This is a genomic window from Pseudoduganella sp. OTU4001, assembly GCF_038440195.1.
Lineage (GTDB): Bacteria > Pseudomonadota > Gammaproteobacteria > Burkholderiales > Burkholderiaceae_D > Rugamonas.
In genome coordinates this window covers 55,988-105,046 of record NZ_JASATG010000018.1, presented here as the reverse complement: position 1 = coordinate 105,046, position 49,059 = coordinate 55,988, and the positions used below count along the sequence as shown (strand labels likewise).

The following is a 49,059-nucleotide window of genomic DNA, read 5'->3' as shown; positions in this document are numbered from 1 at the left end:
CCCCCCTGGCCCCCCCCCCCCCGGGGCGGGGGGCCGGGGGACAGGCCGCGCAGGATGGCGACCAGGGGCAATTCAAACTGGTTTGGATTCATGTGGGCTTTCAATCGAAAAAACGCGCCAGTGCGGCGCAGTAAACGCGGTCCGGGTCGAGCCCGTCCAGCTGCAGGCCGAACTGCGCTGCGGCGGTGGCATACAGCTGCTGCAGGGCCGGCGAAGCGATGGAGATGATGGTGTCCGACGCATCCTGCGCCGCCACGAATTCGGTGCCGATCAGCAGGCCGCTCAGGAAGGAACGCGCATCCGCCGCCGGCATGGCGCCCGCCACCACGCGCGCGCGCACGCGGAACAGGGCGTTGCTGAGCGGGGCGCGCCGGCGTGCCGCTTGCATGCCTTCTGCGAAGGCGGCCTCGCTTTCGGGCCCGCCCATCAGCGGCGCCAGCGTGCCGTGGGCGCCCAGCGTGGCATACAGCTCGCCGGTCATGAAGGTGCGGATCTGCTGGATCACGCCATCGCGCAACAGCACCCATTTGCTATGGGTGCCTGGCAGTACGACCCAGCCATCGGCGTGGCCGAGCGCCAGCGCACCAAGCAGCTGCGTCTCTTCGCCGCGCATCACGTCGATATCTTCGCCGCGCTGGCAGTAGCCGGGCACAATGAAACGGTCGGGCGCCACGCGCAGCAGGTGCTGCGGCAATTTGCGCAGCGGCACGGAGGCGTCGAGATATGGGACCTCGTGCCAGCCTTGCGCACTGCCCACCATGCCGGAGGCGATTACCGGCGTATCTGAGGGCAGCCCCATGGCCGCCAGCAGGTCCTCGATGGACTGGGCGAAATGGGGACGCACGGCCAACATGCCCTGGTCGTCCGAGTGGCGCAGCGTGCAGGCGCCGTTCGCGTCGATTAAATAGGCCCGGCGGTTACTGGTGCCCCAGTCGATGCCGAGAATTTGCTTGGGAGTGTAGGCGGAGGTATTCATGGGAACATGCTACGCCAGCGCCCAGGGCCCCGCTATGGGAGTTTTTGCGAATCGCTATCAGTTTTTGGCATAGCGGGCCAGCTCCCGCAGCGTGTCCAGCATCGATTCGGCGCCGGGCGAGAGCTTGTGGTTGCGGCGCGTGATGAAGCCGTAGACGTCCATCCGCAGGTGCAGGTCGATCGGCAGCACGGCCAGCAGGCCGCTGTCCAGGAAAGGCTGCACCAGCTTGATGGCCATCGGCGCCACCATGTCGCTGCCCATCAGCAGCTGGGTGACGACCGGCAGCGCCATGGTGGAGATGGTTTCCGCCGGCTGCTCAAGCGCTTGCGACATGAACAGGGCGACCAGCCGTTCGCGCACCACGCTGCCCTCCGGCGGCAGGATCCAGGTCTGGCGCGCCAGTTCGGCCAGCGTGATCTCGCCGCGCGCGAGCAGGGGGTGGCCATTGCGCACCACCAGGCAGTGCGGTTCGTCGGTGATCGGTTCGAAATTGAGTTCGGCAGCGATCGATGCATCGGTCACGCGCCCGATCACGATATCCAGGTCGCCCGCGCGCAAGCGCTCCAGCAACTGGCGGCTGCTGTCGACATCGATCGATACGTGCAGCTGCGCATGGCGTTCCTTGAGCAGGGTGACGGCGGGCGGCACCAGGGTAGCTGCCGGCGTCAGGATAGCGCCGATCGCCACCCGGCCGCGCAGGCCGGACTGCAGTTCAACCACTTCCTGGTGGGCGGCATCCATTTCGGCCAGTGCGGCGCCGGCGCGGCGGATCAGGGTCTGGCCATAGGAGGTTGGCACCACGCCGCGCGGCAGGCGCTCGAACAGGGTGACGCCGAGCGCATGTTCCAGTTCGCCCAGCAGCTTGGAGGCGGCGGGCTGCGTCAGGTTGGCCGCCTGGGCGGCATGCATGATCGAGCCATGGCGGCCCAATTCCACCAGCAGCACCAGGTGCTTGGTCTTCAGGTAGGAGCGTACGAAGCGTTGTGAGCGTGGGTCGGACATCTGCGTTCTGACGGCGAGGACTTGCCCATCATAGTTGAGCAGTACCCGTCCGTCAAACGCCATGCAGTCCCCTCGCTTACCACTCGGCGATGCTGCCGTCCGCGTGGCGCCAGACCGGGTTGCGCCAGTCCGGCGCATTGCGGCTTGCTTCGATCACGCGCTCCTCGTCGACCTCCACGCCCAGGCCCGGCTTGGGCAGCGGCTGGATATAGCCGTCGGTGAGCTTGAAGTCTTCCTTGTTCTTCACGTAATCCAGCACCTCGCCGCCCTGGTTGTAGTGGATGCCCATGCTTTGCTCCTGCAGCACGGCATTGTGCGAAACGAAGTCCACCTGCAGGCAGGAGGCCAGCGCCACCGGGCCAAGCGGGCAGTGCGGGGCCAGGGCGATGTCGTAGGCTTCCGCCATGGCGGCGATCTTCACGCATTCGGTGATGCCGCCGGCATGCGACAGGTCCGGCTGCACGATGGACAGGCCGCCTTCCTGGAACACGCGCTTGAACTCGAAGCGCGAGTACATGCGCTCGCCCGCCGCCAGCGGGATCGAGGTGTGGTCGGCCAGCGCGCGGTAGTACTCGTATTGCTCGGCCAGTACCGGCTCCTCCACGAACAGCGGGCGATGCGGCTCCAGCTCGCGCAGCAGGACCTTGGCCATCGGCGCGGCCACGCGGCCGTGGAAGTCCAGGCCGAACTCAATGCTGTCGCCGAAGGCGCTGCGGATTTCGGCGACGCGCTGCACCGCCTCATCCACCTTGCGGGAACTGTCGATGATGCCCAGTTCTTCGGTGCCGTTCATCTTGAAGGTGTCGAAGCCGGCTTCGCGCAGGCGGCGGATGCCTTCGATCACGTCGGCCGGGCGGTCGCCGCCTACCCAGCTGTAGGTCTTCATCTTGTCGCGCACCAGGCCGCCCAGCAGCTGGTACACCGGCTGGCCCAGCACCTTGCCCTTGATGTCCCACAGGGCCTGGTCGATGCCGGCGATCGCGCTCATCAGGATGGCGCCGCCGCGATAGAAGCCGGCGCGGTACATCATCTGCCACAGGTCGTTGATGCGGGCCGGGTCCTGGCCCACCAGGTATTGCGAGTATTCGTGCACCGCTGCTTCGACGGTGCGCGCCTTGCCTTCGATGACAGGTTCGCCCCAGCCGACAACGCCTTCGTCGGTCTCGATTTTCAGGAGCATCCAGCGTGGCGGGATGCGGTAGGTGGTGAGTTTTGTGATCTTCATGCTGCCAGTGTAGCGGGGCGCCTGGCGCGCCAAGCATGAATAATCGCTTGCAAGCTATATCAAAGCGATATGCCGGCATGCAGTTCCCCCCGCGCGCCGCTAGAATGGGAAACATAAGGACAGGAGGAGATATGCAGTTACTGGTAGATGGGCGTAATACGCTGGGCGAATGCGTGCTGTGGTGCGAACGTACCGGGCGCGTGCTGTGGACCGATATCCAGCGCTCGGCGCTGTATGCCCATACTCCGGCCAGCGGGGAGACCCACAGCTGGCCCATGCCGGAGCGCCTGTGCTGCTTTGCGCTGACCGATGATGACCAGCGCTTGCTGGTCGGCCTGGCATCCGGCCTGGCGTTCTTCGATTTCGCCAGCGGCGAGCTGACCCGCATTTGCGAGGTCGAGGCCGACCAGCCGGGCACCCGCCTGAACGACGGCCGCTGCGACCGGCAGGGCCGCTTTGTGTTCGGCATGTTCAATGAGGCGAGCAATCCGAAAGCTCCCATCGGCGGCTTCTATCGTTTGAATGCCGACCTGACGCTGGAGCGCCTGCCGCTGCCGCCGGCGGCCATCGCCAACAGTATTTGCTTCAGCCCCGATGGCGGCACCATGTATTTCACCGATTCGCAGGATGGTGCGATCCGCTGCTGCGATTACGATCCATTGACCGGCGCGCAGGGCGAGCCACGCGTGTTCGTCGCCGCCGATGTGGTGCCGGGCGAGCCGGACGGCGCTGCCATCGACGCGCAGGGATGCCTGTGGAGTGCGCGCTGGGGCGCCAGCCAGGTGGTGCGCTTCACGCCGGATGGCAAGGTTGACCGCGCCGTGCCGCTGGCCGCGCCGCAACCGAGCTGCGTGGCGTTCGGCGGGGCGCAGCTGGATACGCTGTACGCCACCACCGCGCGCAAGGACATGGACGACACGCAGCTGGCAGCCGCACCGCACTCGGGCGGTTTGTTCCAGCAGCCGCTGGACGTGCAGGGCTTGCCGGAGTCGCGCTTCCGCGCGGCCACGCTGAAGATTGGCCTGGTTGGCCTGGGCAAGATCGCGGTCGACCAGCACATCCCGGCCATCCGCAACAATCCCCGGCTAGAGCTGGTGGCTGGCTGCTCGCCGCGCAGTGAAGTGGAAGGGCTGGACGTCTACCGCAGCCTGGACGAAATGCTGCAGGCGCATCCAGAGATCGAGGCCGTAGCCATCTGCACGCCGCCGCAGGTGCGGCAAGCCATTGCGGAAGCGGCCATCGCCGCCGGCCGCCACGTCTTCCTCGAAAAGCCGCCTGCCGCCACGCTGGGCGAAGGCGAAGCGCTGCAGGCGCTGGCCGAGGCGCGCGGCGTGACAGTGCTGGCCGGCTGGCACTCGCGCTTCGCACCGGGCGTTGAACCGGCGCGGGCATGGATGGCGTCGCGCAGCATCGAATCGATCCGCATCGAATGGCGCGAGAATGTGCGCCAGTGGCATCCCGGCCAGCGCTGGATTTTCGAACCGGGCGGCATGGGCGTGTTCGATCCAGGCATCAACGCGCTGTCGATCGTGACCCGCTTGCTGGGCGGCGGTGTGGTGGTGCAGGGCGCCGAACTGCGTGTGCCCTCCAACTGCAACGAACCAATCCAGGCCGACCTGCGCATGAAAGGCGGGCACGGCACGCCGATCGAGGCGCATTTCGACTTCCTGCAGGAAGGCGTGCAGACCTGGAGCATCTATGTTGCAGCCGCCGGTGGAGAAACGCTGGCGCTGCACATGGGCGGCAAGGTGATGGAGGTGAATGGCAAAGTCGTGCTGGACGAGCCGGAGCGCGAATATCCGCGCATGTACGAGCACTTCGCCCGCCTGATCGCCGCGCACCGGTCGGACCTCGACATGTCCCCCTTGCGCGCAGTCGCCGACGCCCGCCTGGTCGGCAAACACGTCTCCGTCGAGCCGTTCGTGGAGTAATCAGTAGAGGCCGCCAATGCGGCCCAAAATACCCAGGATCGCGGTGAAGCCGGTTAGCATGATGCCGAGGAGCCAGCGAAAATTGATACTCATCTCCTTGCGTATCTCCGCGAACTGGCGCTCAGCCCAAGCATGCTCGTCTGAAAATCTGCGATCCATCGTATGGCGCAGGTCTTCGGTGATCCGAGAGTTCTTTTCGACTAAAACCTTTAGTGTGTCCACCTCTTGCTCCACCTTTACAAGACGAATTTCGGTATCCATAGGGCCTCCGCAGCAAAGTTCTTTCTACTTTGCCGCGACTGGCGCGTGTGGATATTGAGGTAGGACAGGGGAGGCGGGGAAAAGTTCCCGGAAGGTGCTGTTGGTCCCCCCGACTGGAATCGAACCAGTATCCCACGCTTAGGAGGCATGTGCACTATCCATTGTGCTACGGGGAGGACGCAAAGCGAGCGCAATTATAGCTGACGGGCTGGCAACAGGTAAAATGCGCCTTTTCCCGTCAAGATCCACAACCCCATGGCTGTCATTTCCTTAACTTCTGCACAACTCGCCTTCGGTCACCACGCCCTGCTGGACCACGCTGAATTTTCCCTGGAGACCGGGGAGCGTGTCGGCCTGATTGGCCGCAACGGCACCGGCAAGTCGTCCCTGCTGAAAATCATCGCCGGCATGCAGAAGCTGGATGACGGCCTGCTGGTCATGCAGCAGGGCCTGAAAATCGTCTACGTCGAGCAGGAGCCGCAATTCGAGGCCGGCCAGACCGTGCACGATGCGGTGGCCTCCGGTCTGGGCGAGCTGCCCTTGCTGCTGAAGGAATACGACGAACTGACCGGCCAGTTCGGCCAGGGCAACGACGATGCGCTGATGGAGCGCATGCACGATATCCAGCTCAAGCTGGACGCGGGCGATGCCTGGAACCTGAAAAACAAGGTGGAAACCGTGCTGGGCCGCTTGAACCTGGATGGCTCGGTACTGGTCGAAACCCTGTCCGGCGGCACCAAGAAGCGTGCAGCGCTGGCGCGCGCCCTGGTGGGCGCACCCGATGTGCTGCTGCTGGACGAGCCGACCAACCACCTGGACTTCAATTCCATCAAATGGCTGGAAGCGCTGCTGCGTGATTTCAAGGGCAGCATCCTGTTCATTACCCACGACCGTTCCTTCCTGGATAACGTGGCGACCCGCATCATCGAACTGGATCGCGGCAACCTGATGTCCTATCCCGGCAACTTCACCACCTACCAGGTGCGCAAGGCGGAACAACTGGCGATCGAGGAAATCGAAAACGCCAAGTTCGACAAGGTACTGGCGGCGGAAGAAGTGTGGATCCGCAAGGGCGTGCAAGCGCGCCGTACCCGCGACGAGGGCCGCGTGCGCCGCCTGGAACGCCTGCGTGAGCAGCGCGCAGCGCGCCGCGAGCAGCAAGGCCAGGTGCGGCTCGAAGTCGGTACCGGCGAACGTTCGGGCAAGATCGTGGCGGAGCTCGAGAATGTCAACAAGGCCTACGGCGCCAAAGTCATCGTCAAGGACTTCAGCTCGATCATCCTGCGCGGCGACAAGATCGGCCTGATCGGCGCCAACGGCGCCGGCAAGACCACGCTGCTGAAACTGATCCTGGGTGAAGAGCAGCCCGATAGCGGCACCATCAAGCAGGGCACCAAGCTGCAAGTGGCGTACTTCGACCAGATGCGTGCGCAGCTGAACGACAACGCCACCCTGGCCGACACCATTGCACCGGGTAGCGACTGGGTCGAAATCAATGGCCAGCGCAAGCATGTGATGAGCTACCTGGGCGACTTCCTGTTCGAACCGCAGCGTGCGCGTTCGCTGGTGAGCTCGCTGTCCGGTGGCGAACGCAACCGCCTGCTGCTGGCGCGCCTGTTCGCCAAGCCAGCCAACGTGCTGGTGCTGGACGAACCGACCAACGACCTGGACATCGATACGCTCGAGTTGCTGGAAGAGCTGCTGGAAGACTATGCAGGCACCGTCTTCCTCGTCAGCCACGACCGCATGTTCCTGGACAATGTGGTGACCCAGGTGGTGGTGGCCGAAGGGCAGGGCCAGTGGAAGGAATACGTGGGCGGCTACAGCGACTGGGAGCGCGTGCGGGACGCCGCGCCGGCGGTCGCGGCTGCTGCCGCCAAGAAGGCCGACGTCAAAGCTGCTGCCCCAGCGCCGGCCGCCGCTGCCGCGCCAGCCAAGCAGAAAAAGCTGAGCTACAAGGAGCAGCGCGAACTGGAAGAGTTGCCGCAGCTGATCGCCAAGCTGGAAGACGAGCAGACCGCGCTGAACCTGACGCTGTCCGATCCTGACTTCTACAAGAAGACTCCGGCCGAAGCCAAGCGCCTGAACGATCGCGTGGCGCAGATTGAAGAGGAATTGCTGGCCGCGCTGGAGCGCTGGGAAGCAATTGAATCGCGAAACTCTTGACGTAGAGTCAACAATTTGAGACTTTACCGCTCTGACGCATTCTGGCGGAGGATGAGCGGTATGGTTTTCAAAAAAGTGGTGGCCGGTGCGGCCATGTGGACGCTGGCGTCTGCGGCCCTGGCGGCATTCGATGTCAATCAATTGCAGCTGCGCTGGGAGCTGGTGCGCAATGAGGCGCAGCCCCAGGGCCGCGACCGTTCGCTGGCGCGGCTGACCCTGGTCAATCGCGGCCAGGAACAACTGCCGGCGGCTGGCTGGGCGCTGTATTTCACCAGCATGGAAGTGCCGCAGGCAGCGCCGCTGGCCAATGGCCTGGTGCTGGAACAGGCCAGTGCCCACCTGTACCGTCTGCGTCCGGCGGCGTCCTTTGCGGGACTGGCGCCAGGCGCCAGTGTGGCTGCCGACTACCATTACACCGTCGCGCTGAACAAGCTGGGCCTCGCGCCCGGCAGTCCGTATATGGTGCTGGACGGCGAGCCCTCTGCCGGCAAGGCGCTTGCCGACTACCGGCCATCCTGGACTGCCACCGCTGCCGCCAGTCCGCAGACCAGCGCCGAATCGCTGTTCTCGCGCAATGCCGCGACCATCGACCTCGCGCCAGACCAGCTGTCGCCAGTCTTTCCCACCCCGCAGCATCTGACCCGCAGCGCGGGCGTGCTGCGCATGGCTGCCATGCCGGATATCGCCGCCGCGCCGGGGCTGAAGCGCGAAGCCGGGCAGGCGCGCGCACTGCTGGCGCCCTACCTGGGTGCGCCGGATCGCCGCCAGCGCCTGACCCTCGCCATCGGCAAGGTGGCGGGCATGGCATCACCGGAAGCGTATTCCCTGGTGGTCGATCCGAAACGCGGCATCGCGCTGACCGGCAACTCGGCCGCGGGCGTCTACCGCGGCCTGCAATCCTTGCGCGACTTGCTGCCCGCTGTGCCGGCGGCCGGGCGCACGCTGGAGCTGCCCGCCCTGCGCATTGTTGACGCGCCGCGCTTTGCCTATCGCGGCGTCATGCTCGACGTGGCGCGCAATTTCCAGTCGAAGGAAAACGTGAAGCGCCTGCTGGACCTGATGGCGCGCTATAAGCTCAACAAGTTCCACTTCCATCTCACCGATGACGAAGGCTGGCGCCTGGACATTGCCGGCCTGCCCGAGCTGACCGGTTACGGCGCGCGGCGCGGCCATACGCTCACCATGGCCGAGCATTTGCCGCCGGTGTACGGTTCCGGCCCCGCGCTGGACGACCCGTACGGCAGCGGCTTCTACAGCCGCGCCGACTATATTGAGATCCTGCGTTACGCGCAGGCGCGCCACATCGAGGTGATCCCCGAGATTGAAATGCCGGGCCATGCGCGCGCCGCCGTGTACGCGATGGAGCAGCGCTTCCGCCGCCTGTCGGGCAGTGACCCGGCGGCTGCGGCCCGCTACCGCTTGCGCGATCCGGGCGACCAGTCGCAGTACTTCTCGGCGCAGAGTTTCAGCGATAACGTGATGGACCCCGGCCTCGCCTCCACCTACGCATTCGTCGGACACGTGGTGCGCGAGGTGGCGGCAATGCACCGCGAAGCCGGCGCGCCGCTGGCAACCCTGCACGTGGGCGGCGACGAATTGCCTGCCGGCGCCTGGGAGAAGTCGCCCGCCAGCATCGCCATGATGCGCGCGCTCGGCGTGAATTCGACTGGCGCCTTGTGGGACCACTTCTACCAGCGCGTCGCCGGCATGCTGCGCCAGCAAGGGCTGCGCGTGGCGGGATGGGAGGAGCTGGGCGCGCATTCCGTCCTGCAAGACGGCAAGCGCCGCCAGGTTCCCAATCCGGCATTCAGCCGCAGCGGCTTCCAGGTCTACGCCTGGAACAATGTCGGCGACGCGGCGGACCTGGCCTATCGCCTGGCCAATGCCGGCTACCAGACCGTGCTGGCGCCGGCCACCACGCTGTACTTCGATATGGCCTACAACGCCGATGCCGATGAACCGGGCATGACCTGGGCAGCCATGCCGGAGCTGGAGCAAGTGTTTGATTTCAATCCGCTTGCCGCGCCGGCCGGCGGCGAACGCCTGAGCCAGGCGGGGCGCCAGCGTATCCTGGGCCTGGAGGGCGTGCTGTTTACTGAATTGGTGCGCGGGACCAGGCGCCTCGATTACATGCTGGTACCGCGCATGCTGGCGCTGGCCGAACGCGCCTGGGCGGCGGAACCGGCCTGGGTAAACGAGCGCGAAGCAGCGTGGGCGGTGGAGCTGCGCAAGGCGGGCTGGTCGCACTTTGCCAACCAGCTCGGCAAGCGCGTACTGCCGCGCCTGGATGCGGAAGGCCTGGCGGTCGACTATCGTATCGCACCGCCCGGCCTGCGCGTCGAGCAGGGACGGGTCATCGCCAACCACCAGCTGCCCGGCTTTGCCTTGCATTACACCACCGACGGCAGCGCACCGCACGCAGGCAGTGCGCGCGTCAACGGTCCGATCTCCGCGCGCGGCACGGTGCGTGTCGCGGCAGTGGCGGCGAACGGCCGGGCAGGGGCGTCGTCGCAAGTTGTATTACCTTGAATAAGGCTTGATGTAACTCAATCCATTCCTTGCTCTTTCTCACTTTCGTGCGCTTGCGCACGATTGCCCGCTGTAATATCTGGCAACCTTAATGACGAGGCACTTTCTTGCCTCGTCATAACAAACAAGGAGCCAGACTGTGACGAACCAGCAGCCACCAGCCCTTACGCTGCCTGTAGGCAGCAACGCTGCCGCCTTGCCGCGTGTCTTGCCTTTCGCCACGTTTATCGCCTTTATCATCGTGGCCGATGTGGCCCAGCGGCTGGGCGCGCATCCGCAGCTGCTGCGCTGGTTATATCCCATCAAGATACTTCTGGTTGCGGCAATGCTGTTCGCCTGGCGCAAGCACTACGAGGAATTGCGCGCCATGCCCGCGCGCCGCGACCTGCTCCTGGCGGCCGGCGTTGGCGCCGCGGTATTTGCGCTGTGGATCGTGCTGGACGCGGAATGGATGCAGGCTGGCACGCCGACCGGCTTTGATGCCGTCGGCCAGGATGCCCGCATCGATTGGCTCCTGGTGCTGGTGCGTGCCGCCGGGGCGGCATTGCTGGTGCCGCCGATGGAAGAACTGTTCTGGCGCTCCTTCCTGCTGCGCTGGCTGCACGAACGCGATTTCCTGTCGCTGCGCCCAGCCCGTGCCGGCTGGCGCGCGGCAACTGTTTCTGTTGTTCTGTTCGGTGTCGAACATAACCTGTGGCTGGCCGGCATCGTCGCCGGCATCGCCTACACCTTGCTGTACATGCGCAGCGAAACGCTGTGGACTCCCATTCTGGGGCATGCGGTGACCAATGGCCTGCTGGCCGCATGGGTCATTGCAACGGGTAGCTGGACCTATTGGTGAAAATAAAAATGCGTAAACTGCCAACTCCGCTGGCGCTGGCTGCCGCCCTGGCTTGCTGTCCTGCCCAGGCCGACATCAGCGATACCATCAAGCCCTTCATCACGGTGGGCTCGACTTACGACAACAACCTGCTGCGCCTGCCGGATAACACTCCGCCCGGCGTGCAGCGCTCCGACCGCGCCACGCAGGCGCAGGCCGGCTTCCTGCTGGAGCGCCCGATCGGGCGGCAAAGGCTGACGGGCCACGCCAAGCTGTCGCGCGTGACTTTCGACCACTATAGCCAGCTCGATTACAACGGCAAGGACTTTAGCCTGGACTGGGCCTGGGTGCTGGGCAACCAGTTCGACGGCAATATCGGCGGCAGCTACCAGCAGGTCCTGACGCCTTTCAATGATTATCACGTCGAGCAGCGCAACCTGCGTACCCAGCGCCATATGTATGCCAACGGCGGCTGGCGCATCCATCCCAGCTGGCGCGTGCGCGCCGGCTTCCAGCGTGACCGCTTCGACTACGAGCTGGGCGTGCAGGCCCTGAACAACCGCAAGGAAGACCTCAGCGAAGCCGGCATCGACTACCTGGCCGCCAGCGGCAGCCGGGTCGGCCTGGTGGCACGCAAGATCAAGGGCAGCTTCCTGAACCCGCTGCGTATCGGTACCACCTTCCTCGACCAGAACTACGACCAGGACGAGCTGAAAGCCAATATCAACTGGCTGTACAGCGACATCACCCAGCTGCAAGTGCTGGCGGGCTATGCGCGCCGCAAGCACGCCACCTTCACCGAGCGCGATACCAGCGGCTTGAATGGCCGCGTCACGCTGAAGTGGAACCCGCGCGTCAAACTGCGCTTCAAGGCCGATGCCTGGCGTGAATTCGCAGCGGTGGAAAGCGTGGTGGTCAACCAGAGCATCAACAAGGGCGCCAGCCTGAACGCCAGCTGGGATATCTCGGCCAAGCTGCAGGCCAATGCCGGCGTGCGCCGCGAGAAGCGCAATTTCGAAAAGATGCCCTATGTCACCTTCGACGGCGACCACAACGACACGGTGCGCAGCACCAATGTCGGCCTGGTCTACCAGCCCACGCGCAAGGTCCAGCTCAGCGCCACCGCCTTCAAGGACCGCCGCACCGGCACCCCGCTGATCGGTACCGGCAACTACCGCGCCAAGGGCGTGTCACTGATGGCGACGGTGCAATTCTGAAATGAGGAGCAACGATGACGGTAAACGATATTCCCCTGGTCTCCTTCTTCCAGCGTGTGCTCGATCCGCTGATCATCATGGGGACGCTGTACGCCACGTCGATGGTGTACGGGGAGCCGTTTACCGGCTATTCGCTGGTGCTGATGGTGCTGGCCTTCTTCATTTCCTCCGCCGTCTATGAGCACGTCGACCCTTACCGCACCTGGCGCAGCGGCCGCATCGGGGCCTATGCGCGCGATATCTTCATGGGCTGGATCGTCACCGCCCTGATCCTGGTCTTCCTCGGCACGGTCAGCGGCCTGGCCTACCACTATGACGAAACGGTGGTGCTGAGCTGGTTCCTGGCCACGCCGTTCGCCTTGCTCACCAGCCACATTGCCGCGCGCCATGTCGGCACCGACCCCGCCAAGGAAAGCGAAGTGCGCTCCATCGTGATCGTGGGCGCCAACGAGGTCGGCACCAAATTCGCACGCACGGTGGAACGCATGCCCAACCTGTTCCTCAGCGTGCGCGGCTTCTTCGATGACCGCACGGCCGAGCGCCGCAAGCCGGACCTCGACCATCCGGTGCTGGGCGACATGGGCTCCGTCGCCGGCTTCGTGCGCGACCACCACATCAAGATGATCTTCATCAGCCAGCCGATCTCGGCCCAGCCGCGCATCCGCAAGCTGCTCGATGAACTGCAGGACACCACGGCCTCGGTCTATTTCCTGCCCGATATTTACGTCTTCGACCTGATGCAGGCGCGCTTTGACAGCGTGGGCGGCATGCCGGTGGTGGCGATTACCGAAACACCGTTTGTCGGCTTCGACGGCATCGTCAAGCGCGCCAGCGATGTGATCCTGGGCAGCGCCATCCTGCTGATGATGGCGCCGGTCATGCTGGCGATTGCGCTGGCTGTGATGATCAGCTCGCCGGGCCCGGTGATCTTCCGCCAGCGCCGCTATGGCCTGTATGGCGAGGAAATCATCGTCTACAAATTCCGCTCCATGCGCGTGACCGAGGATGGCCCGGAGGTGCGCCAGGCCACGGCGCGCGATCCGCGCATCACGCGCATCGGCGCTTTCCTGCGCCGCACCTCGCTGGATGAACTGCCCCAGTTCATCAACGTGCTGCAAGGAACGATGAGCATTGTCGGACCGCGGCCGCACGCCGTGGCCCACAACGAACAATACCGGAAGCTGATCAAAGGCTATATGTTGCGCCACAAAGTCAAGCCGGGCATTACCGGCTGGGCCCAGGTCAACGGCCTGCGCGGTGAAACGGAAACCCTGGAAAAGATGGAGGCGCGTATCCGCTACGACTTGGACTACCTGCGCCACTGGTCCTTGTGGCTGGACCTGTGGATTATCTTGCGCACGGTAAAGGTCGTGCTGAACCGGCAAAACGCGTATTGAGTCAATCGTGCGCGCCAGCCGCCCTATTAGAATGAGTTGCAACAGTCGAGGGAGGATATCTTGAAGAACATCAACCCGAAGCGGGCTTGTGCAGGACTGCTGGTCGTGTTGGTTTCTGCCTGCGGCAACAAGGCGGAAGTCAAACCAGGCCAGGCATTAGCCAGCGTCAACGGTGAAGAAATCACCGTGCTGCAATTGAACGATGAATTGTCGCGAGCCAATTCATCAGCCACACAGCAAGAGGCGGTCCGCAAGCAAGTGCTGGAGTCGCTGATTGACCGCCAGCTCCTGATCGCCGAAGCGGCCAAGGAGAAGGTGGACCGCGACCCGCGCGTGGTGCAAGCGATGGAAAGGTCGCGCGCACTGATCCTGGCGCAAGCCTATATGCAAAAACGCATCGGCACGCCGGCCAAGCCGACGACTGAAGAGGTCGAGGCTTACTTCAGCCAGAACCCGCAATTCTTCTCACAGCGCAAGCATTTCGAGATGCGCGAAATTATCCTGCCGACCCGTGACGTGACGGATGAACTGAAAGCCGTGATGGACAAGACCCGTTCGCTGGACGAGGTCGCCGCCTGGCTCGATGCGCACAAGGTCCGGTACCAGCGGGCGCAATTGAACCGCAGCGGCTCGGAGCTGCCGCCGGAACTGTCGGCCAAGCTGATGGCCCTGTCCAAAGGCCAGCTGTTCATCGTGCGCGAAGGCGAGCGCAGCATGCTGGTGACCATCGCCGACATCCGTCCTGCGCCGGTGGAGCTGGACGCGGCGCGGCCGCAGATCGAGCAATTCCTGATGGCGAAGAAGGGTAAGGAGGCGGCGGAGCAGGAGGTCAAGCGCCTGCGCGCCAGCGCCAAGATTGCCTATATGAACCAGCCGGCGCCGGTGGCGGCCGCCGGCGCTCCGGCCCCCGGCACCGAACGCGGCGTCGCCGGCCTGAAATAACTCACGATGCGAGGAGCGATCATGAAACGAGTACTGATGTGGATGATGGGCCTGATGCTGGCATTGGGTGCGGGCGCCAGCCAGGCGGCGGATATCACGCTGGGGCCGGGCGATGTGATCAAGGCTTCCGTGTTCGGCAATCCGGACATGGGGATCGAAACCCGGGTCAGCGAATCGGGCAAGATCACTTTCCCTTTGCTGGGCGAGGTGAAGGTCAGCGGCCTGACGGTGCAGCAGGCGGAAAAGCTGGTCGGCGAACAACTGGTGAAGAAGGGCTACCTTAAAACAGCCCAGGTCAACATCATCATTTCGCAAATCCAGAGCGCCCAGGTGTCGGTGCTGGGCATGGTCAACCGGCCCGGGCGCTATCCGCTGGACGGCGGCAAGCGCGGCGTGATGGACATGCTGGCCCAGGCCGGCGGCTTCAACGCCGAAGGCGGCGACACGGTCAGCGTGGTGCGTACGCGCGACGGCAAGACCACCAAGACCGTGATCGACGTGGTCGACATGGTGCGCATGGGCGCGCTCGACAAGGAAATCGAGCTGGCGCCGAACGACGTGATCTATGCCGAGCGCTCGCCGCGCTTCTACATCTACGGCGAAGTGCAGCGCCCGGGCTCGTTCCGGCTGGAGCGCGCCATGACGGTCAGCCAGGCGCTGGCCGTGGGCGGCGGCCTGACGCCGCGCGGCACCGAACGCGGCATCAAGATCAAGCGCCGCAACGGCGATGGGCAATACCATGTGGTCGCCGCCAAGAACGATGAGCTGGTGCAGGTCGACGACGTCATCCTCATCAAAGAGAGCTGGTTCTAAGGAGGCCTTATGAATTTCGCCCAGTTTCTCCTGATCCTTCAGGCGCGCAAGAAGCTCGTGCTGCTGACTTTGCTGGTCACGGTCGCCGCCACGCTCGTCGTCAGCCTGCTGCTGCCCAAGACCTATGAGGCCAGCAGCTCACTGGTGATGAATTACAAGGGTGTCGATCCGCTGACCGGCATGGCCTTGCCGGGCCAGCTGATGCCCGGCTATATGGCGACCCAGATCGACATCATCAGCAGCAAGAACGTGGCGCTGCGTGTGGTGGACCAGCTGAAACTGGCTGACAGCCCGGCCGTGATGGCACAGTTCAACGAGTCGACCGGCGGCAAGGGTTCGGTGCGCGACTGGCTGGCCGAGCTGCTGCAGAAAAAGCTCGATATCGTGCCGGCGCGCGAAAGCTCGGTGCTGAACGTGACCTTCAAGGCGTCCGACCCGCAGTTCGCGGCGGCGGTGGCGAATGCCTTCGCCGAGGAATACCAGAAGATCAACGTCCAGCTCAAGGTCGAGCCGATGAAGAAGGCCACCAGCTACTTCAACGCCCAGCTCAAGCTGTTGCGCGACAACCTGGAAGTGGCCCAGTCCAAGCTCTCCAAGTACCAGCAGGAGCACGGCATCGTCAGCGTGGACAACCGGCTCGACGTGGAATCGATGCGCCTGAACGACCTGTCGGCCCAGCTGGTGCAGGCCCAGGCGCAGTCGATGGAAGCCAATTCGCGCCAGTCGGTGGCGCGCGGCATGGGCGGCGCCTCGCCCGACGTGACGGCCAGCCCGGTGGTGCAGAACTTGCGCATCAACCTGGCGCAGCAGGAATCCAAGCTGGCCGAGCTGGGGCAGCGCCTGGGCCGCAACCATCCGCTGTACCAGAGCGCCTCGGCCGAGGTGGCGCGCCTGCGGGCCGGCCTGAACGAGCAGGCCGCGCTGGTCACGTCTTCGGTCAGCAATAACGCCAGCGTGTTCGCCCAGCGCGAAGCGGCGCTGCGCAGCGCCCTGGCCGAGCAGAAGGCCAAGGTGCTGCAGCTGAACCGCCAGCGCGACGAGATGAATGTGCTGAACAAGGACATGGAGAGCGCCCAGCGCGCCTTCGACCAGGCCGCGCAGCGCGTCTCGCAGACCCGCATCGAGGGCGGCAGCGACCAGTCCGACGTGTCGGTGCTGAATCCCGCCGTGCCGCCGATCGAACCGTCCGGCCCGCGCGTGGTGCTGAACACCGTGCTGTCGCTGCTGCTGGGCAGCATGCTGGGCATCGGCATCGCCATGCTGGCGGAGATGTTCGACCGCCGCGTGCGTTCGGCCGCCGACCTGGCCGACGTGGCGCAGATCCCGGTGCTGGCCACGATTGACTGGAACCCACCGCGGCCGCGCCGATTCGGCCTGCCGCGCCTGCAGGCGCCGCGACAGCTGCGCCTGGGCTGAAGCTGAAAATGGAGAAGCCCATGAACAGTCCATTGCATTTCAATCCCGCCTCGCCGCTGGGCGCCGGCGATGCCACCATCGGCGCCTTGCTGCAGGAAGCGGGCAAGCTGACGCCGGAAAATACCGATACCGTGCTGCGCATGCAGGAGGAAACCGGGGTGCGCTTTGGCGAAGCGGCCCAGGCGCTGGGCATGGTCAGCGCGGCTGACGTGCAGCAGGCGCTGGCGCGCCAGTTCGACTACCCCTACATCCCGGGCGGCGAGAAGCAGTTTTCGGCGCGCCTGGTGGCGGCCTATGATCCGTTCAGCCGCCAGGTGGAAATGCTGCGCGCCGTGCGCGGCCAGCTGATGCTGCGCTGGTTCGCGCGCGGCCACAAGTCGCTGGCCATCGTCGGCGTCGAACCGGGTTGCGGCACCAGCCTGTTTGCGGCCAACCTGGCCGTGGTGTTTTCCCAGCTCGGGCAGAATACCTTGCTGGTGGACGCCAACCTGCGCCAGCCGTCGCAGCGTGCGATCTTCAACCTGCAGGGCAAGGCCGGCTTGTCGGACATGCTGGCCGGCCGCGCCACCATGGCGGCGGTGACGCGCATCGACGCCTTCGAGTCGCTGGCGGTGCTGGGCGCCGGCACGCTGCCGCCCAATCCGGCCGAGCTGCTGGCGCGCAAAGCCTTTACCGGCCTCAACGCCCAGCTGGAGGCGCTGCACGACATCGTTCTGTACGACACCTCGGACGTGCTGACCGCGCACGACGCGCTGCCCGTCATGGCGCGCGCGCATGGCGTGCTGCTGGTGGTGCACAAGAACGCCACCTCGCTGTACGACGTGGCCGCCCTGGGCGAGCAGGTACGCCACGCGGGCGCCGAGGTGGTCGGTTCGGTCCTGCTGGAGTTCTGAGGTGGATCCGGGGCTCGCCATCCGTCCGCCGGGAGATCCGGAATTGCGCGGCGCGCTGCGGGCCGCGCTGCCCGACTGGCTGCCCGTGGTGCTGGGCATGGCGGTGCTGTACGTGCCGACCTTCCACGCCCTGTTCACCGGCCTGTGGACCACCGAGGAGCAGGCGCACGGCCCCATCATCCTGCTGCTGTCGCTGTGGCTGATGTACCGCCAGTGGCCGGCCATGCTGGTGCGCGCCGACGGCCAGCCGCAGGCGCTGGGCTGGCCGCTGCTGGCGCTGGGGCTGCTGGCCTACATCCTGGGGCGCTCGCAGGGCATCATCGCGTTCGAGATCGCCTCCTTCATCCTGCTGCTGGCGGCCGTGCTGATGCTCAAGTGCGGGCGCGGTGCGCTGCGCGTGCAATGGTTCGCCTTCTTCTTCATGGCCTTCATGGTGCCGCTGCCGGGCCCCTTGGTCGGCATGCTGACCATGCCGATGAAGATGGCCGTGTCGTGGGCCACCGAACTGCTGCTGTTCGCCGCCGGCTACCCGATCGCGCGCAGCGGCGTGATCCTGCAGATCGGGCAATACCAGCTGCTGGTGGCCGATGCCTGCGCCGGCCTGCAAACCCTGCTGACGCTGGAGGCGCTGGGCCTGTTCTACCTGAACGTGGTGCGGCATTCCTCGGCCTTCCGCAATGTGGCGCTGGCCTTGCTGATCATCCCGATTTCGTTCACCGCCAATGTGATCCGCGTGATCACGCTGTCGCTGGTGACCTACTACCTGGGCGATGCGGCGGGGCAGGGCTTCCTGCACGGCTTTGCCGGGATGGTGCTGTTCATTACGGCGCTGCTGCTGATTATCGGCGTGGACGCTTTCCTGCAATGGTTCGTGAAATGGCGGAATTCATGAAGAAGTCGATGAAGGTCAGCCTGCTGCTGGCCGCGCTGATGCTGTCGTCCGCCGCCATGACGCGGGCGCTGACGCCCACCGCGCGCATGGCCGATACGCAGGGCCGCTTCCGGCTGGAGCAGCTGGTGCCGCGCAGTTTCGGCGATTGGCAGGTCGATACGCGCGTGATGCCGCTGCAGGCCGATCCCGCCACCCAGGCCAAGCTGGACAAGATCTACAACCAGACGCTGGGCCGCACCTATGTCAACCGCAGCGGCGACCACATCATGCTGTCGATCGCCTATGGCGGCGACCAGGGCGACAATATGGGCGTGCACAAGCCGGAGGTGTGCTACACGGCGCAGGGCTTCACCGTGCGCGACGGCGCGCAGGGCAGCCTGGATACCGGCTTCGGCCCGCTGCCGGTGAAGCGCCTGTTCGCCACCGCCGGCGCGCGCAAGGAGCCGATCACATACTGGATCACCATCGGCCGCAAGGCCACCATGCCGGGCATGGAGCAGCGCCTGCAGGAGCTGCGCTACGGGCTGACCGGGGTGGTGCCGGACGGGATGCTGGTGCGCGTGTCCAGCATCGGCAGCGATGCCGGCGCGGCCTACGCCTTGCAGCAGGAATTCGTGCGGGCCCTGCTGCAGGCGCTCGATGAGCCGGCACGGACGCGCCTGGTCGGCGTGTTCGAAGGCGGGGGAGGGACGTGATGCGCTTGCCGCTGTTGCGCCGCCCAGCCGCCGCCACTGCCGGCGCCGATGCTGCCGTGCGCCCGCGGGTTGGACGGCCGCAGGGTTTGCCCTTGCTGTTGCTGCTGCCCTTCATGCTGCTGGCGATCTTCGTCGGCATGGTGGGCGGGCTCGATTCGCCGGCCCTGGTGGCGCTGGTGGGCAGCGCCGTGCTGTCGGTACTGCTGCTGTTCGTGTTGCCGCTGCATGGCATGTTCTGGTGCCTGTTCATCCTGACCTTCCTGCTGCAGGGATCGGCCGTCTATTTCCTCAAGCTGCGCCCGGCCGTGTGGCTGGCGTTCGGCCTGGCCATCCTGCTGTTCTGCCGCGCCTTGCTGGACCTGGTGGTGCACCGCCAGCGCGCGGCCAGGATGCGTGGCGGCGATGGCTCGAGCGTGGCGCTGGCGGCCGGCCTGTTCGTGGTTGTCTTCGCCATCAGCCTGGTGTTCAACCGCGTGCCGAAGTCGCAGATCGTGACCTCCGCCAAAGCGCTGCTACCGATGTTCTCGGTGCTGTTCGCGCTGTACTGGTTCCGCTGGAAGCCGGCGCACCTGGAAAATACCTGGCGCATGATGTTCTGGGTCGTGCTGATCCAGCTGCCGGTGGTGCTGTACCAGCACTTTTTCGTGGCCAGCGCCACCACTTTCGATTCCATTGTCGGCACCTTCGGCGGCATGCCGGGGTGGGGCGGCAACAGCGCCATGCTGGTGCTGTTTACCGTGCTGGCGATGGGCTATGCCGCCGCGCGCTGGCAGGCCGGCCAGATGTCGGGCCGCGCCATGTCCGGCCTGATGCTGGTCGGCCTGGCCATCATCCTGCTGGGCGAGGTGAAAGCGGCCTTTATCTGGCTGCCGCTGGTGCTGGCCTGGGTCCTGCGGCGCAGGATACTGCGCAGCGTGGGCGCCTTCATTGGCTTCGGCGTCCTGCTGCTGGCCTTTGTCGGCACCACCTATACCGTGTATGAAACCCTGTACTGGGGCAAGCGCGTGCAGTCGGCGCAGGACGTCGCGGAAAAGCTGGACCGCGGCGGCGGCTACTTCTTCGACGCCAGCTATACCAACTACCGCACCGGTGAAATCAGCCGCGCCGCCTCGCTGGCGCTGTGGGCGCGCGATCCGCTGGCCACCGTGCCGCGCCGGCTGGTCGGCTATGGGCCGGGCGCCAGCAAGGCCTCCGGGCTGCTGGGCACCGGCCAGGTGGCCAAGCGCTATATGCCCCTGCACCTGGACGCGACCGCGCTGGCGGTGCTGTTGTGGGATGTCGGTGTATTGGGCGCTCTGGTTTACGCGTCCATGCTACTGTTTTCCCTACATGCGGCGTGGCGTTATGTGCGCCGCAGACAAGGTACGCCCGCGCAGCGCGCGCTGGCCGATACCTGTATAGCTGCGATGCTGCTATTCCTGATGATGCTGGTCTATAACCGCTCGCTCATGGACGAGCCGACTGCCCAACTGATGCTGATGATGTGCATGGGCACGGTGGTCCAATTGTGCCGTTTCGGCACAGAGCCGAGTTCGTGAACTGTGTCAATTCTTCGCGACACTGTTACAAAATTTTATGCCGCGCGGAAACGAATTTGTTAAATGCGTGATGTAGACTTTCTTCGTTGTACCCAATTAATGCTTGTCTAAGTTATTGATTGGCAAACGAAATTGTCTGGAGAGTATCACATGAAATTCGTTAAATATGGCCTGTTGCGAGCTGCCGTCATGGGCGCTCTTGCCACCTTTGCAAGCACCAGTCACGCCGACTGGGCCGTTTCCACCAATATCGAAGCCATCCGTCCGGCGCCGGACAAGATGCAGCTTCAACCACAGAATCCGCCCGGTTTCTCGTGGTCGCGCTACCCGACGGCGACCGCCTCGACCTGGTACCTGGTGATCATCCAGCCGCCAGCCGCGGCAGCGCCGGTCAAGAAGGTGGTGCCGCGCAACTGGCTGCTGCCGTCCAAAGGCTTCACGGCGGCCGGCATCTATACCTGGAAGGTGGCGCCGTTCACCCGCACCCAGGCCATGAACGATGCCGACGCGGCGGCGCGCGCCAAGGCCAAGGCGGCCGGCGCCACCCTGGCGCAGATCGAGGACGCGGCCAATAATGCCGTGGTGCCGCTGGCCGAACCGGTAGCCAAGGACTGGTCCACGGTGCGCAGCTTCACGCTGGACAGCAGTGCCATCAAGTTCGAAGTGCCGGACAATGCCACCCTGCGCGACAATGTGCTCAAGCATGGCCGCACGCGCATGCTGGCGCCGGGTTTCCTGCCATATCTCAAGTGGACGCCGGCCATGGTGACGGAGCGCGGCGACCAGGTGCGGCGCCTGACCGAGATCGTAACCGGGCGCCTGGCCATGGCGCCGGTGAAGGACAGCGACTGGCCGCTGGTTAGCAGCGGCACCATGACCACCGCGCTCAGCAACCAGAATGCCGATATCCGCAACCGCATCAACCGCACCAGCCACCAGCTGGAATCGGCCTCGCTGCTGTACCGCCTGAAGGTGGGCGACGCCAAGGCGCCGAGCTACCTGGCGGAAGCCATCAAGCGCGGCGACGAGCTGGCGGCGCTCAATCCGAACGGTCCGACCAGCTATGTCAACCAGGACCAGGCCACGCGCGCGATTGCGCTGTCGCTGTCGAAGGCGCTGGACATGCTGTGGAATAACCTGGATGCGGCGCGCCGCGACAAGTGGGAATCCATTATCGGCATCCGCGCCGGCGCGATCTATAACGACCTGGCCAGCGGCATCGTGCGCACCGACCAGTACCCGTATGACTCGCACGCCGGCATGGCGCTCGGCTTCCTGGCCCTGATCGCCACCCTGAACCTGGGCGACGTGCCGCAGGCGCAAACCTGGTTCGACTTTGCCGTGCGCACCTATGTGCACCAGGTCTACACCTGGAGCGGGCCGGAAGGCGGCTACGCCAACGGCACCGCCTACGCCCAGGCCGCGGCCGACTATTCGGTGCAGCTCTGGGACCCGCTCAGCCAGGCGCTGGGCGTGTCGGTCTACCGCAAGCCGTGGTCGGACGGCTTCCTGCGCTTCATGGCGCACTTCGTGCCGCCGGGCACGCCGACCCATGTGTTTGGCGATGGCCACGAGGACGTGCCGAACACCTACCTGCTGAAGGCGTTTGCGGCGCGCTTCAACACGCCGGCCGCCAAGTGGTATTTCACCAGCATGAGCGGGATCGAAGACCCGCTGACCATGCTGCAGGCGCCGTCGCCGCTGCCGGTCAACACCGTCAGCACCGCCGCGCCGCCGCCCAATGCCGCCATGTACCCCAGCATCGGCTGGGCCGCCATGCACAGCTCCCTGGCCGACATGAAGCGCACCTCGCTGTACTTCAAGTCCAGCCCATGGGGCGCCTATAACCACAGCCACGGCGACCAGAATTCCATCGTCCTGAACAGCGGCGGCAAGCGCCTGCTGATCGAGGCCGGCTATTACGACTGGTACGGTTCGCCGGTGTGGGGCAGCTGGTACCGGCCGACCAAGTCGCATAACGCGGTGACCTTCGACAATGGCGTGGGGCAGGGGGTGGATGGCAATACCATCAACCTGCAGCGCAACGGCAAGCTGACCGGCTTCTCGACGTCGTCCACGCTCGATTACGTGGAAGGCGATGCGACGCCGGCCTATGCCGGGGCGCTGACGCTGGCGCGGCGCAAGGTGTGGTACCTGCGCGGCCTGGACGCCGCCGTGGTGATGGATACGCTGACGGCGCCGGTGCCGCACTCCTTCGAGTGGAACTTCCATGCCGCAGTGGCGATCGCGCCGCAGTCGGATGGCAGCGCCACCATCGTCAACGGCGACCGTTCGCTGTGCCTGCGTTCGATCACACCCGGCACCACGCTGATCAAGCGCACGGGGCCGGCGCCGCGCACCGGCATCGAGGACCATGCGGCTTTCACGCGGCCAGCGGCCAGCAAGGCGGAATTCCTGGTCCTGCTGGACGTGGGATGCAAGAAGCCGACGGTGTCGCTGACCACCGGCACCACCAGCCGCACCCTCACCGTAGGTGGCCGCACCCTGACGCTGCCATTGCCATAAACCTGCCGGGGGACTGAGCGATGCCATGACCGCACCTTACTCGGGACCCCAGACGCGGCGCAATATCGTCGCTTTCCTGGTGGGTAAAGTGCCCACCGCCGTGCTGACAGCCTGCATCCTGGGGCTGTCGGCACGCGTGCTGCCGGCCGCCGAATTCGGCTACTACGTGACCGCCATGGCGGCCATGGAACTGGTGCTGGGCCTGTCGAACTTCGGCCTGGACTGGCTGCTGCTGCGCTTCATCCCCGAATACCGTCTGCGCGGCACGCGGCGCGGCATGGTGCGCCTGCTGGCTGCGGTGCTGGGCTTGCGCCTGCTGCTGTTGGCGGCCATCGCCGGCGCCTTGCTGCTGGCGCCGCGCTGGCTGCCGGCCGGTGCGCCCGCCGGCCAGCTCGACGTGCTGGCGCTGCTGCTGCTGGTCGAAGGCGCGCTGCGCCTGCTGCGCGACAACACGCTGGAAGCGCTGGCGCTGCAAAGCCGCATGCAGGCGGTCAATGTGCTGCGCGGCGTGTTGCTGCTGGCCGCCCTGGCCATGCTGCCGGCGGCGACGGCGCGCTGGCTGCTGCTGGCCGAAGTGCTGGCCAGCGTGGTGGCGCTGCCGCTGGCTGCCGCTTGCGTGCTGCAGGCGCTGCGTGGCCTGCCGCAGCGGCCAGCCGATGGCTGGCGGGCGCCGGGCGCGCGCCAGCTGGCGGCCGTCGCCATCAACAACTACGCCAGCGGCGTGGTGGAATACCTGTATTCGCCGTCCAGCCTGATCCTGCTGATGGCGCGCAGCCAGTCGCCGGAAGCCATGGCCGGCCTGGGCTTCGTGCTGCGCCTGACGGACATCATCCGCAACTACCTGCCCGGCATGGTGATTTTTTCCGTGGTGCGGGCGCGCATGATCGGGGCATACGCCGCCAACCGCGACTATCCCGAATTGCAGCGCTGGGCGCACTTCGTCTTCAAGCTGAGCGCATTGAGCCTGCTGCCGGTGCTGGCGGCCGCCCTGGTGTATGGCGGCCTGCTGCTGCAGCTGGCCAGCGGCGGCCGTTTTGGCGAGTACCACTGGCTGTTTGCCGTGCTGTGCGGCTGGCTGGCGCTGCGCCTGCACCGCCTGATCCTGAGCGTGGTGTGCAATGCGCTCGGATTGAGCGGCATGTGGGCGCTGGCCTCGCTGTGTTCGGCCCTGCTGCTGCCACTGCTGTACTGGCTCGGCGCGCCGCAGCTGGGACTGTGGCTGGTGCCGGTGGCGCTGCTGGGCAACGAGCTGGTGGTCAATGGCCTGGCGGTGGCCGGCATGCAGCGGCGCGGCCTGGCGTGGCCGCTGGGCCTGCGCTGGTGGGGGCGGGCGCTCTTGGCGGCGGCCGCGGCGGCGTCGGTGGCCTGGCTGGTGCCGGGGCGCGATGCGGCGGCAGCGGCGGTGGGAACGCTGCTGTTGTGCGCCGTGTTTGCAGTCGCGCTGCTATTGTCCGGTGCGATTGATGCGATGGATCGCAAGCTGATCAACCGCGCCCTCGGCCGCCAGTTGCTGCGCGAGGCGCCCGACGGGAGTCCCGTATGAACCATGTGCTGCTGTCGCAATCCGGCATTTACCGCGATATCACCGAATACCTGCAAGCGCGCGGCGCGCGGGTGACGGTGGTCGGGCCGGACAGCAGCGGCATGCGCAGCAAGGGCGCCATCGTGCGCGCCATGCTGTCGCCGCGCCTGTGGCGCTGCGTCGGCCTGTGGACGCGCCAGGACCGGCTGCTCGTCGTGGGCTGGCAAGCCTTGCCGATCCTGGCGCTGGTCAAGCTGCGCCTGTTGCCGCGTCCCGCGCGGCTGCTGGTGATGGCCTGCTTCGTGCACGGCCAGCGCGCGCGCCGCATCACCGACCGGCTGCTGCGCATGCTGCGCCTGCCGGGGCTGGGCTTCATCGCCTTCTCGCCGGGCGAAGCGCGCCACCTGGTGGAGCAGCTCGGCATGGCGCCGCAGGACGTGTTTTGCCACCTGTGGCGGCAGGAGCTCGATGGGCGCGCCGCGCCGCAGGCGGGCGGCGGCGGCATCTTTGCCGGCGGCTTCTCCAACCGCGATTACGACCTGCTGCTGGAGGCGGCCGAACCGCTGGCCGAGCCGCTGGTGATCGTGGCCTCGCAGCACAACCGCATCCGCCCGCCTTCACGCGACAGCACGCGCATCCTGCGCGACTTGCCGGAAACCGAATTCGAAGCGCTGCTGGCGCGCAGCACGGTGGTGGCGATGCCGCTGCGCGGCGCCGGCGAGGCCTGCGGCCAGAGCGTCCTGCTGCGCGTGCTACGGCACGGCAAGCCGCTGGTGGCGACGCGCCATGAGGCGATCGAAGCCTACCTGGGCGCCGACTATCCGGGCTTTGTGCCGCACGACGACGTGCAGGCCATGCGCCGCGCGCTGGCCGGCGCCCTGGCGCAGCCGGCCCAGCGCGAAGCGCTGGCGCAGCGGGTGCGCCAGGCCGCCTCGCAACTGGCCGGGCGCGGTGAACCGGGCGCGGAAATTGAGCGCTTTTTGCTAGGATGAGCCATGGCTCGCCCACTCCGCATCCTGCAGCTGGTACCTGAGCCGTTGCCGACCTTCCGCGCCGACGTGGCGACCCTGTTCGGCAAATACCTGCCGCGCCATGGCGTGCAATGCCACCTGGTCGGCAAGGGCAGCCAGGCGCCGCCCGATAGCCAGGGCTTTGCTTCGCTGCGCCGTTCCCGCACCGGTGCGCGCTGGCGCAGCGAACTGTCCTTTGCCTGGCTGTGCCTGCGCGCCTTGCTGGGCATGCGGCGCAGCGAATGCGATGCGGTGCAGGTGCGCGACATGGTGACGATCGGCCTGCTGGCGCTGGCCATCGCGCGGCTGAAGGGCATCCCGATGGTGTACTGGGTGTCCTACCTGATGAGCGAGGGCCGCATCGAGCGCGCCCAGGCCGAACTGGCGCGGCGGCCATCGCTGCGCGCCAGGCTGGTGCTGCTGAAGGGCAGGGTGGAGGCATGGCTGCTGTACCGCGTGGTGCTGCCGCGCGCCGACCATGTCTTCGTGCAGAGCGAGGCGATGGCGGAGCTGATGCGCGCGCGCGGCATCGCGGCGGAACAGCTCAGCGCGGTGCCGATGGGCGTGGACATGGAAGTGCTGGCGCCGGGCATGGCGCCGCGCGCCTGGCCGGGCTGGGAGGGGCGGCCGGTGCTGGCCTACCTCGGTACGCTGGACCGCGCGCGCGGGCTGGAGCGGCTGTTCGATGCGCTGGTGCTGCTGCGGCGCGCGCGGCCGGATGCCTGCCTGCTGCTGATCGGCGGCGCACCGCAGCAGCAGGATGTGGCGGCGCTGCTGGCGGCGGCGCGCGAGCGCGGGCTGGCCGATGCGGTGCAGGTGACCGGCTGGCTGCCGCCGGCGGAAGCCTGGTCCTACCTGCTGGCGGCGCAGGCGGCGGTGTCCTACGTGCCGCGCGGCGCGCTGTACGACGTCAGTTCGCCGACCAAATTGCTGGAATACCTGGCGCTGGGCGTGCCTTGCGTCGGCAACGATATTCCGGACCAGGCGGCGGTGCTGGCCGCCAGCGGCGCCGGCTGGTTGTCGGCCAGTACGGCGGAAGCGATGGCGGAAGCGCTGCAGGCCATCCTGAGCGACCCGCAGGCGGCGCGCCGGCGCGCGGCGGCGGGCCCGCAGTTCATTGATGCAGTGCGTAGTTATCGCGTGCTTGGCGCTGCGGTGGCGGAACGATACCGGGCGGTGCTGGGCGCGCAGTCAAGCTGATGGGAGGCGGTGATGCTGGCCGGATTGCGCAAGGAATTCCTGTACGGCGGCCGGGCGCTGGTGCGCGACAATGCGCTGAGCCAGCGCCTGGTGCATAAGCTGCGCGCACACGAAACGCTGGATGAGGAAGGGTTGCAGGCGATGGGCGACCGCCTGCTGCACCGCAGCCTGCAGGCGGCAATCGACAAGCTGCCGTATTACGCGCACATCACGCGCGACTTCACGCCGCGCGAGGCGCGGCAGGCGCTGCGCGAGCTGTTCCCGGTGGTGGACAAGACGGCCCTGCTGGACCATCCGCAAGCCTTGTACCCGAACGGCGGCGTCAAGCGCCCCTGGCAGGCGCTGGGCAAGACCAGCGGCACCACCGGCTCGCCGCTGGTGGTGTTCCGCAGCCTGCAGTCGGTACAGATGGAGCAGGCCTTCATCAAGCGGCACTGGACCTGGGGCGGCTATTTCGACGGCATGCCGCGCGCCACGCTGCGCGGCGACCTGGTGACGGAGCTGGAGCGGCAGGAGCCGCCGTTCTGGTTCGAGAACCGCTATAACCGGCAGCTGCTGCTGTCGTCGCGCCACCTGACCGACCAGTGCGTCGACGCCATCATCGGCAAGCTGCGCGATTATGCGCCGGCCATGATGCAGGCCTATCCCTCCACCGCCTACACGCTGGCGCTGCACCTGCGGCGGCGCGGGCAGGCGCTGGAGATTCCCTTCCTGTTCACGGCGTCCGAGCCCTTGTATCCGCACCAGCAGGAGCTGATCCGCGAGCACCTGGCCGACAAGATCCTGGACATGTACGGCATGGCGGAGCGGGTGGCGTTTGCCACGCAGTGCGAGTACGGCTCGCTGCACGTCAATACCGACTATTCGCATGTGGAGATCCTGGACCAGGACGGCGAGCCGACCGACGGCTACGGGCAGGTGGTCGGCACCACGCTGCATAACCTGGCGATGCCGCTGGTGCGCTACCGCCTGAGCGACCGCACGCGCTGGAAGCCGGGACGCTGTCCGTGCGGGCGGCCGTTCCCGATGATCGAACCGGTGACGGGCAAGTTGGAAGACCGCATCACCGGCGGCGACGGCTCCGAGATCAGCCCTTCGGTGCTGACCTTTGCCTTCAAAGGCGTGGAAAACGTGCGCAAGTCGCAGGTGGCGCAAGTCGGGGCCGGGCACTGGGAGCTGCGGCTGGTGCCGGACCTGGGCTTCACGCAAGCGGACCAGGACAAGCTGCTGCACAACATCCACCACCTGGTCGATCCCACGGTGCGGGTCAGCGTGGTGCTGCGCGATGCGCTGCCGGATACGGCGGCCGGCAAGTTCCGCTGGGTGGTCAATGAATGGCAGGACGGGCGGCGCACATGAAGCAGATCGTGATGCTGGGAACCGGCATGGACACCATGGGCGGTATTGCTTCCGTGGTGCGGGTGTACGAGCAGGCCGGCCTGTTGCAGCGCTACGGCGTGCGCTACCTCGCCACGCATTGCGATGGCAGCGCGTGGCGCAAGCTGCGCGCCATGCTGGCGGCGTATGCGGCGTTCTGCGGACTGCTGCTGCGCGGGCGGGTGGGGCTGGTGCATGTGCACCTGGCGTCGCGCGCCAGCTTCTGGCGCAAGTCGGGCTTCCTGCTGCTGGCGTTCGCGGCAGGTGTGCCGGCTATCCTGCACCTGCATGGCGGCGGCTTTGCGCGTTTCTATGGCGACGAGTGCGGGCCGCTGCGCAAGCGTTTCGTACGCTATGTATTCCAGCGCAGCGCGCGGGTGGTGGTGCTGTCGGAAGGCTGGCGGCAGTGGGTGCAGTCGATGTGCGGGCATCCCGCCGTGGTGTGCGTGCATAACCCGGTGTTCGTGCCGCCTGCCAGCGCCTGGGAGACGCGCCAGCGCGGGACGGTGCTGTCGCTGGCGCGCCTGGGGCCGCAAAAGGGCAGCTTCGACCTGCTGCAGGCGGCGGCGCAGGTGGCGCCGCAGGTGGGCGCGCTGGAATTGCGCCTGGGTGGCGATGGGGAGCTGGAGGCGGTGCGTGAGCGCGCCGGCCAGCTCGGCATCGCGGCCCAGCTGAATTTGCTGGGCTGGGTGGCCGGGGAGGGCAAGCAGCGGCAGCTGGCGCTGGCCAGCCTGTTTGCCTTGCCGTCCTACCATGAGGGGATGCCGATGAGCGTACTGGAGGCGATGGCGGCCGGGATGCCGGTGCTGGCCACCACGGTGGGCGGCATCCCGGAGGCGGTGGCGGACGGGGTGGAGGGCTTCCTGGTGGCGCCCGGCGATGTCGATGCGCTGGCGGCGCGCCTGCGGCAGCTGCTGCAGGACGATGCGCTGGCGCGGCGCATGGGCGCGGCCGGGCGGCGCAAGGTGGAGGCGATGTTCAGCACCGAGGCGGTGCTGCCGCGCGTCGAGCAGATGTACCGCGAACTTGGCTTTGCACCGCTATGACGGCGCTGGCGTGGAAACTGAACCGCTTGCGCCTGATGGGCGGGGCAGAGATTGCGTGGCGCGTCCAGCAGCTGGTGCGCCGCAAGGCCGGCGCGATCGGCCTCGGCCTCGCGCGCCGTCCGCCGCCGCCCGCGCTGGAGCGCTTCGGCGCCCCGTTCCTCGCCGGCGCTCCGCCCGCGCGGGACTACGGCGCGCTGTACGCGGAGGCGGAGGCATTGCTGGCCGGGCGCTGGAACGTGTTTGCCTTGCGCGGCGCGCAGCTTGGCTTCCCGCCGCAGTGGAACCGCGACCCGAAGACCGGCACCGTGGCGCCGATGCTGGCGGGACCGTCGATCGACTACCGCGACGCCGGCCAGGTGGGCGACATCAAATACCTGTGGGAGCCCAGCCGCCACCTGGAACTGGTGACGCTGGCGCAAGCCTGGCGCGCGAGCGGCGAGCGGCGCTTTGCCGAAGGCGCGCGCAGCCTGCTGATGTCCTGGCTCGACCAGTGCCCCTACCCGCAGGGCGTGCATTGGGCCAGTGCGCTGGAGCTGGGTGTCCGGCTGCTGAACTGGTCGGCTGCCTGGCAGCTGCTGGGCGATGCGGTCGATGCTGACTGGCGCGAGCGCTGGCTGCGGGCGGTCTACCAGCACTGTCATTTCATCAGCCACCATTTGTCGCGCCATTCCTCGGCCAACAACCATTTGCTGGGCGAATATATGGGCCTGTTCATCGCCAGCTTGCAATGGCCTTGCTGGCCGGAGAGCCGGCACTGGCGCGCGCTGGCGCAGCGCGGCCTGGAGCAGGAAGGCCTGGCGCAGAACCATGAGGATGGCGTCAACAAAGAGCAGGCCATCTATTACCACCACGAAGTGATGGACATGATGCTGCTGTGCCACCTGGCGGCGCACGCCAATGGCGTGCATTTCACGCCCGCCTGGCTGCAGCGCCTGGAACGCATGGCCGGCTTCCTGGCGGCGTTGATGGACGCCAGCGGCAACGTGCCGATGATCGGCGACGCGGACGATGCGCGTATGCTGCGCCTGGGGGAGGCGTCCGGCGCAGCGGCGCCATACCGCTCACTGCTTGCCAGCTGCGCGCTGCTGTTCGGACGCGCCGACTTCAAGGCCAAGGCAGGCCAACTGGATGAACGCAACCGCTGGCTGTTCGCCGATGCCGAAACGCGCTGGCAAGCCATCCCGGCGGCGGGACCCGGCCCTGCCGGTCCGCAGATGGCCTTCCCGCGCGGCGGCTATTACCTGCTGGGAAAGGATTTCGATAGCGCGCAGGAAGTGCGCATCGTCATCGATTGCGGCCCGCTGGGCTACTTGTCGATCGCGGCGCACGGCCATGCGGACGCGCTGGCATTCACCTTGTCGGCCGGCGGCGAGGAGCTGCTGATCGACCCCGGCACCTACGCTTACCATACGCAGCGCGCGTGGCGCGACTACTTCCGCAGCACGGCCGCGCACAACACGGTCGAGGTGGACGGCCAGGACCAGTCGGAAATCGGCGGCAACTTCATGTGGCTGCGCAAGGCGCACGCGCAACAGTTGCTCCACATGCCGCATGGAAGCTGCCAATTCTTTGAGGGAAAGCAAGACGGCTATCTGCGCTTGCGCGATCCTGTGCTGCACCGGCGCAGCATCGAATACGATTCCAATCGGAACGCGGTGCTCGTCAAAGATATCCTAGAATGCACTGGCGAGCACGAGGTAGCCCTGCACTGGCATTTTGCCGAAGGCTGCCGCGCCGAAACCGATGGGCACACGCTGCACATCCGCGCGCGCAGCAAGGGGCTGCGCATGGCATGCAGTTTCGGCGGCGCGCCGCAACTCTTCTGCGCCAGCACGGCGCCAATTGCGGGCTGGGTCTCGCGCAGCTTCGACAGCAAGACCGGCAGCACGACTGCCCGGTGGCGCGGGAAGATCCACGGCACGACGACGATCGAAACCGAGATCGCCATTTTGGAAGGAGCGTCATTGTGAAGATCAGTATCTTTGGCATGGGCTACGTAGGGGCGGTGTCGGCAGGCTGCCTGGCGGCGGAAGGGCACAGTGTGGTCGGCGTCGATCCGAACCGTACCAAGGTGGGCCTGATCAATGAAGGACGCACGCCCATCATCGAAAAGGACATCGGCGAGATGATCGCCGCCGCGGTACGCGATGGCCGCCTGCGCGCAACGGAGAACGTGCGCGATGCGGTGATGGACAGCGAGATCTCGCTGATCTGCGTCGGCACGCCGTCGCAGCTGAACGGCAACCTGGACCTGAGCGCGGTGCGCAAGGTGTGCGAGCAGATCGGCGCGGCCCTGCGCGAGAAGGAAGGCTTCCACGTTGTGGTGGCGCGCAGCACCATGCTGCCCGGCTCGATGCGCGCGCTGGTGATCCCGGCGCTGGAGCAGGCGTCCGGCAAGCGCGCCGGGACCGACTTTGGGGTCTGCAGCAATCCGGAATTCCTGCGCGAAGGCACGGCGGTCCATGACTACCACCACCCGCCCAAGACCGTGGTGGGCGAGACCGATGAACGCTCGGGCGACCTGCTGCTGCAGCTGTATGGCGGGATGGACGCGCCGGTGGTGCGCACCGACGTCGAGACGGCGGAGATGGTGAAGTACACCGATAACACCTGGCATGCGCTGAAGGTCGATTTCGCCAATGAGATCGGGAATATCTGCAAGGCGGTCGGGATCGACGGCCACGAAGTGATGGAGATCTTCTGCAAGGACACCAAGCTCAATCTCTCGCCCTATTATATGAAGCCCGGCTTCGCCTTCGGCGGCTCCTGCCTGCCGAAGGATGTGCGCGCGCTGATCTACAAGGCGCGCCAGCTGGACCTGGAGCTGCCGCTGCTGAACGCCATCCTGCCATCCAACCACAAGCAGGTGGAGAAGGGCTTGAAGATGGTGATGGAGAAGCCGGGCAAGAAGGTCGGCATCCTCGGCTTTTCGTTCAAGGCCGGCACCGACGACCTGCGCGAGTCGCCCCTGGTCGACGTGATCGAGCACCTGATCGGCAAGGGCTACGAGCTGCGCCTGTACGACAAGAACGTGAAGCTGGCGGCGCTGACCGGCGCCAACCAGGACTACATCATGAACATCATCCCGCATATTTCGCGGCTGATGGTCGATTCGATGGAGGCGGTGCTGGAGTTTGCCGACACGGTGGTGATCGGCAACGGCGCGCCGGAATTCCGTTCAGTACCCGAGCGGCTGCGGCCCGGACAGCACCTGGTGGACCTGGTGCGCGTCACGGAGAAGCAGAGCGAAGGGGCGTACGATGGCATCTGCTGGTAAGCGCCGTGTCCTCATCATCGTCGAAAACCTGCCATCGCCCTTTGACCGGCGCGTGTGGCAGGAGGCGACGACCCTCAACGCCAACGGCTACCAGGTAGCGATCATCTGCCCGACCGGCAAGGGCTGCGAAGAACGCTACCAGGAGCTGGACGGCATCCACATCTACCGCTACAAACTGCCGATGGAGGCGGAAGGGGCGCTGGGCTATGCCCTGGAGTATTCAGCCGCGCTGTTCCACAGTTCGCGGCTGGCCTGGAAGGTGCTGTTCCGCCATGGCTTCGACGTGATCCACGCTTGCAACCCGCCCGACCTGCTATTCCTGGTCGGCGGCTTTTTCAAATACGCGCTGGGCAAGCGCTTCCTGTTCGACCACCACGACATCAATCCCGAGCTGTATGAAGCGAAGTTCGGGCGGCGCGACGCGTTCTACAAGCTGATGGTATGGCTGGAGCGCCTGACTTTCCGCACCGCCGATGTGTCGATCGCCACCAATGAATCGTACAAGCGCATCGCGGTCGGCCGCGGCGGCATGGACCCGGACAGGGTGTACGTGGTGCGCAGCGGCCCCAAACTGGACCGCCTGCGCGTGCTGCCGCCGGTGGCGGCGCTGAAGCAGGGCCGGCGCTACCTGGTGGGCTATGTCGGCGTGATGGGGGCGCAGGAGGGCATCGACCTGCTGCTGCAAAGCGTGCGCCACATCGTCCACATCATGGGCCGGCACGACGTGCATTTCGGCCTGGTGGGCGGCGGCACCTCGCTGGCGCAGATGCAGGAACTGGCGCGCGGCCTGGGTGTGTCGGACTATGTGACCTTCACCGGCCGGGTGCCCGACCAGCAGCTGCTGGAAATGCTGAATACGGCCGATGTCTGTGTCAATCCGGACGTGGCGAACGAAATGAACGACAAATCCACCATGAATAAGATCATGGAGTATATGGCGCTGGGCAAACCTATAGTACAGTTCGACTTGACCGAGGGCAGGGTGTCGGCGCAGGAGGCTTCGCTGTACGCGGCGAAGAACGACCCGGTCGACATGGCACTGAAAATCGTTGAACTGCTGGACGATCCGGAGCGGCGGGCGCGCATGGGCGCGTATGGCCGCAACCGGGTGGTCAATGAACTTGAATGGGAATACGAGGCGCCCAAGCTGCTGGCGGCCTATGAGTGCCTGTATTCCGCCCCCGCGCTGATCGCAAAGGAAGCTGAATGAGGATTCTGGTAACTGGTGGTTTGGGCTATATCGGCTCGCATACGGTGGTGGAGTTGATGGCAGCCGGCCATGATGTGGTGGTGGTGGACAACCTGAGCAATGCCGATATCTCGGTGCGGCGCCGCGTGCAGCAGATCACCGGCCGCGAGTTCACCTTCCAGGACGCCGACATCCGCAACCGCGCCGCCATGCAGGCCCTGTTTGCGACGCACCGGATCGACGCCGTGGTCCATTTTGCCGGGCTGAAGGCGGTCGGCGAGTCGGTGCAGCAGCCGCTGCGCTATTACGACAATAATGTGGGCGGCAGCGTGGTGCTGTTCGAATGCATGGCGGAGGCAGGCGTCAAGACCCTGGTGTTCAGCTCATCGGCCACGGTGTACGGCGATCCGGCCAGCGTGCCGATCACCGAGGATTTCCCGCTGTCGGCCACCAATCCCTACGGCCACAGCAAGCTGATGATCGAAGACATCCTGCGCGACACGGCAAAGGCCGACAGCGGCTGGCGCATCGCCCTGCTGCGCTACTTCAACCCGGTCGGGGCGCACGAGAGCGGCTTGATCGGCGAAGAACCGAACGGCATTCCGAACAACCTGCTGCCCTATGTGGCGCAGGTGGCGGTGGGGCGGCGCGACGTCCTGAACGTGTTCGGCGGCGACTACCCAACCCCGGACGGTACCGGCGTGCGCGATTACATCCACGTGGTGGACCTGGCGCAAGGCCATGTGAAAACGCTGGACAAGCTGGCGACGGCCGCCGGCATCTTTACCTACAATCTCGGTACGGGGCGCGGCAACAGCGTGCTGGAAATGGTGCGCGCCTTTGAGGCTGCCAGCGGCAAGCCCGTACCCTACAGAATCGTCGCGCGCCGGGCCGGGGACATTGCCGAGTGCTATGCCGACCCGCGCCTCGCCGAGCGTGAACTGGGCTGGAAAGCGCGTTATGATGTGGCAAGAATGTGCGCCGATGCCTGGCGCTGGCAAAGCTCAGGCCACAGCGCCGGCTAAGAAAGGAAAACCCAATGAAAGCAATGATTCTGGCGGCCGGCAAGGGCACGCGGGTGCGTCCTTTGACGTACGAATTGCCGAAGCCGATGATCCCGATCCTTGGCAAGCCGGTGATGGCTTACCTGGTGGAGCACCTGCAGCGGCACGGGGTGAGCGAGATCATGGTCAACGTCAGCTACCTGCACGAGAAGATCGAGGAGTATTTCGGCGAGGGCCACCAGTTCGGGGTGCAGATCGGCTATTCGTTTGAGGGCTACACCAACAACCAGGGCGAGGTGGTGCCGGAACCGCTGGGTTCGGCTGGCGGCATCAAGAAAATCCAGGAATTCGGCGGCTTTTTCGATGAAACGGTGGTCGTGCTGTGCGGTGACGCGCTGATCGACCTGGACCTGAAATCGGCCCTGTACGAACACCGCCGCAAAGGCGCCATGGCCACCGTCATCACGCGCGAGGTGCCGTGGGAAAAGGTCAACAGCTACGGCGTGGTGGTCAGCGATGCCGACGGCCGCGTGCTGGAATTCCAGGAAAAGCCGGCCCGCGCCGACGCCAAATCCAATTGCGCCAGTACCGGTATCTACCTGTTCGAGCCGGAAGTGATCGACCTGATCCCGAGCGGCCAGGTGTTCGACATCGGTTCCCAGCTGTTCCCGCTGCTGGCCCAGCGCGGCCTGCCGTTCTACTGCCAGACCCGCAAGTTCAACTGGATCGATATCGGCAGCGTCAAGGATTACTGGGAAGTGCTACAAGGCGTCATGACCGGCGGCGTGGGCAATATGACGGTGCCCGGGGTGCAGGTCGAGGAGGGCGTCTGGGTCGGCCTGAACACCCATATCGACTGGAATGGCACGCGCATCGTGGGCCCGGTTTATATCGGATCGGGCTGCCAGATCGACGCCGGCGCCACCATCATCGGCCCGGCCTGGGTCGGCCATGGCAGCCATATTTGCAGTGGCGCCCGGGTGGTACGCAGTGTTTTGTTCGAATATACTCGAGTGTTACCAGACGTTACGCTCGACGAATTGATCGTGTTTAAGGATTATAGTGTCGACCGCGCCGGCGAGATGCGCCATGTCTCGCAGGCTGACTGTGGCGGCTGGGGCAATGCCCGCGACCGCCGCGGCGTCCGCCGTCCGGCCGAGGCTGGTGTAAAATAGTTGCCAAGTAGATAATTAACAACAGAATAAGATATGAAAATTTATCCCGTCATCCTGTCCGGCGGCGCCGGCACCCGCCTGTGGCCTTTGTCGCGCGCGGCCTTGCCGAAGCAATTGCTGCCCCTGGTAACGGACAAGACGATGCTGCAGGACACCGCGCTGCGCCTGGCTGGCCGCGAAGGCATGATGGCGCCGCTGGTGGTGTGCGGTAATGAGCACCGTTTCCTGGTCGCAGAACAGATGCGCGAAATCGGCATCAACCCGCTTGGCATCGTGCTGGAGCCGGTCGGCCGCAATACTGCGCCGGCCGTGGCCGCCGCCGCCCATTATCTGAAGGCGATCGACCCGCAGGCGGTCATGCTGGTGCTGCCGGCTGACCATGTCATCAAGGATGTGGATGCGTTCTACGCGGCCATCCAGCGCGCCGCGACCCAGGTCGAAGGCGGCGCCCTGGCTACCTTCGGCATTGTGCCGACGGCGCCGGAAACCGGCTACGGCTATATCCAGAGCGGCGAAAAGCTGGCCGTGGAGGGCTGCTTCAAGGTGGCCAGGTTCGTTGAAAAGCCAAACCGCGACACCGCGCAAGGCTTCGTCGATGCCGGCAATTTCTTCTGGAACAGCGGCATGTTCCTGTTCCGCGCCGAGTCCTACCTGAAGGAACTGGCGCAATTCCAGCCTGAGATGGCCAAGGCCAGCGAGGAATCGGTGACCAAGGGCTACCGCGACCTGGACTTCTGCCGCCTGGACGAGGCCGCCTTTACCGCCTGCCCGTCGGATTCCATCGACTATGCGGTGATGGAACATACCAAACACGCAGTGGTGGTGCCGGCCGCCATCGGCTGGAACGATGTCGGTTCCTGGTCGGCGCTGGCGGAAGTGCAGCAGGCCGACGCCAACGGCAACGTGACGCGCGGCGACGTGTATACGGATAACGCCAGCAACTGCCTGGTGCGCGCCGAAGGCCGCATCGTGGCGGCGGTAGGCGTGCAGGACCTGGTGATCGTGGAAACCGCCGATGCGGTGCTGGTGGCGCACAAGGACCAGGTGCAGCGCGTGAAGCAGGTGGTCGACCACCTGAAGGCCAACGGCCGCACCGAGCACGTGCACCACACCAAGGTGTATCGTCCGTGGGGCTGCTACGAAGGCATCGATATGGGCGACCGCTTCCAGGTCAAGCGCATTACCGTCAACCCGGGCGGCAAGCTGTCGCTGCAGATGCACCATCACCGTGCCGAGCACTGGGTGGTGGTGAGCGGCACGGCGCGCGTGACCTGCGGCGACAAGGTGACCCTGCTGACCGAAAACGAGTCGACCTATATCCCGATCGGCATGAGCCATCGCCTGGAAAACCCGGGCAAGCTGCCGCTGCACCTGATCGAAGTCCAATCGGGCAGCTACCTCGGCGAGGACGATATCGTCCGCTTCGAGGATGTCTACCAGCGCGCTTAAGCGCTGTCTCCTTGCCGCGCTCCTGCTGTCCGCAGCCGGGGCGCGCGCCCAGCCTGCGGCCGCGCCGCTGGCGCCGGTCCAGCTGGCGCTGGTGGTCAACGACGCCGATCCCGCCAGCGTTGCGCTGGCCGCCTATTACGCCAAGCTGCGCGATATTCCGCCCGCGCGCATCGCCCACGTCAGCATCCCCGGCCGTCCGGCGCAACTCGATGCCGCAGCGTTCGCGCGCCTGAAGTCCGACATCGATGGCCAGCTGGGCGCCGACGTGCGCGCCGTACTGTTCGCCTGGACGGCGCCGTACGCGGTGGCGTGCAACAGCCTGACCTCCGCTTACACGCTGGGTTTCGACGCGGCGCAATGCGAGCGCAGCTGCGCGCCCGGCCGCAAGAACCCGTATTTCAATGCCGCCGCGCTGCCGCCCGGCATGCGCCTTTCAATGCTATTGCCGGCCGAACCGCTGGATGTAGCGCGTGCGGTGGCCGAGCGCGGCAAGGCGGCCGGCTTCAGCGTGCCGCAGGCCGGCGCCTATTTCCTGACCACCAGCGAAACGGCGCGCAATAGCCGGGCGCGCTTTTTCCCGCCCAGCGGTGCGATCCCGGCGCGCAAGCTGACTGTCCACGCGCTCAGGCAGGACCACCTGGAAGGGGCGCAGGACATCATGTTTTACCAGACCGGCGTGGCGCGGGTGGCCAAGCTGGACACGCTGCACTTCCTGCCGGGCGCGCTGGCGGACCACCTGACGTCGTATGGCGGCGACCTGCTGGGCAACAAGCAGATGAGCAGCCTGCGCTGGCTGGAGGCGGGCGCCACGGCCAGTTATGGCACGGTCAGCGAGCCTTGCAGCCACTGGCAGAAATTCCCGCATCCGCAAATCCTGCTGCGGCATTACCTGGGCGGCGCGACCGCCATTGAAGCGTATTGGCGCAGCGTAGCGTGGCCGGCGCAGGGCTTGTTTATCGGCGATCCGCTGGCGCGGCCATACGGCCGTTAAAGGCCGTATTTGCTGCGCAGCCTGGCCAGGTGGGCGTCGTCTTCGCGCAGGTATTGGTCGAAGCGCTTGAGCAGGTCGCTGTGGCGGATGCTCGACAGGTGGTAGGTGCTTTGCCGCTGCGGCATCCATTCAAGGTTGGCCATCAGCGCATCGGGCGTGCCGCGCAGGCGCAGATGGTAGCGCGCCACCGGCTCGGCCAGGTTGGCGCCGTCGACGCGGCCGCTGATCGCCATCTGGATCAGGCTATGCGGGTTGGGCGCGGTTTGCAGCTGGATCGCACCTTCTTCGATGCGCTCGCTGAACTTCCACGGCGTCCAGCCCAGCAGAACCCCCAGTTTTTTCAATTGCGCCGCCGGCGCCTCGGCTTTTTCCGGCACGGTGAACACCGCGTCGTAAAACCTCAGCAAGGGCTGGGAGTAGGCCAGCGTCGGGTATTTGGTTTTTTCCTCGGTATCCCAGTTGGGGTTGTCGGGGAAGGCGAAGTCCAGTTTTCCGGCCCAGTATTCGATGAACATGCGGCGCGGCGGCAGCGCCACATAGTCGAACCGGATGCCTTCGCGCTGCGCGAAGCGGTCGAGCACCTCGCGCGCATAGCCTTTGAAGACGTGGTCGGGCGGCGCCGCAGCGGCGATCGGAAAGTAGTCGAGCGACTGGACCCCGACCTTGTAGGTCTGAGCCTGGACCAGTCCCGCGAGGGAGAGGCAGAAGCAGAAAACGGCAGCACTGGACATAGGGACTCCTTGAGCAACTTCCATTCTGTCACAAGCCAGGCTGTTGTAGCCATGCCACCGTGGCTGCGGTGCCGCGCGGCCGCCTTTTCATAGGGCGGCGCGGTGCCATTAGTCCGTTCGGACTAATGCCCTGTCACCAATTGGTCATATCAAAGAGTTAATATGTAAACAGCAACAGAAAGTTCCTTTCTGTAAATATTTTCCGGGGTAACTCATATGACTACACGATTCGTACTGCGCGCAACGGCTTGCGCGGCAGCCTTGTTGGCCAGCCTGGGGGCATCGGCGGCCGACGTCGTCATCAGCCAGGTCTACGGCGCGGGGGGCAACGGCGGCGCGCTGCTGAAGTCCGACTACGTCGAACTGTTCAACCGGGGCAGCGTGCCGCAGTCCCTGAATGGCTGGAGCCTGCAGTACGCATCGAGCAGCGGCAGTAGCTGGACCAATATGCTGGTGCTGTCCGACGTCACGCTGCAGCCAGGCCAGTACTACCTGGTGCGGCTGGCAACCAATGCCAGCGGTTCCGGCAGCGACCTGCTGGACTACAACCAGTCCGGCTCCATCCCGATGGCCGCGGCAGCGGGCAAGATCGCCCTGGTCAGCAACACCACGCCGATGACCGTCACCAACCCGGCCAATCCGCGCCTGGCAACCTTGCTGGACCTGGTGGGTTATGGCACCGGCACCAACGGCTTTGAAGGCGCGACCGGCCCCACGCCAAGCATCAGCACTACCCTGGCGGCTTTCCGCGCCGGCAATGGCTGTACCGACACCGACAACAACGCTGGCGACTTCACCGTCGCCACGCCGGCGCCACGCCACATGAACAGTCCGCTGAACGTGTGCAGCGGCGGCGGTACGCCAGCCCTGCCGATCGTCCCGGCCTGCCCAGCGAGTGCGAGCCTGACCTTCGGCGCCGGCGGCAGCATCCCGCTGTCGGCGTCGGACGCCGACGGCATCGTCAACGGCGCCACCATTACTTCGGCTGCCGTGCCGGGCCTGAGCCTGGGCGCCCTGACTGCAGCGGGCGCCATCGGCGGCAGCGCCAGTGTGAGCCTGGTGGCCGCGCCCAACGTGGCAGCCGGCACCTATCCAGTGGCGGTGAAGTTCACCAATGGCCAGGGCCAGAACGCCAGCTGCACCGTCAACGTGTCCGTGGAACTGGCAGCCGGCACCGTGCTGCCGGTGTACCAGGTACAGGGTTCCGGCGCAACCAGCCCGTTCGCCGGCGTCAAGGTCACCACGGAAGGCGTAGTGACGGCCAAGGTGGGTAGCGGCTACTTCATCCAGGATGCGACGGGCGACGGCGACCCGACCACCTCGGACGGCATGTTCGTCTACATGGCCGCCAGCCCGGTCACCGTGGCGGTCGGCGACCTGGTGCGCGTGACCGGCACCGTGACCGAATACAAGCCAAGTGGCGCGACCCGCAGCTACACCGAACTGGCCAGCGTGACCTCGACCGTGGTGCAAAGCAGCGGCCACGCGATCATGCCGCAAAACATCGACCTGCTGGGCACCAACCTGGCCGATGTGGAAGGCATGCTGGTGCGCTTGAACGGCGAACTGACCGTCAATGCCAATGAATCGTTGGGCAGCCGCGGCGAACTGACGCTGGCCGTGGGCCGCCGCGAGATCCCGACCAACCGCTATGCGCCGCGCAGCGCGGAAGCCATCGCCATGGCGGCCGCCAACGCGGCCAATATGATCACGTTGGATGACGGCATCTTCGTCACCCCGGCCACCGTGCCGTACATCGGCGAAGACGGCACCGTGCGCACCGGCGACACCGTCAGCGGCCTGACCGGCGTGATCGACTTCGGCGCACTGGGCAGCGGCGGCGCAGGCTTCAAGCTGCAGCCGACCGAAACCCCGGTCTTCTCGCGCGCCAACCCGCGCACCGCAGCGCCGGACATCGTGGCCGGCAATGTGCGCGTGGCCAGCGCCAATGTGCTGAACTTCTTCACCACCTTCGTCGATGGCAAGGACGTTACCGGCGCTTCCGGCCAGGGCTGCGAACTGGGCGGCAAGATCAGCGCTAGCAACTGCCGCGGCGCCAACAATATGCAGGAGTTCGTGCGCCAGCGCGACAAGATCGTCGCCAAGCTGAAGGCGATCGATGCCGACGTGGTGGGCCTGATGGAAATCCAGAACAACGGCGACTACGCCGCCAGCTATCTGGTCGATGCACTGAACACCGCCTACGGCAAAGTGGAGTACGCGTACGTACCGAAGCCGGTTGCCACCGGCACCGATGCGATCCGCGTGGCGATGATCTACAAGCCAGGCAAGCTGGCCCTGGTCGGCAACGCGCTGTCCGATGCCAATGCGGTCAACGACCGTCCGCCGATGGCGCAGACTTTTAAGGCCAACAACGGCGCCAAATTCAGCCTGATCGTCAACCACCTGAAGTCCAAACGCTGCAGCGGCGCGTCCGGCGCCAACGCCGACAAGGGCGATGGCCAGAGCTGCTTCAACGGCGACCGCATGGCGCAGGCGCAGCAGCTGGTCAATGTCTTTGTGCCGCAAGTGAAGGCTGCTGCCGGCGACGACGACGTGCTGCTGATCGGAGACATGAACTCGTACGGCATGGAAGACCCGATCCAGATTATGACCGCTGCCGGTTTCGAAAACCAGCTGGAGCGCTTCGTGCGTCCGGTGACCATGCCGCACTCCTATGTGTTCGGCGGCGAGAGCGGCTACCTGGACCACGCGCTGGCCAGCACTTCGCTGAGCGCGCAGGTGGCCGGCGCCACCGAGTGGAACGTGAACGCGGACGAGCCGGAAGTGCTGGACTATAACCTGGAGGACAAGAACGCGGCGGCGCTGGCGCTGTACAACGCGCTGCCATACCGCGCTTCCGACCACGATCCAGTGGTGATCGCGCTGAACCTGGACGCCACCTACTCGGATGTGACCGCCGGCATGCTGGTGCAGCGCGCCGGCCTGGTACAGAGCCGCGGCAGCAGCGTCGCCACCGGCAATGTCTGGGTGACCAACAACAGCGGCGCAGCCCTGGCCGGTCCGGTGCATTACCTGGTGCCTGGCCTGCCAGCCGGCGTAACTCTGGCCAATGCATCGGGCGCGGTCAACGGTGTGCCTTACATCACTGTGGCGCCATCGCTGGCAGCCGGTGCGCAGGTAGCGTTCCAGGTCAAGTTCAACAACCCGGCCAAGGCCGCAATCAACTACGTGCCGCAAGTGCTGACCGGTTCGTTCTAAGGATGAAAAAGGACTAAACGATGAAAACCAATATCTTCAAGAGCATCTTCCGCACCCTGGCGCTGCTGCTGGCGCTGGGCGCAGGCAGCCAGGCCATGGCCGGCACCATGTACCTGGTATCGGTGAACACCGCGCAGTATGGCGCGGGCAATACCGGCTACCTGGACTTCGTGTTCAGCGGTCAGGGCAGCGGTCCTGCCGTTACCGCCACCATGAGCGATTTGCAGGGCTTCGACCTGGATCCGGCCAACTTCGACACCATGGGCGACGCCAGTGCGGTGCCGGGCGGCTTCCAGTTGCTGAACACCGCCGGCTTTAACGACGTGTACTACAAGGCCACCTTTGGCGGCGTCTTCAGCTTCATGCTGTCGTTCTCGGGCGAAGCGTCGGCGCTGGACAATTCCACTTTCAGCATCTTTGCGCTGAACAGCGCTGAAGAACTGCTGGGCGGCTCCCTGCTGGAACTGACGTACCAGCTGCTGCCGAATGGCCAGCCGGGCGCCATCCCCGATGTGGTTGCGCCAAATGCAGACGCCAACCAGGTTCCCGAGCCTGGCGCCATGGCGTTGGCCGCGCTCGGCCTTATGATGCTGGGCGTTGCCCGCCGCCAGCGCCGCGCCTGACCTGGCCGGTTGTAGAAACGCTACAGGCACCTTGGGAGTTTCGGCTCCCAAGGTGCCTTTTCATTTGCTAGCCGCAGAGTGAAAAAGGTATTTATTTCAATTAAATATTAATGCAGAAATAAAATTGTATTAGTGCTCAGGACTTGGCATGATCCATAGTTTTCCTCATCTCGATCAGCGCTTTTGTCATGTCCTTCACCATCTTCGTCATCGACAGCGATCCTGCCGTACAGCAACTCCTGACCCAGAACCTGGGCCAGGCGGGCTATGCCGTGCGATGCTTCGGCGATGCCTTGACGGCCCTGGACGCGCTGGAGCGCGGCTTGCCGGAAGCGGTGCTGCTGGAGTGGGACTTGCCGGGCCTGTCGGGCCTGGGGGTGATCCGTCGCTGGCGCGCAGCACCGGCGACGAGTGAGCTGCCGATCCTGATGCTGAGCGCGCGCTGCTCCGAGCAGGACAAGGTGCTGGCGCTGGAAAGCGGGGCGGACGACTTTATCTGCAAGCCGCTGGCGCCGCGCGAGACCATTGCTCGGCTGCATGCAGTGTTGCGCCGGCGCCGCCCGGCAGCCATCCCCGGCGCCGTGCAAGTGGCTGGACTGCGCCTCGATCCGCAAACCTTGAGCGTGACGGCAGGCGAGCGCCAGCTCTGCCTGGGGCGCGTGGAATTCCGCCTGCTGAATTACCTGATGCACCACCCGGGGCGTGTGCATAGCCGCGCCCAGTTGCTGGACCAGGTGTGGGGCAGCCACGTCTTCCTCGATGAGCGCACGGTGGACACCCATGTGGGCCGCCTGCGCAATGCCTTGCAGCCGAGCGGCCTGCAGGGCGCGATCCAGACCGTGCGCGGCAGCGGCTACCGGTTCCACGCACAATGCTGAGCCCGAACGTCCGCGAGCAGGAATACCTGCTGCATGCGCTGGATGGCGCGCATGCGATCGCCAGCCAGCGCGAGCTGTTCCTGTGGAGCCAAGGGGCTTTACAAGCCCTGTTGCCGCACGGCGTGCTGCTGTGCGTCCAGCTCGACGAGCAGGGTAGGGCGCGCAAGGTCGAATGCCTGCACGGTACGGTGCTGGCCCCGTCGGAGCGGGCGCTGTTATGCGACGGCGTCCAAGGCCCGGTGCCGGCCTGGCTGCGCCAATGGCAGCAGGCGGGCGCCCAGCCGCTGGGCCTGCAAGCGGGCGCCATGGGGCACGGCCTGCTGCATGGCTGCGGCCCGCTGGCGGCGGGCGGCAGCGCTTTCGTGCTGCTGGACTTGCCGGCCGCTGCCGGCTTCCGCGAGACCTGGCTGCTGCAATTGCTGCTGCCGTACCTGCATCTGGCAATACAGCGCATCGCCACCGCGGCGATGGCGCCAGCGCCGCGGGCGGTGTCGCCGCGCCAGGCCGAGATCCTGCAATGGCTGCGCGAGGGAAAAAGCAACGAGGAAATCGGCCGCTTGCTGGGAATCAGCGGGCTGACCGTCAAAAATCACTTGCAGCGTCTGTACCGCCAGCTCGGTGTTAACAACCGCGCACATGCCGTGGCCCGCAGCACGGCGGGATGATCCGATGTGCGGACGCCACGGCCCAGGGCGTGGTACTGCGCCATCTCTGCCGTTTCAGTCGCCCTTTCCCGGGGCGCAGCGTGATTTATTTGCGGAAAATATTAATCTCTAAGCAAAATTGTATTGGCGGGCGGCACTTTTCATCGTGCATAGTCACTCGTCTATCTGGACCAATACAAGCACCATGGTAATTTTGAACAGCAACGAGCAGGAGTACCTGCTGCACGCCATCGAGAAGGGGCGCGCCGTGGCGGCCCCGCGCGATTTCTTTCTGTGGAGCCAGGGCGCCTTGCAGGCGCTGCTGCCGCACCGTGTCCTGTTGTGCCTGGAACTCGGCGACGATGGCCGCGTGCGCGCAGTGGAATGCCTGCACAGCGTTACGCTGGCGTCGGTGCAGTCGGCGGCGCTGTGCGATGCCAGCGGCGGACCGGCCAATGCCTGGCTGGCGGCCTGGCGCGCTAGTCACGGCCAGCCGCTGGCGCTGGAGGCGGGCGAATTCGGCCATGGCCTGGTTCATGGTGCAGGCGATGTCGCCTTTGCCTTGCTGGGCATGCCTTACGCGGCCGGAGCGCGCGAAGCGCGGCTGCTGCAAATGCTGATACCGTGCATGCAGCAGGCGCAACAGGGAATGGCGTTGCAGCAGGGTTGACCGCTGGCCCCGCCGGGGCGATGATGGAATCATGAAACGACCCGCCATCCTGCTGGCCTGCTTCGCCTGGGGCAGCAGCCACGCCCAGTCCGACACCCTGGCCCAGCTCAAAGCCCTGGGCAATTATTCCGCCTGCACTTCCGACCAGCAGTGCCGCACTGTGCCGGTAGGGGCCAAGTCCTGCGGCGGCCCGGAATCCTACCTGGCCTATTCGACCGCCAAAACCAGCCCGGAACAAGCAGCCAAACTGGCCGAGCGCTACCGCAAGGAGCGCGAGGCCAGCAACAAGGCCAGCGGCCTGGTGAGCGATTGCCGCTTCGTGATGGACCCGGGCGCCCAATGCCGGGCCGGCGCCTGCCAGTTGCGCAGCGAGGCGGGGGCGGTGTCCGAGTAACTGTGAGGTATTCGCGACACTTTTGTTAACAATTTAACGAAATCTGTGACGCGCTGCTGCTGCTGCCAGCGCACCGCAGAAAAAATTGTCTAAACCTAAAACCGCATGGTAGCCTTTGCCGTTCTATTCTAGGCGGAGGTAGTACGGATGTTTGCAGCAAGGATTCGTAGCAAGGCTGACCAAGGTTTCACCCTGCTTGAGCTGCTGGTGGTGATCGTCATCATTGGTTTGCTGGCCGCTTACGTTGGCCCGAAATACTTTTCCCAGCTGGGCAAGTCGGAAGTCACGGTCGCCAAGGCGCAGATCGAGGCTTTCGAGAAAGCGCTCGATACCTACCGCCTGGATGTCGGCCGCTATCCTACCACCGAAGAGGGCCTGGGCGCACTGCTGGCCGCTCCCGCTGCGGCGGGCGCCAAGTGGAATGGCCCTTACCTGAAGAAGGGCGTGCCGCCGGATCCATGGGGCCGCCCATACCAGTACAAGGCGCCGGGCGCCAAGGCGGAATATGAAATGACCTCCCTCGGCAAGGATGGCCAGCCGGGCGGCGAGGGCGATAACGCGGATATCAGCTCCCAGTAAGGGCAGCCGGTCCAGGATATGCAATTCGAAGTCCGCACCCTGTCACCCGATATGGTGATCGGCCAGCTCGTGATCGATGGCCGTGACGAGGCTGACGCGCGCCGCCAGGTGGAGGCGCGCGGCCTGTTTGTCAGCGCGATAACGCCGCGCGGCAACGGCCTGCGGGCGGGCAAGGCCAAGGCGCTGTCATTGGTCCTGTTCAGCCAGGAGCTGCTGGCGCTGCTGAATGCGGGCCTGGGGGTGGTGGAGGCGCTGGAGGCGCTGCTGGAAAAGGAATCCGCGCCGGCCACGCGCAGCGTGCTGGAACGCCTGCTGGGCGGCCTGCGCGAAGGCCAGCGTTTCTCCACCGTGCTGGCGGAGCAGCCGCAATTGTTCCCGCCGCTGTATGTGGGCATCGTCAAGGCGGCGGAGGGCACCAGCGACCTGCCGCGCTCACTCGAACGCTTTATCGATTACCAGCAGCGGGTGGACCTGGTGCGCGCCAAGCTGGTGAGCGCCGCCATCTATCCCTGCATCCTGCTGCTGGTGGGCGGCGGCGTGTCGCTGTTCCTGATCGGTTATGTGGTGCCGCGCTTTGCCGAGGTGTACCAGGGCGCGGGGCGCAACCTGCCATGGATGTCGCAAGTGATGCTGACCTGGGGCCAGTTCGCGGCGGCGCATACGGGGCCGCTGCTGGCCGGTATCGCAGCGCTGGTCGGCGGCGCGGTGTTCGGCGTGCGGCGCCTGGTGCGCAGCGGCGGCATGGCGCGCCTGCTGGGACGCCTGCCGGGCGTGGGCGAGCGGGTGCGCATTTATGAATTGTCGCGCCTGTACCTGACCTTGGGCATGCTGAGCGAAGGCGGTATCACCATCCTGAATGCGGTCGATACCGTGCAGGGCATGGTGTCGGCCAACGTGAAGCAGGGGCTGCAGGGCGCGCGCGCCATGATCGAGGCTGGCCTGCCGCTGTCGGCGGCCTTCGAGGCCAACGGACTGACCACGCCGATTTCGCTGCGCATGCTGCGCGTGGGCGAGCGTACCGGCGAGATGGGGGCGATGCTGACGCAGTCGGCGGCTTTCTACGACGGTGAGATCAGCCGCTGGATCGACCGCTTCACGCGTACGTTCGAGCCCTTGCTGATGGCCGGCATCGGCCTGGTGGTTGGTGCTATTGTGGTGCTGCTGTATATGCCTATCTTTGATCTTGCCGGAGAGATGTCATGAACGTTCCGGTACTGGACGCGGCCATGCTGGCCAAGGCGCGTGCGCAATGCCTGCAATCGAAGCGCAGCCTGGTGGAGGAGCTGGAGCAATTGTCCGGCATCGAGCCGCGCGTGGCGGTGCGGGCGCTGGCCTTGCCGTTCGGGCTGGCGGTGCTGGAGACGGTCGATATGCTGGCGTTCGAGCCGGCCTTCGACCTGCTGCCGCTGTCGCAGGCGATGGCGCGCCATTGCGTGCTGCTGCGCTCCCACGACGGCGCGGCGGTGGGCGTGATTGCCGACCCGTTCGACCTGGACCTGCAAACCTGGCTGGCGACGCAGGCGCGCTGCACGGCGGCGGCGCCGCTGCAATTGCGGCTGGCGCTGCAGGCCGATATCCAGGCTTACCTGTCGAAGCAGGAGGAGTCGGCGCGCGCCGTCGATACCCTGGTGTCGGGCGGCGAGGGCGCGCGGCGCGACGGCAAGACGGCGGCCGTGCTGTCGTTTGCTTCCGTGTCGGAGGGCGCTTCGCCTGCGGTGCGGCTGGTCAATTCGACGCTGTACGATGCGCTCAAGGCCGGCGCGTCCGACATCCACCTGGAATCGACCGCCGGCGGCCTGGCCGTGAAGTACCGCGTGGACGGCGTGCTGGACCATGCGACGGCGGTCAACGGCGTCGACGTGGCGGAGCAGATCATTTCGCGCCTGAAGGTGCTGGCCGAACTGGATATCGCCGAACGCCGCGTGCCGCAGGACGGATCGTTCCGCGTGGAGTCGATGGGACGCGAGATCGACCTGCGGGTGTCGATCATGCCGTCGATCCACGGCGAGGATGCGGTGATCCGTATCCTGGACAAGCGCGCCATGATCGAATCCTATGGATCGCTGACGCTGGAGGCGCTGGGCTTCGATGCGCCGTCGCTGGCGACCTTGCGCTCGCTGGCGCAGGAGGCGTACGGCATGCTGCTGGTGACCGGCCCGACCGGCTCCGGCAAGACCACCACGCTGTATGCCGCGCTGACCGAGATCCATAACGGGCGCGAAAAGATCATCACCATCGAAGACCCGGTGGAATACCAGCTGCCGGGCATCCTGCAGATTCCGGTCAATGAGAAGAAGGGCCTGACCTTCGCCAAGGGCTTGCGCTCGATCCTGCGGCATGACCCGGACAAGATCATGGTGGGCGAGATCCGCGACCGCGAAACGGCGGAGATCGCCGTACAGTCGGCGCTGACCGGCCACCTGGTGCTGACCACGGTGCACGCCAATAATGTGTTCGATGTGTTCGGGCGCTTCACGCACATGGGGATCGACCCGTATGCCTTCGTGTCGGCGCTGAACGGCATCTGGGCCCAGCGCCTGGTGCGTATCAATTGCCCGCATTGCGCGGTGGAGGTGACGCCGACCGACGAGGAACTGGCCAGCGTCGGCCTGACGCGCGCCGATGCCTACGAATACCGCTTCAAGGAAGGCAAGGGTTGCGGCGATTGCCGTGGCACCGGTTTCAAGGGGCGGCGCTCGATTGCGGAAATCCTGACCCTGAACGATGAAATCCGCGAACTGATCGTGGAGAAGAAACCGATCCGGCAAATCAAGGCGGCAGCGTATGCCAACGGCACGCGCAGCCTGCGCCACGCGGCGCTGGAACTGGTGCGCCGTGG

40 protein-coding genes, 1 tRNA gene and 1 pseudogene (1 of these 42 running past the window's edge) are annotated in these 49,059 nt (G+C 65.8%); 36 read left to right on the top strand and 6 right to left on the bottom strand.

Annotated elements, in window-relative coordinates; genetic code table 11:
• Window positions 1-100: 100 nt before the first annotated feature.
• The 3 genes from AAHE99_RS17160 to dgoD all read right to left on the bottom strand — a co-directional run bounded on the left by AAHE99_RS17160 (window position 101) and on the right by dgoD (window position 3,203).
• Window positions 101-976 carry a 2-dehydro-3-deoxygalactonokinase gene (locus tag AAHE99_RS17160; RefSeq protein WP_342118571.1) on the bottom strand — a complete coding sequence of 292 codons (876 nt, stop codon included), beginning with the start codon at window positions 974-976 and terminating at the stop codon, window positions 101-103.
• Between the two features lie 57 nt (window positions 977-1,033).
• Window positions 1,034-1,978, bottom strand: a complete 945-nt coding sequence (locus tag AAHE99_RS17155; RefSeq protein ID WP_342118570.1) for a LysR substrate-binding domain-containing protein — start codon at window positions 1,976-1,978, stop codon at window positions 1,034-1,036.
• A gap of 76 nt (window positions 1,979-2,054) precedes the next feature.
• Window positions 2,055-3,203, bottom strand: a complete 1,149-nt coding sequence (dgoD, locus tag AAHE99_RS17150) for a galactonate dehydratase (protein ID WP_342118569.1) — start codon at window positions 3,201-3,203, stop codon at window positions 2,055-2,057.
• Between the two features lie 35 nt (window positions 3,204-3,238).
• On the opposite strand from dgoD, the pseudogene AAHE99_RS17145 reads away from it, so the two are divergent.
• Together AAHE99_RS17145 and AAHE99_RS17140 are read left to right on the top strand one after the other, a co-directional pair.
• A pseudogene (locus AAHE99_RS17145) lies at window positions 3,239-4,093 on the top strand (SMP-30/gluconolactonase/LRE family protein); the annotation flags it as partial.
• A gap of 120 nt (window positions 4,094-4,213) precedes the next feature.
• Window positions 4,214-5,134: a Gfo/Idh/MocA family protein gene (locus tag AAHE99_RS17140; protein ID WP_342118572.1), complete on the top strand. Its 921-nt coding sequence runs from the start codon at window positions 4,214-4,216 to the stop codon at window positions 5,132-5,134.
• Here AAHE99_RS17140 and AAHE99_RS17135 read toward each other — a convergent pair whose 3' ends face one another.
• Both AAHE99_RS17135 and AAHE99_RS17130 read right to left on the bottom strand, forming a co-directional pair.
• Window positions 5,135-5,395 (bottom strand): hypothetical protein, encoded by a 261-nt coding sequence (locus AAHE99_RS17135; protein ID WP_342118568.1) that lies wholly within the window; start codon window positions 5,393-5,395, stop codon window positions 5,135-5,137.
• Between the two features lie 101 nt (window positions 5,396-5,496).
• A tRNA-Arg gene (locus AAHE99_RS17130) sits at window positions 5,497-5,571 on the bottom strand.
• A gap of 79 nt (window positions 5,572-5,650) precedes the next feature.
• On the opposite strand from AAHE99_RS17130, the gene AAHE99_RS17125 reads away from it, so the two are divergent.
• From AAHE99_RS17125 to AAHE99_RS17005, 25 genes are all read left to right on the top strand, one after another.
• Window positions 5,651-7,561 carry an ATP-binding cassette domain-containing protein gene (locus AAHE99_RS17125; RefSeq protein ID WP_342118567.1) on the top strand — a complete coding sequence of 637 codons (1,911 nt, stop codon included), beginning with the start codon at window positions 5,651-5,653 and terminating at the stop codon, window positions 7,559-7,561.
• A 60-nt stretch (window positions 7,562-7,621) separates the two neighbouring features.
• On the top strand, window positions 7,622-10,090 hold the full coding sequence (locus tag AAHE99_RS17120; protein ID WP_342118566.1) for a family 20 glycosylhydrolase: 2,469 nt from the start codon (window positions 7,622-7,624) through the stop codon (window positions 10,088-10,090).
• A gap of 139 nt (window positions 10,091-10,229) precedes the next feature.
• The gene (locus AAHE99_RS17115; protein ID WP_342118565.1) at window positions 10,230-10,931 is read left to right on the top strand and encodes a CAAX prenyl protease-related protein; all 702 of its coding nucleotides are present in this window, start codon (window positions 10,230-10,232) and stop codon (window positions 10,929-10,931) included.
• An 8-nt stretch (window positions 10,932-10,939) separates the two neighbouring features.
• Window positions 10,940-12,127 (top strand): XrtB/PEP-CTERM-associated polysaccharide biosynthesis outer membrane protein EpsL, encoded by a 1,188-nt coding sequence (epsL, locus tag AAHE99_RS17110; RefSeq protein ID WP_342118564.1) that lies wholly within the window; start codon window positions 10,940-10,942, stop codon window positions 12,125-12,127.
• A 14-nt stretch (window positions 12,128-12,141) separates the two neighbouring features.
• Window positions 12,142-13,524: an undecaprenyl-phosphate glucose phosphotransferase gene (locus AAHE99_RS17105; RefSeq protein ID WP_342118563.1), complete on the top strand. Its 1,383-nt coding sequence runs from the start codon at window positions 12,142-12,144 to the stop codon at window positions 13,522-13,524.
• 60 nt (window positions 13,525-13,584) lie between these two features.
• Window positions 13,585-14,466, top strand: a complete 882-nt coding sequence (locus AAHE99_RS17100; RefSeq protein WP_342118562.1) for an EpsD family peptidyl-prolyl cis-trans isomerase — start codon at window positions 13,585-13,587, stop codon at window positions 14,464-14,466.
• A 21-nt stretch (window positions 14,467-14,487) separates the two neighbouring features.
• The gene (gene epsE / locus AAHE99_RS17095) at window positions 14,488-15,279 is read left to right on the top strand and encodes a polysaccharide export protein EpsE (RefSeq protein ID WP_342118561.1); all 792 of its coding nucleotides are present in this window, start codon (window positions 14,488-14,490) and stop codon (window positions 15,277-15,279) included.
• A 9-nt stretch (window positions 15,280-15,288) separates the two neighbouring features.
• A complete protein-coding gene (epsF, locus tag AAHE99_RS17090) occupies window positions 15,289-16,695 on the top strand; it encodes a chain length determinant protein EpsF (protein ID WP_342118560.1) in 1,407 nt (468 codons plus the stop codon).
• A 20-nt stretch (window positions 16,696-16,715) separates the two neighbouring features.
• Window positions 16,716-17,588 (top strand): chain length determinant protein tyrosine kinase EpsG, encoded by an 873-nt coding sequence (gene epsG / locus AAHE99_RS17085; protein WP_342118559.1) that lies wholly within the window; start codon window positions 16,716-16,718, stop codon window positions 17,586-17,588.
• A gap of 1 nt (window position 17,589) precedes the next feature.
• Complete coding sequence (gene xrtB, locus AAHE99_RS17080) at window positions 17,590-18,480, top strand: exosortase B (protein WP_342118558.1); 891 nt, start codon at window positions 17,590-17,592, stop codon at window positions 18,478-18,480.
• Window positions 18,477-19,175, top strand: a complete 699-nt coding sequence (gene epsI / locus AAHE99_RS17075; RefSeq protein ID WP_342118557.1) for an exosortase-associated protein EpsI, B-type — start codon at window positions 18,477-18,479, stop codon at window positions 19,173-19,175. Before xrtB ends, epsI begins: the two co-directional genes overlap by 4 nt.
• The gene (locus AAHE99_RS17070) at window positions 19,175-20,713 is read left to right on the top strand and encodes a hypothetical protein (RefSeq protein ID WP_342118556.1); all 1,539 of its coding nucleotides are present in this window, start codon (window positions 19,175-19,177) and stop codon (window positions 20,711-20,713) included. Before epsI ends, AAHE99_RS17070 begins: the two co-directional genes overlap by 1 nt.
• Before the next feature lie 150 nt (window positions 20,714-20,863).
• Window positions 20,864-23,239: a heparinase II/III domain-containing protein gene (locus tag AAHE99_RS17065; RefSeq protein WP_342118555.1), complete on the top strand. Its 2,376-nt coding sequence runs from the start codon at window positions 20,864-20,866 to the stop codon at window positions 23,237-23,239.
• 25 nt (window positions 23,240-23,264) lie between these two features.
• Complete coding sequence (locus tag AAHE99_RS17060) at window positions 23,265-24,782, top strand: oligosaccharide flippase family protein (RefSeq protein ID WP_342118554.1); 1,518 nt, start codon at window positions 23,265-23,267, stop codon at window positions 24,780-24,782.
• Entirely contained in the window at window positions 24,779-25,753 is a 975-nt protein-coding gene (locus tag AAHE99_RS17055) for a glycosyltransferase (protein WP_342118553.1), read from the top strand. The genes AAHE99_RS17060 and AAHE99_RS17055 overlap by 4 nt, the downstream gene beginning before the upstream one ends.
• A gap of 3 nt (window positions 25,754-25,756) precedes the next feature.
• Window positions 25,757-26,971 carry a glycosyltransferase gene (locus tag AAHE99_RS17050; RefSeq protein ID WP_342118552.1) on the top strand — a complete coding sequence of 405 codons (1,215 nt, stop codon included), beginning with the start codon at window positions 25,757-25,759 and terminating at the stop codon, window positions 26,969-26,971.
• A 12-nt stretch (window positions 26,972-26,983) separates the two neighbouring features.
• A complete protein-coding gene (locus tag AAHE99_RS17045; protein WP_342118551.1) occupies window positions 26,984-28,330 on the top strand; it encodes a phenylacetate--CoA ligase family protein in 1,347 nt (448 codons plus the stop codon).
• Window positions 28,327-29,394, top strand: coding sequence for a glycosyltransferase family 4 protein (locus AAHE99_RS17040; RefSeq protein ID WP_342118550.1), 1,068 nt, complete (start codon window positions 28,327-28,329; stop codon window positions 29,392-29,394). The genes AAHE99_RS17045 and AAHE99_RS17040 overlap by 4 nt, the downstream gene beginning before the upstream one ends.
• Window positions 29,391-31,364 (top strand): heparinase II/III family protein, encoded by a 1,974-nt coding sequence (locus AAHE99_RS17035; protein WP_342118549.1) that lies wholly within the window; start codon window positions 29,391-29,393, stop codon window positions 31,362-31,364. Before AAHE99_RS17040 ends, AAHE99_RS17035 begins: the two co-directional genes overlap by 4 nt.
• Complete coding sequence (locus AAHE99_RS17030) at window positions 31,361-32,671, top strand: nucleotide sugar dehydrogenase (RefSeq protein WP_342118548.1); 1,311 nt, start codon at window positions 31,361-31,363, stop codon at window positions 32,669-32,671. The genes AAHE99_RS17035 and AAHE99_RS17030 overlap by 4 nt, the downstream gene beginning before the upstream one ends.
• Entirely contained in the window at window positions 32,655-33,881 is a 1,227-nt protein-coding gene (locus AAHE99_RS17025) for a glycosyltransferase family 4 protein (protein ID WP_342118547.1), read from the top strand. The genes AAHE99_RS17030 and AAHE99_RS17025 overlap by 17 nt, the downstream gene beginning before the upstream one ends.
• The gene (galE, locus tag AAHE99_RS17020; RefSeq protein ID WP_342118546.1) at window positions 33,878-34,885 is read left to right on the top strand and encodes a UDP-glucose 4-epimerase GalE; all 1,008 of its coding nucleotides are present in this window, start codon (window positions 33,878-33,880) and stop codon (window positions 34,883-34,885) included. Before AAHE99_RS17025 ends, galE begins: the two co-directional genes overlap by 4 nt.
• A 14-nt stretch (window positions 34,886-34,899) precedes the next feature.
• Window positions 34,900-36,039 carry an NDP-sugar synthase gene (locus tag AAHE99_RS17015; RefSeq protein ID WP_342118545.1) on the top strand — a complete coding sequence of 380 codons (1,140 nt, stop codon included), beginning with the start codon at window positions 34,900-34,902 and terminating at the stop codon, window positions 36,037-36,039.
• Window positions 36,040-36,072: 33 nt separating this feature from the next.
• Window positions 36,073-37,488: a mannose-1-phosphate guanylyltransferase/mannose-6-phosphate isomerase gene (locus tag AAHE99_RS17010; RefSeq protein WP_342118544.1), complete on the top strand. Its 1,416-nt coding sequence runs from the start codon at window positions 36,073-36,075 to the stop codon at window positions 37,486-37,488.
• The gene (locus AAHE99_RS17005) at window positions 37,469-38,479 is read left to right on the top strand and encodes a TIGR03790 family protein (RefSeq protein ID WP_342118543.1); all 1,011 of its coding nucleotides are present in this window, start codon (window positions 37,469-37,471) and stop codon (window positions 38,477-38,479) included. The genes AAHE99_RS17010 and AAHE99_RS17005 overlap by 20 nt, the downstream gene beginning before the upstream one ends.
• On the opposite strand, the gene AAHE99_RS17000 is transcribed toward AAHE99_RS17005, so the two are convergent.
• Entirely contained in the window at window positions 38,476-39,210 is a 735-nt protein-coding gene (locus tag AAHE99_RS17000) for a substrate-binding periplasmic protein (RefSeq protein WP_342118542.1), read from the bottom strand. The two genes, AAHE99_RS17005 and AAHE99_RS17000, sit on opposite strands and share 4 nt — an antisense overlap.
• A 216-nt stretch (window positions 39,211-39,426) precedes the next feature.
• Here AAHE99_RS17000 and AAHE99_RS16995 point away from each other — a divergent pair, with 216 nt between their 5' ends.
• The 9 genes from AAHE99_RS16995 to AAHE99_RS16955 form a co-directional block, all read left to right on the top strand.
• Window positions 39,427-42,432: an ExeM/NucH family extracellular endonuclease gene (locus tag AAHE99_RS16995; protein WP_342118541.1), complete on the top strand. Its 3,006-nt coding sequence runs from the start codon at window positions 39,427-39,429 to the stop codon at window positions 42,430-42,432.
• A 20-nt stretch (window positions 42,433-42,452) separates the two neighbouring features.
• Complete coding sequence (locus tag AAHE99_RS16990; RefSeq protein ID WP_342118540.1) at window positions 42,453-43,055, top strand: NF038129 family PEP-CTERM protein; 603 nt, start codon at window positions 42,453-42,455, stop codon at window positions 43,053-43,055.
• A gap of 188 nt (window positions 43,056-43,243) precedes the next feature.
• Complete coding sequence (locus AAHE99_RS16985) at window positions 43,244-43,933, top strand: response regulator transcription factor (protein ID WP_342118539.1); 690 nt, start codon at window positions 43,244-43,246, stop codon at window positions 43,931-43,933.
• Window positions 43,927-44,598, top strand: a complete 672-nt coding sequence (locus AAHE99_RS16980; protein ID WP_342118538.1) for a LuxR C-terminal-related transcriptional regulator — start codon at window positions 43,927-43,929, stop codon at window positions 44,596-44,598. Before AAHE99_RS16985 ends, AAHE99_RS16980 begins: the two co-directional genes overlap by 7 nt.
• Window positions 44,599-44,782: 184 nt before the next feature.
• Window positions 44,783-45,247: a hypothetical protein gene (locus AAHE99_RS16975; protein ID WP_342118537.1), complete on the top strand. Its 465-nt coding sequence runs from the start codon at window positions 44,783-44,785 to the stop codon at window positions 45,245-45,247.
• A gap of 31 nt (window positions 45,248-45,278) precedes the next feature.
• Complete coding sequence (locus tag AAHE99_RS16970; RefSeq protein ID WP_342118536.1) at window positions 45,279-45,641, top strand: hypothetical protein; 363 nt, start codon at window positions 45,279-45,281, stop codon at window positions 45,639-45,641.
• A 147-nt stretch (window positions 45,642-45,788) separates the two neighbouring features.
• A complete protein-coding gene (gene gspG, locus AAHE99_RS16965; RefSeq protein WP_342118535.1) occupies window positions 45,789-46,220 on the top strand; it encodes a type II secretion system major pseudopilin GspG in 432 nt (143 codons plus the stop codon).
• Window positions 46,221-46,238: 18 nt separating this feature from the next.
• Window positions 46,239-47,423: a type II secretion system F family protein gene (locus AAHE99_RS16960; RefSeq protein ID WP_342118534.1), complete on the top strand. Its 1,185-nt coding sequence runs from the start codon at window positions 46,239-46,241 to the stop codon at window positions 47,421-47,423.
• A protein-coding gene (locus AAHE99_RS16955; RefSeq protein WP_342118533.1) for a GspE/PulE family protein crosses the window boundary here: on the top strand, window positions 47,420-49,059 show its 5' portion. The gene runs 46 nt beyond the window's last position; the window shows 1,640 of its 1,686 coding nt (coding positions 1-1,640); its start codon is at window positions 47,420-47,422; its stop codon lies off the right edge, out of view. The genes AAHE99_RS16960 and AAHE99_RS16955 overlap by 4 nt, the downstream gene beginning before the upstream one ends.

Excerpts from the sequence above, each read along its gene's own strand:
- AAHE99_RS16985 (WP_342118539.1), top strand. The coding sequence starts at position 43,244 with ATGTCCTTCACCATCTTCGTCATCGACAGCGATCCTGCCGTACAGCAA.
- gspG (WP_342118535.1), top strand. The coding sequence starts at position 45,789 with ATGTTTGCAGCAAGGATTCGTAGCAAGGCTGACCAAGGTTTCACCCTG.
- AAHE99_RS16975 (WP_342118537.1), top strand. The coding sequence starts at position 44,783 with ATGGTAATTTTGAACAGCAACGAGCAGGAGTACCTGCTGCACGCCATC.
- AAHE99_RS17050 (WP_342118552.1), top strand. The coding sequence starts at position 25,757 with ATGGCTCGCCCACTCCGCATCCTGCAGCTGGTACCTGAGCCGTTGCCG.
- galE (WP_342118546.1), top strand. The coding sequence starts at position 33,878 with ATGAGGATTCTGGTAACTGGTGGTTTGGGCTATATCGGCTCGCATACG.
- dgoD (WP_342118569.1), bottom strand. The coding sequence starts at position 3,203 with ATGAAGATCACAAAACTCACCACCTACCGCATCCCGCCACGCTGGATG.
- AAHE99_RS17125 (WP_342118567.1), top strand. The coding sequence starts at position 5,651 with ATGGCTGTCATTTCCTTAACTTCTGCACAACTCGCCTTCGGTCACCAC.
- AAHE99_RS17055 (WP_342118553.1), top strand. The coding sequence starts at position 24,779 with ATGAACCATGTGCTGCTGTCGCAATCCGGCATTTACCGCGATATCACC.
- AAHE99_RS17135 (WP_342118568.1), bottom strand. The coding sequence starts at position 5,395 with ATGGATACCGAAATTCGTCTTGTAAAGGTGGAGCAAGAGGTGGACACA.
- epsI (WP_342118557.1), top strand. The coding sequence starts at position 18,477 with ATGAAGAAGTCGATGAAGGTCAGCCTGCTGCTGGCCGCGCTGATGCTG.
- epsG (WP_342118559.1), top strand. The coding sequence starts at position 16,716 with ATGAACAGTCCATTGCATTTCAATCCCGCCTCGCCGCTGGGCGCCGGC.
- epsL (WP_342118564.1), top strand. The coding sequence starts at position 10,940 with ATGCGTAAACTGCCAACTCCGCTGGCGCTGGCTGCCGCCCTGGCTTGC.
- AAHE99_RS17155 (WP_342118570.1), bottom strand. The coding sequence starts at position 1,978 with ATGTCCGACCCACGCTCACAACGCTTCGTACGCTCCTACCTGAAGACC.
- AAHE99_RS17105 (WP_342118563.1), top strand. The coding sequence starts at position 12,142 with ATGACGGTAAACGATATTCCCCTGGTCTCCTTCTTCCAGCGTGTGCTC.
- AAHE99_RS17040 (WP_342118550.1), top strand. The coding sequence starts at position 28,327 with ATGAAGCAGATCGTGATGCTGGGAACCGGCATGGACACCATGGGCGGT.
- AAHE99_RS17010 (WP_342118544.1), top strand. The coding sequence starts at position 36,073 with ATGAAAATTTATCCCGTCATCCTGTCCGGCGGCGCCGGCACCCGCCTG.
- AAHE99_RS17065 (WP_342118555.1), top strand. The coding sequence starts at position 20,864 with ATGAAATTCGTTAAATATGGCCTGTTGCGAGCTGCCGTCATGGGCGCT.
- AAHE99_RS16990 (WP_342118540.1), top strand. The coding sequence starts at position 42,453 with ATGAAAACCAATATCTTCAAGAGCATCTTCCGCACCCTGGCGCTGCTG.
- epsF (WP_342118560.1), top strand. The coding sequence starts at position 15,289 with ATGAATTTCGCCCAGTTTCTCCTGATCCTTCAGGCGCGCAAGAAGCTC.
- AAHE99_RS17160 (WP_342118571.1), bottom strand. The coding sequence starts at position 976 with ATGAATACCTCCGCCTACACTCCCAAGCAAATTCTCGGCATCGACTGG.
- AAHE99_RS17015 (WP_342118545.1), top strand. The coding sequence starts at position 34,900 with ATGAAAGCAATGATTCTGGCGGCCGGCAAGGGCACGCGGGTGCGTCCT.
- AAHE99_RS16970 (WP_342118536.1), top strand. The coding sequence starts at position 45,279 with ATGAAACGACCCGCCATCCTGCTGGCCTGCTTCGCCTGGGGCAGCAGC.
- epsE (WP_342118561.1), top strand. The coding sequence starts at position 14,488 with ATGAAACGAGTACTGATGTGGATGATGGGCCTGATGCTGGCATTGGGT.
- AAHE99_RS17060 (WP_342118554.1), top strand. The coding sequence starts at position 23,265 with ATGACCGCACCTTACTCGGGACCCCAGACGCGGCGCAATATCGTCGCT.
- AAHE99_RS17005 (WP_342118543.1), top strand. The coding sequence starts at position 37,469 with ATGTCTACCAGCGCGCTTAAGCGCTGTCTCCTTGCCGCGCTCCTGCTG.
- AAHE99_RS17045 (WP_342118551.1), top strand. The coding sequence starts at position 26,984 with ATGCTGGCCGGATTGCGCAAGGAATTCCTGTACGGCGGCCGGGCGCTG.
- AAHE99_RS17070 (WP_342118556.1), top strand. The coding sequence starts at position 19,175 with ATGCGCTTGCCGCTGTTGCGCCGCCCAGCCGCCGCCACTGCCGGCGCC.
- AAHE99_RS17025 (WP_342118547.1), top strand. The coding sequence starts at position 32,655 with ATGGCATCTGCTGGTAAGCGCCGTGTCCTCATCATCGTCGAAAACCTG.
- AAHE99_RS16980 (WP_342118538.1), top strand. The coding sequence starts at position 43,927 with ATGCTGAGCCCGAACGTCCGCGAGCAGGAATACCTGCTGCATGCGCTG.
- AAHE99_RS16995 (WP_342118541.1), top strand. The coding sequence starts at position 39,427 with ATGACTACACGATTCGTACTGCGCGCAACGGCTTGCGCGGCAGCCTTG.
- AAHE99_RS17035 (WP_342118549.1), top strand. The coding sequence starts at position 29,391 with ATGACGGCGCTGGCGTGGAAACTGAACCGCTTGCGCCTGATGGGCGGG.
- AAHE99_RS16960 (WP_342118534.1), top strand. The coding sequence starts at position 46,239 with ATGCAATTCGAAGTCCGCACCCTGTCACCCGATATGGTGATCGGCCAG.
- AAHE99_RS17000 (WP_342118542.1), bottom strand. The coding sequence starts at position 39,210 with ATGTCCAGTGCTGCCGTTTTCTGCTTCTGCCTCTCCCTCGCGGGACTG.
- AAHE99_RS17120 (WP_342118566.1), top strand. The coding sequence starts at position 7,622 with ATGGTTTTCAAAAAAGTGGTGGCCGGTGCGGCCATGTGGACGCTGGCG.